This is a genomic window from Promicromonospora sp. Marseille-Q5078, assembly GCF_050315395.1.
Taxonomy (GTDB): Bacteria; Actinomycetota; Actinomycetes; order Actinomycetales; family Cellulomonadaceae; genus Isoptericola.
Genome location: NZ_JBNPQG010000002.1, coordinates 1 through 54,532, shown reverse-complemented (window position 1 = coordinate 54,532; position 54,532 = coordinate 1). Strand labels below are relative to the sequence as shown.

Sequence of the window (54,532 nt, the reverse complement as noted above, 5' to 3'; positions counted from 1 at the left end):
TGCGCGTCGGGGGAGTGGTGGTATCCGGTTGGGACAACACCAACGAGGAGAAGTTCCAGCTCGAGAACCTGCGCGGGTACTTCGGCGACAAGGTCTGGGAGCTCGGGATCCCGTACACGCGGGTCGAGAACGGCGAGCAGGTCCCGGGCATTCGCAACTGGATCCCCAAGTGGAACCGCCTCAAGGAGGCAGACGGCGCAGCGGTATCCCTCAGCGCCTGGAACGACAAGAAGGCACGCGAGACGGTCGAGCTCTTTGACGTCCTCGCCGAGCGTGTCCTGCGCGAGTTTCTCACCACGGAGGTGTCGGCATGAGCGCGCCGAAGCGTAAGGCCCCCCAGGCGTCGCGACTGACGCCGAAGGTCGAACCGATCGTCACGGACCCCCACGCCAAGCCCGCGGGGGAGCCCCCGGTGCAGGCTCCCGCGTCCGAGTCGGTCACCGAGTCGGACGAGCGTGCCGAGCCGACGCCGCCGGCTCCGGCGAAGACTGCCGCGGCGACGAAGGCCAGCGCCGCCGAGCAGAGCGCACGCAAGCCGCGCAGCCCTCGCAAGCGGAAGCCCTCCACGACCGAGACGCCGGCGGAGGTCGAAGAGCCCACGACAGACGTCGACGTCGACGGCCCGTACGGTCCCGAAGACAAGGTCAAGCCGTCGAACGTGCACATCCCGGTGTTCCTCATCGACCCGGTCGAGGCGCGCTGCAAGAAGGAGGGGCTGTCGCACGGTGAGCTGATGATCGTGGCGCTCGAGGCGACCTACAACCAGCTCGACGGCCTGATCAACCCCGGCGCTACTGCTGGCGGTTCGCTCTTCGCACCGCGCCGGGGCAGGGCGTCTCGTGCTGGTGACGGTCCGCTCACGCCTCTGAACTACCGGATGAGGGAGGCGGACTTTACGGTGCTGGACGGCCTCGTGGACAAATTCGGCGCCAGCTCCCGCGGCCACCTCATCACGGTTGCGCTCAAGGCGTACCTCCGCGTCGACAACTGACCATCCACCACACCACCTGCGAGAGGCACGAACGATGACCACCACAGCCCCCACCGAGGCCACGCGATCGGCCCGGCGTGGCTCGAAGCCTGGCGACGAGCCGGACGCCGCCCCGACCGTGGCACCCCCGAAAGCCCGGCGCCGTCCGCTGCTGATCGTCGGCGCCATCGCCGTGATCTGCCTGGGCGCGCTCCTGAGCGTGTGGGCGTACAACTCCACGTCGGAGGCGCGGTCCGTTCTGGCGATGCGTCAGACGGTCGAGCGGGGCCAGGTCATCACCGCCGACGACCTCATGAAGGTCAAGATCAGCGTCGACCCGGCTCTGCACCCAGTCGATGGCAGCGAGATTGACGCCTTCGTGGGGAAGCGTGCCGCGCTCGATATGCCGGCTGGGGGAGTGGTCACCGCTGAGCAGGTCACGGACAACCCAATCCCCGCGGATGGTACGTCGGTGGTGGGCGTCAGCCTGACGGCTGCGATGCTCCCCGCCGGGCAGCTGCGGGTGGGGGACAACGTCAGGATCGTCACTACGCCCGGCGAGCTCGGGGAGGCGTCCACTGGGGCGGATGCGGTGGAGGCCGAGGTCGTCGGGATCACTGGCGATGAGGTCACTGGAAACACCGTGCTGAATGTGCAGGTGCCCCACGATGAGGCTCCCGACGTCGCCGCGCGCGCCGCCACGGGGAAGGTCGCCGTTGTGCTCGACACCAGCCAGAAGGAGAGCTGATGTCGCTCATCGCTCTGACGTCGGCGTCGGCGTCCCCAGGTACCACTACGGCCGCCCTCGGGCTCGCGCTGAACTGGCCTCGGCCGGTCGTCGTGATCGAGGCGGACCCGGCTGGTACCCGCGCGATCAGCGCGGGCTACTTCCGAGGCGGTCAGCTGCCGACGAGCGCCAACATCGTCGACCTGGCGGTCTCCCACCGCCAGGGCACTCTGGTCGAGGATCTGCCCGGGCTGCTGTTTACGATCCCGAAGACCACGGTGCAGGTCCTGACGGGGCCGTTGCGCCACAACCAGGCCCGATCGCTGGAACCGCTGTGGGAGCCGCTTGCCGGTCTCCTCAAGTCCCTCGAGCGCAACGGCCAGGACGCCATTGTCGACCTGGGCAGGCTCGGTCTTGAGGGATTCGGCCACAAGCTGCTGACCGCCGCCGACCTGGCGCTGATGGCCACCCGCAGCGACCTGCCCGGGCTCGTGGCCGCAAGCTCGTGGGCGCCGAGCCTCATCAGCTCCTTCGAGCACGTCGGGGCGACCAACGCTCTGGGCGCGCTCCTGATCGGCCCCGGACGCCCGTACGGCGCGAACGAGGCCGCGAAGGTGCTCAACCTGCCAATCACGGCCACCCTCGCCTGGGACCCCGACAGTGCACGTGTGTACTCCCATGGCGAGAACCCCCACCGCAAGTTCGCCTCCGGCCCGCTGAACAAGTCCCTGCGGGCCGCGATTCAGGCGATGCAGTCGACCCTGGCCACCTCCCGCGCTCAGCTGGAGATGACCGTTGACAGGAGCCCGCGATGAGCGACCTGCCCGAAGACCCCACCTCGCTGCCGATCTTCGGCGGAACGGACCCGTCGACGACGACGCGGCCGCCGGCCCACGCGCTGGCGGGTGCCATCGGTGCCGCACGGACGAATGCCTCCGTGCCCACCGCAGCGTCCGTCAGCACCGCGGTCCTGGACTGGCCGGACCACGACGACGCCTCACCCGCGGGGGAGGAGCCTCCGGGTGTGGCCGGCAGCATCGACTGGAAGCTTGTAGCGCTCCTGCGCTCCCAGGCATCCGAGCAGCTGACGTCGGCTCTGGGAGACGAGCGCGGCACCGACCTGGACTCCGAGCGAGAGCTCGGGCGTGCGCTCATCCAGGAGCTGCTGCAGTCCACCGCCGCGGACCGAATCCACGACGGAGCCGAGGCTTGGACCATCGCCCAGCAGGAGCAGATGGCCAACGCGGTCTTCAATGCCCTCTTCGGTCTCGGGCGCCTGCAGCCGTACGTCGACGACGACACGGTGGAGAACATCATCATCACCGGCGCCGCGAACGTCTGGCTGGAGAAGACTGACGGGCGGCTCGTGCGGGCCGAACCGGTCGCAGACTCGGATGCCGAGCTCCTCGACTTCCTCGCGTTCATCGCCTCCCGCAGCGAGGTCAACGCCCGAAGCTTCTCCTCGGTCACCCCGCGGCTGCACATGCGCCTCGACGGTGGGTCGCGACTGGCCGCCGCCGCGTGGGTCACCGCGCACCCGTCGGTCGTGATCCGCCGCCACCGGCTACGCAAGATCACCCTGGACGACCTGGTCGGCCGCAACATGCTCACCAAGGTGCAGGCCAGCCTCCTGTCGGCGGCGGTCAAGGCCGGCAAGTCGATCGTGGTTGCCGGCGCCCAGGGAGCCGGGAAGACCACGATGGTGCGCGCCCTGTGCGCTGAGTTCGAGCCGCACGAGAAGATCGGCACCTTCGAGACGGAGTTCGAGCTGCACCTGCACGAGCTGCCCGAGTTCCACCCGATCGTGACCGCGTGGGAGGCCCGCCCCGGTTCAGGGGAGATCGCCGCCGACGGCACCCAGGCCGGCGAGTTCACCCTCGACGAGGCCCTCTACGACAGCTTCCGCTTCAACCTGAGCCGTCAGATCGTCGGTGAGGTCCGCGGCCGCGAGGTCTGGGCGATGATCAAGGCGATGGAGTCCGGCACTGGCTCGATCTCGACAACCCACGCGGCGAACGGCGAGGCCGCGATGCGCAAGCTCGTGACCTGCGCCATGGAGGCCGGCCCCCACGTCACCCGTGACCTCGCGACGTCCAAGCTCGCCGAGACGATCGACCTGATCGTGCAGGTCCACCTCGAGACCACCAAGACTGGCGACGAGTCCTGGAGCCGAGAGCGGTGGGTCTCGGAGATCGTGCACGTCACGCCCGGCGAGGAAGCGAAGGGCTACGCCGCGTCGAACATCTTCATCCCGAACCCCGCCGGCGGCCCCGCGCTGCCCCTGTCGATCCCGACCGATCTGGCCGTTGAGCTGGCGCGGTACGGATTCGACTACGACGGGTTCAACGCGTCTGCGCCGGGGGTGGCCTGATGCCCGCGATCATCCCCGCACTCGGCGGCGCCCTCGTCGTCACGGGACTCATCGGCGTCATCGTGGGCCTGCGCCCTAAGACGCCCGCGCCGAGCTCCGCCCCGCGAACGGGGTCCTATCTGGGCCGCCGCTGGACCGGCATGACCCGCCGCACCCGCATCCTGCTGCTCGCCGGCCTCGCCGCCGGTGTGCTGACCTACCTGATCACCGGGTGGTTCATTGCGGTCCTGGCCGTGCCACTGGCACTGGCCGGGATCCCCGCCCTCTTGGGAGCACCGCCCGCCGCGGACCGCATCAAGAAGCTCGACGCGATGGAGGAGTGGACCCGCGGCCTGGCCGGCGTCCTCGTCGGCGGTCTCGGCCTGGAGGAAGCGCTGCGCGCCACCCTGCGCTCCACCCCGAAGGAGATCCGCCCAGAGGTGACCCGCCTCGTGGCACGACTCCGCGCTCGCGTGAGCACCGAAGAAGCCCTGCGCGCCTTCGCCGATGACCTGGACGACGAGGTCGGCGACACCATCGCCGCGTACCTCATCCTCGCTTCCCGCCGCCGCGGTCAGGGCTTGGCCTCGGTGCTGAACACCCTCGCGCAGTCCGTCGCCGAGGAAGTCCGCGCCGCGAGCGCCATCGAGGCCGACCGTGCGAAGCCGCGCACGACGGCGCGCATCGTCACCCTCATTGTGTCCGTCGCGCTTGGTCTGCTGGCCCTCTCGGGAACCTTCCTGACCCCCTACAGCACCCCGCTGGGGCAGGTACTGCTGATGACCTACATCGCGATGTACGCCGCGCTCCTGATCTGGATGCGGCGGATGACCGTCGGAGGCACCACACCCCGCTTCCTGGGGGCGTCGGTGCGAGGAAAGGAGAGCCGATGACCACCGGCCTGCAGATTGCCATCCTGGGTGGGGCCCTGCTCGCCACGGGCGTCGTCCTGCTCATCTGGCGGCTGATGCCCGCCCGGGCCGACCTCGCCGACGTGGTTCGGCGCAACTCGCCCGCGGGCGCGAAGGCTCAGGCGGAGGCGGATGCCCTCGCTGAGAGTGGCGCGAGCAGGACGGAGCGTTTGGGGGTCTGGGCCCTGAAGCGGTTCCCGACGAGTTGGTGGGGCACCCCGCCGACCAAGGAGCTCGCGATCTTGCAGGTGCCGCTGCACCGGTACTACGGCGAGAAGGTGATCTTCGGGCTCGTGGGCCTCGCGTTCCCGGCAGTCGTGGGCTACTTCCTGGCCGTGATGGGTATGCAGGTCTCGTTCGGCCTCCCGCTCGTGGCTTCCCTGGCTCTGGGGGCGGCGCTGTTCTTCCTGCCGGATCTGAACGCTCGCGACGACGCGAAGAAGGCTCGCAAGGAGTTCTCGCACGCTCTGGGGGCCTACACCGATCTCGTTGCGCTTGAGCGGCTCGGCGGGTCGGGTGCGCGCCAGGCTATGGAGCTTGCCGCTGAGGTGGGCGACAGCTGGGTCTTCCGGCGGCTGTCCGAGGAACTCGCGCGCTCCCGTTGGAACGGTAAGGCGCCGTGGGATGCGCTCAACGCCCTGGCGGACGAGCTGGGCCTGCCCGAGCTCACGGAGCTCGCCGACATCATGCGGCTGAGCAAGGAAGGCTCCCAGGTCTACACGCAGTTGCGCGCCCGCTCTGAGGGAATCCGAACCGCGAACCTGAACGCCGAGCTCGCGAAGTCCAACTCGACCAGCGAGCGGCTGACCATCCCGGCCACGCTGCTCGCCATGGTCTTCGTCCTCGTCATGGTCACGCCCAGCCTGCTGAGCCTGGCCTCTGACCTGTAGGGCGACCTCAAGGCGGTTGTCAGGGAAAATCAATCCGGGATCCGGGGTAACAAAACCCCTCTCCACTGCACCTTCTGCGAGTAGCGGAAGACCAACGAAGAGAGATGACCATGCACAAGCTGATCGCCACCGCCCACCTGATGGGCATCACCCTGCAGAACTCCGTGCGCAAGAAGCTCCAGACGGAGGACGCCGAGCGCGGCTCCCACACGGTCGAGGTCGTCATCGTGCTGGCCATCCTGGCGGCGATCGCGATCGCCGCCGGCGCCGCCCTGCGTGCCGGCGTGTTGACCCGCATCGGCGAGATCTTCGGCTGAGCGCAGCCGTGCGACGCCCCGCGACCGCTCGCCACGCCCGCTCGACATCGCGCGAGCGTGGATCGGCGACGGTCGAGCTGACCTTCATCCTTCCGATCGTGCTCCTGATCGTGTTCGGGCTGATGCAAGGAGCCCTCGTCGCTCAGGGGCGGGCGACCGCCATTGCCGCGGCCCAGGAGGGAGCACGGGTCGCAGCCGGGGAGCGTGGGACCGTCGACATGGGCATCGCGGCGGCGAAGGACTTCGTGGAGGCGTCGTCGCTCGGATCGCCGGCCAAGAGCGTGTCCGGAACGCGGACCGTGACCGAGGCGACGATCGTGGTCACGGTCAAGACCACCAGCGTCATCCCGGCATGGAGGCCGACGATCGTGAAGTCCGCGTCGATGCCGGTTGAGCGGGTGACCGGATGATGCGCACCACGCACCGAAAGTGCCGCGTCGTCCGTCGCCCCGCCCGGCGCCGGGCAGGGCAGGCCGCCCGCGAGCGGGGCTCGATGAGCGTCGAACTCGTCATCCTGCTGCCCGTGCTCCTTCTTTGCCTCGCCGCGATCGGCCTCGGCGCCCGGATCTGGACCGCGAACCTCGCGGTGAACTCCGCCGCGACCGAGGCCGCCCGCACCGCATCGATCGCCCGCACCCAGCCCGAGGCCATCAGGATGGCCACCGACGGCGCCACCGCGACCCTCGCCAACCAGGACGTCGGCTGCCTGTCCACGACCGTCGACGTCGACACCAGCGGATTCGCCGCGCCCGCCGGAACACCCGCAAGCGTCACCGCGCGCGTTACCTGCGTCGTCAACCTGGCCGGACTTGACCTGCCGGGCATCCCCACGCGTAAGACCGTCACCTCGACCGTCACCAGCCCGCTCGACACCTACAGGGAGCGCTGAGCGATGACGATCCGCCGCGTGATGCACGCACGAACCAACCTCGAAGGCCGCGACCCCGAACGCGGCTCTCTGACTGTGTGGGTCGCGATGCTCATGGCCGCCATCCTCCTGTGCATCGGCATCGCCGTGGATTTCAACGGCCAGGTGCACAAGCTCGAGGAGGTGCGCTCCGTCGCCGCCCAAGCCGCCCGCGCAGGCGGGCAGGAGATCGCCGCCCCGCAGGCGATCCGTGGCGACGGCGTCACCGTCGACCCCTACGCAGCCCGCGCCGCCGCGAAGGCCTACCTCGACGCCGCCGGCGTGCAAGGCACCGTGGAAGTCCGAGGCGGGACACGCCTCGTGGTGACCGTCAACGGCAAGTACAAGACCGTGTTCCTGTCGATGATCGGCGCCAGCAGCCTGTCGGTCTCAGGCACTGCCGAGGCGCGGCTGACGCGCGTGATGGGGGGAGTTGAGCGGTGAGCATGCTTCGACGTCGTCTCGTGGGCCTGGTGGCCGTCGTCGGGATCCTCGCGATCATCGTCGGCCTGCCGGCCGTGCTGTTCGCGGTGGGCGCGAATCCGCTCGAGGGCGGGATCTCCTCGTGGAGCGACCTCACGACCGCGCTGGGTCGCCCCGACGACGGAACCCTCGCGGTCGCGGCCCTCAAGGTCATCGCCTGGCTCGCCTGGGCGTTCCTGACGCTCTCGCTCCTCGTCGAGATCGTCGCGAAGCTGCGCGGGGTGCGCGCACCGCACATGCGCGGCCTGCAAGTACCGCAGTCGGCCGCGCGCGGCCTCGTCAGCGCCGCGGTGATGCTGTTCGTCGCCATCCCCGCCGCGAACGTCGCGAATGCCGCGCCGGCGAGCGCCGGCCCAGGCAACGGGGCGCCCGTGGTGGCGACGCAGAGTGTCGACCAGCCGACCACCGCCGCGAGGGTCACGACAGCCGCGCCGGCTGGCGCTAGCCGTGCCGGCGCGGGTGAGGAGGCCGTCACCAAGCCGGCTCCGAAGACCGTGACGTACACGGTGCAGCAGGGCGAGTCGCTGTGGTCGATCGCGAAGACGCAGCTCGGGGACGGGCACCGGTTCAAGGAGATCGTCAAGCTCAACCCCGGTGTGCTGCACGGCGAGGCCTCGTTCATCAAGGCGGGGTGGGAGCTGGAGATCCCGGCGCCGGCGGCGGGCAAGGGCGCCGACCAGGCGTCGGGCAAGGACGAAGCGCGCACGGGCAAGAAGGTCACGGTCGAGCAGGGCGACACGCTGTCCTCGATCGCCAAGGCCGAGCTCGGCGACGCCGACCGGTACGAGGAGGTCTACGACGCCTCGCGGAGCATCGAGCAGCCTGGTGGCGGGCACCTGACCGACCCCGACGTCATCGACGTCGGCTGGACCGTCCAGATCCCCGGTAGCGCCGGGCAGGAGCGCACGCCCAAGAAGACGGCCGCGTCGGCAGCCAAGATGGAAGCAGCCACCGCTGACACGGCGGCCGCGCAGCGGCAGACCGCGGAGCGTGCGAGCGACGTCGCGCAGGCGGCCGCGGCCGCCGCAGCTGCCGCGTCCGCGGCGTCCGAGGCCGCCGCCGAGGGGACCCAGGCCACGGACACCGCAGCCTCGGGTGGGGCCGCGGACATTACGGCCAGCGAGGCGGGCGATCGCCCCGAGCTGCCTGCGACCGCGAAGCCGGACGCCGCGATCGCCGATGCCGAGACGCCCACCCACAACGTGGAGGACGCCGACGCCGCGAACCCCAGCGACGCGGACGCGGACCAGTGGGTCGCGCGGACCAGCTACGGCGTCGGCGCGATCCTCGCCGCCGGCGTGCTCGGGCTCGTGATCGCCCGACGTCGAAACCAGCAGCGCCGCCGTCAGCCTGGCCAGCGCATCCCGGCACCCAGCCCGGAGCTCGTCGAGGCCGAGGCAGAGCTGCGCACCACCGCTGACAGCCTGTCGATCGAGACCGTGGACACCGCGCTGCGGACCCTGGCACACCACTGCCGCACCGACGGCGGGCCGCTGCCCGACGTGCGCGCTGCCCGCCTCACCGCCACCCAGTTCGATCTCTACCTCGCCGAGCCCGCCCAGCTGCCCCTGCCGTGGATCGGGACCGACGACCAGACCGTCTGGCGCCTGGACATCGACCACGCCACGCCTGCGGCCGCCGAGACCGCCCTCGCGGAGGAGACCCCGGCGCCGTACCCGGCGCTCGTGACCATCGGCCACGACGAGGAGGACGGGCACGTCTTCCTCAACCTCGAGCACCTCGGCGCCCTCGCGATCACCGGCGACGACCAGCACACCCGCGAGATCCTCGCTGCCCTCGCGATCGAGCTCGCCCTGTCGACCTGGGCCGACGACCTCCAGGTCACCCTCGTGGGCGCGTTCCCCGACCTCGAGGACACGCTGCAGACAGGTCGCATCCGCTACCTGCCGACCATCGGCCGCCTCGTCGACCACCTCGCCACCCGTGCCGCTGAGGACCGCGCCGCGCTGACCGAGGCCGGCGCCGGCGACCTGAACACCGCCCGCGCCGCCGGCACCGTGCCCGATGCCTGGACGCCCGAGATCGTCCTGCTCGGCGGCAACATCACCGACAAGCAGCGCAACGAGCTCGCCGGCTTCATCGACGAGCTGCCCCGCGTCGCGCTCGCCGCCGTGACCAGCGGCGACCACATCACCTCCTGGGGCCTGGATCTGCCCGACCCCAGCACCGGCGCCGACGTCGCGACCCTCGCCCCGATCGGGCTCGAGCTGCGGCCCCAGCGACTGCCGTCCGAGCAGTACGGCCACCTCCTGGAGCTCGCCGCCATGACCGACGTCGAGGAGCTCGAAGGCGAGCCGGCACGCGACCCGAGCCTCGCCGAGGTCGAGTCCGTCGTGCCCGTCGACGACCCCGCAGACGCGCACCACCGGGCCACGGCATCCGCGATCCCGGACCTGCACTACGACGTCCTGCACACGCCGGCCGCGATGCCCGCCATCACCGACACTGACGACGACGACTTCGCCGACACCCAGGTCGACGAGCCCGACGAGGCCGTCGACAGCCCTGCGGCCGCGAGCGCCGTCGAGGGCGAGACAGCCGAGACGGCGGTGCCGGAGCAGGTGGCGACCAACGACGCTCCCGGCGCCGAGGAGCCCACCGACGACGTCGTGAACCTGGGTGAGGAGGCCCTCGCGGCGACCGAGCCCGCCGGTGAGGACGCACCCCACGTCGTCGTCCTGGGCCCCGTCGACCTGCTGAACGCCGGCGGAAAAGTCGAGCCGTCGAAGCGGGCACGCCTGCTGGAGTACGCGACCTACCTTGCGCTGCACCCCGGCGCGACCCACACCGCGATCGACGACGCGATCTGGCCCGACCGTCGCACCGAGGACAACCTCAACACCCGCAACACCGCGACGTCGAAGCTGCGCCGCTGGGTCGGCAAGACGCCGGCGGGTGACGACTACCTGCCCCCGCACCAGGCCGGCGAGGGCTACGCCTTCCACCCCGACGTCACCTCCGACGCCGCGGCCTGGGACGCGCTCATCAGCCACGACCCGCTCAACGCCCCGACCGAGAACCTCGAAGACGCGCTCCAGCTCGTGCGCGGCACCCCGTTCCACGGCTCCCACCGCCGCCGGTACGCATGGGCCGAGCCCATCAAGCAGCAGCTCATCTCCGAGATCGTCGACGCGTCCTACGCACTCGCTCGCCGCCGCCTCATGGACGGCCGCTGGCGCGCCGCCGAACACGCCGTCGTCGTCGGCCTCAGCATCGAGCCGGCCCAGGAGAACCTCTGGCGTCTGCGTATCCTCGCAGCGCACGAGAGCCACAACCCCGCCGCAGAAGCCGAGGCCATCAACCGCCTGCTGACCGTGACCGAGCAGCTCGAGTGCGACCTCGAACCCAAGACCGAACAGCTGCTGACCGCCCTCAAGAACCCCGGCATCGACTTCGACCGCCTCATGGCCGAGAGCCTCTAGGGAAGGACCCCACCATGACCCGCACCATCCGCCGCACCATCCCCGCCGCGCTCGCGGTTCTCGGGATGAGCGTCGTCCTGGGCGCGTGCCAGCAGGGCACCCCCGGAGGCGAGCCCACCCCCACCGAGTCGGCGACCATCACGACCTCCCCGTCGCCCTCGCCCTCCCCGTCGGAGTCCAAGACGCCCGAGGAAGAGGCCACCGAGCTCGGCGAGCAGGCCGTCCGCGACTACTACGACGTCGAGGCCGCCGCGATGCAGGACCCAGAGGACTTCAAGCAGGAGGAGCTCAAGTCGGTTGCTATCGGGTCCGCTCTCAACGATCTCCAGAACCAGCTCAGCGCCGCGCGCGGTCTGAAGCAGCACGCGATCGGCGCGACCAAAATCGTCGACATCAAGGAGCCCAAGACCGACCTGAAGCCCAAGGGCGACGACGTCCCGACCGTCGAGTTCCTCGTTTGCTACGACGTCAGCGACCTCAACATCGTCGATGAGGACGGCAAGTCCGTCGTCTCGCCGGACCGCAAGGACACCGGCGTCAAGCGGGTGGGCGTCGCCAACTACGACTACCCAGACGCTGACCAGTGGCGTGTCGCCTTCACCGAGTACAAGGAGGACCTCCAGTGCGACGACATCTAGGAGTCCTCGCTGGACTGGCGCTCGCAGCCAGTTCGTTGGTGGTCGTGGCGCAGCCCGCGAGCGCTGGTGAGCCGGAGTGTCTCAAGATGGACGAGGCGTCGGGATTCTGCCTGATCTGGGCAGATGACGGCGGCGGTGGGGACTCCGGCGGCGGAGGCGGTGAGTCGGGCGGTGGGGACTCCGGCGGCGGAGGCGGTGACTCGGGCGGTGGGGACTCCGGCGGCGGAGGCGGTATCGGCATCGAGCTGCCGGGCATCGATAAGGCGTGCATCTACATCGGACTGGCGAAGCCGCAGCCGCCGAAGAGCGACCCTGTCTGGAAGGGGCACGACGACGGCGCGATCCACGCCTGCAACGTCATGTGGGGCACCGCGGGCGCGCCCGGGGGCGTCGGCGGCGGACCGACCACCACCTACTTTTTCTGGGCTGCTGAGCCGCCGGATGCGCCCCCGCCGCCGGACCCCGAGGACCTGGCGCGCAAGGCCATCGCCGCGATGGGCCTGCACGCGATCGACATCGGCATCGTGCCCGAGGACGCCGCCGACAGCGTGGGCCTGGTCGGGCTGCCGACGTGGATGTGGGCCGAGAACCCTGACGGCGCCTCCATGGGACCGATCACCCGCACCGCGTCCGCAGGCGGCTTCACCGTCACGGCCACGGCGAAGGTCGACAAGGTGGTCTGGGACATGGGCGACGGGACCACGGTCACCTGCGAGGGACCGGGCACGCCGTACGCGGACCAGTACGGCAAGAAGTCCTCTCCCGACTGCGGGCACACGTACACCCGCCAGGGCGAGTACACCGTGACCGCAACCTCCTACTGGACCATCGAGTGGGCGGGAATCGGGGAGACCGGCGCCATCCCGCTCGACTTCAACAACTCGACGACGATCCGGATGGGAGAGTCCCAGGTCATCACCCAGTGACCCGACTCAGTTGAGGGGCGAGGCGCGCACGGCGCCTCGCCCCTCAACCCATGCACACAGGTTCCGCCGTCAGGAGCGAGCAGCGTCGCGCTCGCGGTCTTGGTCGCGCTGCAGGTTCGGGGCTTCAGCAACGAGCGGGAACCGAGCGGCGTCCTCAGGATGGACTCCCACCCACGCGGCGAACGCGGGGTGGGCGGCCATCTCGTTGACCTTCTCGACGAGCTCGCCTGCGAGCCGCTCCATGCGGACGGCGTAGATCTTGTCTCCCGCGGTGCCAACGTCGACCGGGACGGGGCTGCCCCCAATGTTCTTGTAGTGGAGCTCGGCGTCGTCCGCGCGCCAGATCGTCCGGGCCTCGGTGGCGGCGTCGAGAGCCTCCTGGAGTCGCGTGTTGTTGAAGTTGTCGTCAGAGCCGAGTCGGTCGATCTGCTCGAGCCGGCTGAGCGCGAGGTCGCGCTTGGAGTGCACGAGCCCTGCTTCGCGGATCGCGACCTGCAGGATGCGGAGCACGCGTACGAGGTCGCGCGCGTCGGCGGACAGCAGGTAGACGGCCTGGGCCCAGTCACGCGCGGTCACCGTGACGTCGTGGGGGGCGGCCTCGCCCTGGGCGTCAGCGTTCGCGACCTCGCGCATGAGCTCGATCGCTCGGGCAAGGGGCGAGCCGAAGTGCAGAGTCTGGTGCACCATGTCGCGCAATCGCTCGTTGCGCCAGAGGCTGAACACCGACTGACCCTCGTACTCGAACTGACGCATGGCGCCGATCAGCTCCGGTGCCCAAGCGATGAACGCGCGCACCGTCGCGAGATCAGGGCCGGGAAGCCGAGCCGCGGGGTCGTCGTCGGTAGGTTCCAAGAGGGAGCCGGGGATGATCTCGCGATACCGGTACTCGTCACTCCAGTCGCTGCCGGAGCGGCGCCAATCGCTCCACCAAGGGCTGTCGGGCCTCTTCCCTCGCCGGACGCCGCTGAATCGCCACGCGAGGTCGCACAGCAGATCTGCCAACTCGTGGTCGTCGTTGAACTCCCACAGGTCCATGTCGTCCTGCAGCATGATGCCGGCCTCCCGGGCCGTCTCGACCGCACGGGTCGCGGCGAAGCGGGAGACGCCGGCGGCCTTCGCCAGCTTGGGAAGAGGCATCGGGTAGGCAGCCTCGATCGCGGCCGTGACGAGAGCTGCACTGCTCCCGGCGAGCGGAAGTGCGTCCTGGAAGGTGTATCGGCTCATCCCTGGAACGTAGCCGAGCGCGGCTAGGGGCGCATGCACGCGCACGGATAGGTGCGACTCCCGCACCGCGCCGTGCGGAGGCTGCACACGTGGCGGGTAACGCCAACGGGAGCGGGGTATAGCTGTTCGCGCGGGTGTGCGGATCTCACCCGACGGCGACCGTCCTGGCTCGAGCGGCGGATCTACGCTGCTGCCGTGGCCAGCGGCGAGGACGACGACCAGGGCGCGGGTGACGTCGGTGATGACGCGGGCCGTGAGGACGACGGGCAGGAGATGCCCGCTGCGGGTGGCAAGGGCCCGGACGACGAGGACCCGGACGAGCCGCTGGGGCGGCGACCGTCGCTACGGATGCCGGCTGGGGCTTCGAGCTTCGACGTCCTGCGGTATCGGCCACCGCCTGTGATCTCGTGGTCGGTGGTCGACACCGCCATGAAGGCCTTCAAGGTCTCGGGCGGGGACGCCATGTTCGGCGACCAGATCCGTCGGATCAGCACATCGGTTCTGGCCTCCTTGGGGCCGACGTTCCCGATGCCGCGGCTGCCTCTGGTGGCCGCGTGGTGGAACGAAGTCGCACGGGAAACGTTCCGGCACCTGGGCCCCGACTTCGGGCGGTTACGTGACCGGCTGTTCTTCCCGCGGAACCTCTGGGGCCTCACGATCCGCCGTGAGGCGATGGAGGCGCTGGTGAAGGACGGCATCACCGTGTACGCGGTGCCTCGGACCGAGATCGCACGGGCGCTCCTGGAGGCGCCGGACACCGCCGCGCGGCGCGCGATCCTGGGGCGGCGTCTTCCGCAGATCGTCGACGACTGCGACGACGCGTTGGACGGGTTCGTGGCTCCCGAGCTGCGCGAGACCGTGCTGTTCATCCGCCGCGCGATCGACGCGATCCGTGACGGGCACACCGCGCCTGCGCAGGCGCTGCTGACCACTGCGCTCGAGGGGCTCACCTGGGAGACCTACGGAAGGCATGGGCGCAACCAGTACACCAGCGCGAAGGTCACCGACGAGGAGCGGCTCTCGTGGGGCGTGAGGGCCACGTTGGTGATGGGCCCGATCTCACGCTGCTACGAGCACTTCGATCCCGGCACGGACGCCGCCTTGATCCCGCGGCCGTTCGGCAGGCACCGGTCGGCCCACCGCGTCTCACGGATGCAGTACAGCAAGCGGAACACCGCCCAGGTGCTGCTCCTCGTAACCGCGTTCTGCGCCTACATCGACGGCGGCCACCACCGCCTGCGGATCTGAGCGAGGACACATCAGTCAGACCGCTGGCGGGATGCTGCCGCGCCCCGCTCACCCCTGCTCGAGCCGAACCATGAGCGCGCGCAGATCACGCGCCTCGCTGCGTGAGAGCGTGCACCCGATGTTCCAGGTCGTGAGGTGCAGCCCACCGCGCAAGCACACGATCGCGACGAAGGCGCCCGCGATGTTGACCAGGATGCTGGTGGGGAGCGGGAGGCGCGGGACCGCACCCATGACCGCCAGGAGCGTCCAGGCGAGCAGCCCGAACATGATGGCAGCACTGGTGATGCAGAGCGCCACCGCGGCGACCAGCGCCAGGCGGTGCCAGCGGGAGACGCGCAGCTCGTCGCGAATCTCGCGGGGCGACGCGTAGTCGCGAATCTCCATCGGTCTCACCTCTCATCGGGTGCCACCACCGTAGAGGCACCCCCGGCCAGCGCACTGCAGCTGTGGGGCCCGCGGGCTCACGGGTCGGACACACCCCGTCGCGTGGACAGCGATCCTGGTTGGCGACCTCGCTCGGCGCGCTGTCCTAGATACGAATGGCTAGACGCAGGGCGTGATCCACTACCTCAGGTGAGCATCGACCAGTGGTGGGACGAGCCCGCTGCCGAGTCCCTTCCACCGCAGCTGCACGCCGAGCTGCATGCCGCGGCCGCTGACCACGTCGCGGCCGGCCATGACGCCCGAACCTGGCTCGCTCACCGATGGGCCGCCCTCGACCGCCACGACCCGATCGTCGACATCGACGTCAACTACACCCTCTTCCGAGAGCACGGCACCGAACGCCTCCACGTCGACTTCCACTACCTGGCCGCCGTCGACGGCGAGCGGCGGTGGGGGCTGGTGAACAACAGGCCGGAGTCGTACGACTCCATCTTGGAGGGGTTGCGCGAGGGGTACGCGCGGGGTGATTTCGGGGGTTGGGTGCGGGAGATGGGCGCGCCGACGCTGATGGAGCTGCCTGGCCCGTATGGGTCGCTGTACGAGGTGGCCAGCGATGGGCGGCATCGTTCGCACGTCCTGCGTGCCCTCGGTGTCTCGCTGTTCGCGGCGTGGGTGCATCGGCGCTCGCCGGCGGTGGAGCCGGGTGCGCGGATCTACCTCGGTGCGCCGATGAGGTTCCACACCTACAGCCCGCGTGAGCCGGGTGCCGAAGCGCGCGCGGCGGCGGGGCATCGGCGGGCGCTGCGGCGGCACGCTGAGCACGTCGGTGTGCTCGTTGACCATGGGGTGATTCGGGCGGCGGGGGAGGCGGACTACTACGAGGTGGTGCGGGGCGTGCCGGCGGCGTGGGCGCTGGCCCATCCTGATGATGCGGTGCGGATCTCGCGCCGCTACCGGCGGTCGTTCCCTCAGTTCGGTGAGGCGGTCGAGGGGGAGCGCGCGCTGTTGTCGCGGCAGGGGTGGTTGTCGTACCTGAAGCGCACGGCGCCGGCGCGGGCGCTCGCTGTGGTGGAGGTCGGTTCTCGCCGGCGGGGTGGTGGTCGCTGGCGGTGAAGCCGGCTGCGGGGTTGGCACTACGGTTCGGTGGGTGAGCGAGGAGTTGGACCTGACGATCAACCCCGCGCCCGGGGCGGCGCGGTGGGAGCGTGGGGTGGCGCAGCGGTACTGGGCTGGGCCCCGGCTGGAGTTCGGTCGTGCGCAGTGGCCGGACACGTTGCGGGAGGTGGCGGCGGAGCTGGGACTCGGCGTGCCGCCGCTCACCTCGATCGTCACGACCAGGTCGTACGCGACGGTCGCGGGCATCGTGTGTCGGCGGTGCGGGCAGCCCGCCGCGTTCCACACGCGTGGCGAGCTGCAGAAGATCACCACCGCCAGGCGGCACGCCAGGGTGAACATGGCGCGCTGCGTGCGGTGCCGGACCAGCGACGCGCCAGGGGGAGGCCGCGATGTTTGAGGACGATGCGGATGAGCCCATGTACGAGGTGGAGACGTCTCACGGGTCCGACTGCCCAGCGTGCGGCCGGCTCGTCGAGTCGGCCATGAGGATGCTGCGAGAGAACGACCTGCGGCGAGTGCGCGCTGCCGATGGGGGCAGCGGTGGCCACTGGGTGCAGGTGCGGGTCGTGGTGGTGCCCGATGATCTGTCGGGCCTCGCCGTCGACGACGACCTCCGGGACGAACGCAGGGGGTTCTGGGGCCGCTGGCGCTCTGGCCCGCGTCGTCGACGATGACGGCGTGTCCGCCGCGGGCCGGGTGAAGTCGGCCGGGACGAGCTCGGGGCCGGCGGCACCTGTCGGCGGCGATCCGTACGCTACGCGCATGCGTAGGGCTGGCGACGACCTGTTCCCGTGGAAGACGTGTGGGCAGCCCTTGTTCGACCGGATCGTCAACGCGCTGCTGACCGAGCTTCACCGCGGCGATCCAGGAGTGCTCGAACCCGTGGACGGGCGCGGCGGCGACGGTGGCATCGACCTCGACCTCACCCTGCCCGACGGCACGATCGACACGATCTACCAGCTCAAGTACTTCCCCGAGGGGTTCTCCGCCGGGTTCCGGCCCCGCCGACAGCAGATCACCAAGTCGTTCAAGGCCGCGATGAAGCACAAGCCGCGCAGGTGGGTGCTCGTCATCCCCTGCAACCTGACCCCCAAGGAGCGCGATTTCGTGCGCTCCCTGCCGGGCAAGCCGGCCGTGGTCGAGATAGGCACAACCATCGGTCAGGCACGGCTGGACCTAGCCCTGGCGGAACACCCTCGCGTGTGGAAGCACTTCACCCACGACCAGCGCATGGACGACCTGCGCATCGCCGGGCTCGAGCGCCAGGGGCTGACCACTGCCGCGGATATCGACGAGTACGCCACCAGCATGGGCGAGAGCCTTGCCGCCCGGAGTCTGCACTGGGATCTGCAGGTCACGACCGGGCCCGACGGCGTGGCGACCCGGGTGAGTCCCCGCCACCCGCGAGCGATGGAAGAAGAGCCGCTCGGCAGCCGGATCAGCTTCGCACCCGGCCCAGCCGGTGAGGAAGCCCGACGCCGCTACGACGACGCGCGCGCGTTCGGCACTCCCGTCGACCTGGACGCCGCCGAGGTCGCCAAGGTCGAACTGACCGGAGCGGAGTGGTTCGACAAGGAACTCACCGACGTCGATGTGCACCTGCGGCCGCCGCCGCTCGTGCGCGGACAGGTCGACCTGCGTGTGACCACCCCGAGCGGGGACATCCTGCAGATCCTGCGCGGCACCATGGACGGGCACGCCGGCAAGCGCGGGAGACGCATCCTGGCCGCACTCGAGTGCGGCCTGGACCTGACCATCACGATCCCGGAAACCTCGACCCCCGGTCACAAGGAACCCACCGAGAACGTCCCGGTCGACTTCACCGTCTCCGCGAGCCGACTGCATCGCGGCGACGCGACCCAGGCGTCGCGCGCGGTCCAGCTCATCGACCACCTGGAGTCCGGCACCAAGGTCATCCTCGAGCTGTGGCGCGGGGGAAAGAAGCGGGTGCAGATGGGCACCAACGGCGACACCGACGATCAGCGCCGCCACCTGATCAGCGCGTACGACCGGCAGCTGATCGACGACCTCGCGGTCCTGTCCAGGCGCTTCGACATCACCCTGCGCGTGCCCGAGCAGATGACGCTGGCGCAGCGAGCCGAGACCCGTAAGGCGCGCCTGCTGGCCGAGGGCAACGTCATCATCGACAGCGACCTCGGTGGACTCGACGTCACGCTCACCGGGATCGGAGGCGAGCCCTTCACCACCTTCCTCAAGGACGAGGCGAGCATGATTCTCGTCGAGTCCAAGCTCCACTACCTCGTCGACGGCCAGCCGCTCGCCTTCACCGTCCGGATCTTCCACCCCCGCGCGCACGCCGTCGACGCCGACACCGTGGCCGCGGCGCTCGCGGCGGGCACCGCGGCCAACATGCCGGTGACCATCCGCGGCGTCGACCGATCGCCCTACCGCGTCTACTCGGTGAACGACTTCCCGGACGGCCGGGAGGACCTGACACCCACCCCGCTCGCGATCGTGCTGCCCGAGGGCGCGGACGTTCCCCCGGACGAGTTCGGCGCCATCGAGCCCAGCAGCTGACTACCGCGTGCCGAGGCGCTGGGTGTCAGAGCGTCCGGGCAGACTGCGGGCATGGCCACCGACGACGCAGCCCTGGAACCGGCCGGGTACGCCGACCTGCTGGCCGACCTCAAGGCCCGCGTGCGCGCGACACAGTTCCGCGCCGCCCGCGCCGCGAACACCGAACTGCTGCACCTGAACTGGTCGATCGGCCGCGACATCCTCGAACGCCAGGGCGCGGCCGGTTGGGGAGCGAAGGTGATCGACCGTCTCGCCGCCGACCTCCAGAGGGAGTTCCCCGGCCAGCGCGGCTTCTCCCCGACCAACCTGAAGTACATGCGCCAGGTCGCCGAGGCATGGCCCACGCTCAGCGACTTTGGTCAGCATCGTGCTGACCAATTGCCCTGGGGCCACGTGATGGTCCTCGTCAGCCGGCTCCACTCCCGCGCCGACCGCGACTGGTACGCCGAGCGCGCGGCCGCGGAGGGATGGAAGCGCAGCGTCCTCGAGCACCAGATCAAGATGCAGCTGCACCAGCGTATCGGTGCCGCACCGTCGAACTTCGCCGCCGCTCTCGACCCGGCCGACTCCGAGCTCGCCCAGCAACTGGTGAAGGACCCGTACGTCTTCGAGCACCTCGGCCTCACCGAACAGCTCGCCGAGCGCGACGTCGAGCAAGCGCTGATGGACCGGCTGCAGGACACGCTGCTTGAGCTCGGGCGGGGGATGGCGTTCGTCGGTCGCCAGGTCCGGCTCGCGGTCACCGACGACGCCACCGGCGAGGTCGACGAGCACTACCCGGACCTCTTGTTCTTCCACATTCCCCAGGGGCGATATGTCGTCATTGAGTTGAAGGTCGGCAAGTTCGAGCCCGGGTTCGTCGGCCAGCTCGGCACGTACGTCGCGATCGTCGACGACCAGCTGCGCGACGCCGCGAAGCACGCCCCGACCGTGGGGATCCTGATGTGCACCGGCAAGGGCGGCCCGACCGTGCGGTTCTCTCTGGCGTCCACGGCGGTACCCATGGCGATCGCCGACTACCAGGCCCTGCCGCCCGACGCGCGAGATGCGCTGCCCACCGCCGCCGAGCTCGAGGCCGTCCTCGAGCACGGCCTCGACGACGTCGACGACCCAGCGCAGCCCACCTGACCGTCCATCCCGCCGCACATCCGGGGTCACCAGGCGGCAACCCCGAGGTCCGCGAGTGCCTGGCCCTGCTGGGTGACCCTGCGGGTGCGTGCATTGTGTGGGGCTCCCTACCGTGGCGTGAGCTGAGCGAGGGGAGTGGGTCATGGCCGGGACGATCGCGGAGATGGACTCGCACGGGAACGACCCGCGCAACGTGCCGGGCTGATGGACATGCCCCCGGGGCTCAGGCTCCCGGTTGAGGTGGTGCTTGCGCGGGCGGTGGAGCGGATCCCGGCGTCCTCGGCGCTGCCGGGTGGGGCCCGGTTTGAGCCGAAATGGGACGGCTACCGCGGTGTTATCTCGAAGGTCGGGGACCGAGTGGGGGTGTGGTCGCGTCGCGGTACGGACCTGACGTCGACGTTCCCGGAGATCGCCGCGGCCGCGGGCGAGCAGCTCGCGTCCGGGACGGTGCTGGACGGCGAGCTGGTGGTCTGGTCGGGTGGCCGGTTGGACTTCGGAGCGCTGCAGGAGCGTATGGGGCGAGGGCCGCGCGCTGCGGCGGAGCATGCGCGACGCCGGCCCGCGTCGATGGCGGTGTTCGACGTGCTCGCAGCTGGTGGCGACGACCTGAGGGGCATGCCGTGGTCCCTGCGCCGGGCGCTGCTGGAAGACCTCGCGGCACTGTGGCGGCCACCGCTGAACCTGTCGCCGGTGACCGCGGACGTCGACGAAGCGCGAGAGTGGTTCGACACCTACGTCGCAGCCGGGATCGAGGGCCTGGTCGTCAAGGGCGCCGACCAGCCGTACCGCGGAGGGTCCCGCGACTGGTTGAAGGTCAAGCACCGGAGCACAGTGGACGTGGTGTGCGGTGCGGTCATCGGTCCTCGCGCCGCTCCTGAGCAGATAGTGGCCGGCATGCCGATCGCCGGGCGGCTGCGGATCGTGGGCCGCACCGGACCGCTCAGGCCCGGGGCTCGGCGGGCGCTCGCGGGCGTGCTGCGGGTGCCGGTGGGGGAGCACCCGTGGCCGGCGGTCGTGCCGGCGGGAGCGTTCGGGAGGTTCGGGCGTGAGCGAGGTCCGGTGGGGCTGACATTGGTGGAGCCGGTGGTCGTGGAGGTGTCGGCGGACGCCGCGTGGTCGGGCAGCTCGTACCGCCACCAACTCCGGTTCGTGCGCGCAAGGCCGGACGTAGAGGTCGCCAGCGTCACAGCTCCCGGCGCCCTGGAGCGCCCGTAGGTGTGGGCGGTGCGGTCTACGCTCCGGTCGTGAAGTTGCGCGCGCACGTCGAGACCATCCCGCCCGACAACTCGGGCACGCACGAGACCAAGGTGCGGGAGGTCGAGGTCGAGGCTGCGACGTACGAGGTCGGCCGGCCGTTGCTGGACGAACAGCTCAAGGACGGGGAGCGGATCATCACGATCCGGGTCGCCGACGCCTGACGTTCTACGCTGCGAGGCGTGCAGAGGGCTTGGACGTCACCGCCCGTGCTGGCGAAAGACTTGGGTATCACCCGGCAGGGGGTGCGGGCCTGGCTCCAACGGCACGGGTACCCGAAGGACCCAGACGGCCGTTATCGGATCGACGCAGCCACCGAGGCACGGATGCGCGCCTACTTCGCGGCGCGCAGGACTCCTCCGCCGCCGGGGCCGTGCAGCGTGGACGGGTGCGACCGCCCGCGCATGAGCCGGCGCGCCGAGCTGTGCGCTCTGCACCACCAACGGATGTACCGGCACGGGACCGTCGAGCGTCCCCTCCCGGGGGAGAACAACCGGGGCAAGACGCACTGCCCGAAGGGGCACCCCTACACGCCCGAGAACACCTACAGGCACGCCGACGGGCGGCGCCGCTGCCGCAGGTGCCGGATCGACCAGGCCGCAGCCTCGAAGCGCGCCCGCGCTGCCCGGGGGCTGACCTGATCCGCGGTGTGACTTCTGGTACTGGTGCGAACGTGTTCCTGGCGCAGGCGCGTCCCCTGTCCATCCGGCCGGGGACGCGCCTACCGAGGAAGGTCCTCAGGACCGCGGGCTCAGTGCGCGGCCTGGTACGCCTTGAGGATCGGTGCGGCGATGCGACCGCGGTCGGAGACCTCGTGGCCGTTCGCTCGTGCCCACTCACGGATCTTCGCGAGCTGCTCGCGGTCGGTGCGTGCCCCGCTGCGAGCCGACGGCCGACCAGAGCGTGTGGACGTCTTGCGCGCGTGCTCCACCCACTTGCCCACGGCGGTGCGCAACTCGTCGGCGTGCTTGGTCGTGAGGTCGATCTCGTAGGTGACGCCATCGAGCGAGAACGTCACCGTCTCGTCAGCGTCAGTGCCATCGACGTCGTCGACGAGAATGATCTGCTTCTTCTGAACCACTAGAGCCCCTCTCAGAGAAATGAACAGCCGCACAAACTATGGGTGCCGCAACTGAAGGAAGCAACCCGATGCCGCGGTGTGTCTCTGGCGCGAAATTTGCGGCGCGCGGCGGACATATTTTTGGGATAACCGTGTCGGGATGGCGTCGGGTCGAGAACCCGCGAGTCAGTGTCGTTAGTGAGCCACGGTGCGCCTCGACCATTCCGATCAGATCGTCGGCGATCTGCTCATGGATCAGGTGGGCGCGCGGGCCTGAGGCATCGACCAGAGACGTGATCACCGGATATCGGGCTCGACGACTACAACTCGCCCCGCTCGACCCGTTCGCGCGTCACCGCGTACTGGGCCTCGATGTACTCCTCGAACTTCGACCGCTCGATCCGCCACACCCTCTTGGGTCCGATCTGCAAGGCGGGTAGCTCGCCGCTGCGGCACAGCCCGTAGACGATCGTCGGCGAGACACCGAGCTCAGAGACCACGTCCTCGAGCTTCATGAAGCGAGGCGAACGGTCCTCGCCGGCGTCGGCAACCATGCGCCCATCATCGCTGCCCGCACACCACCCCGGTGACCGTTGTCCACAGGCTCAGCTCGCTGCGGGCGGCCGACGGCGAGGAACCGTCCGGAACACGTCGGCCACGTCCAACCAGCACAGCAACTCGCGTGCGTTCGTCGGCCCGTACGGAGGCTTCGCTATCACCAGCACCCGGTCGTCCGTCCACCTGATCGCCCGCGCCGGCACCCACTCGACCCCCGTCGACCACACCAACCGGACGATCACGGGTCGATCACCCTGCGGTCGAAGCGACACCCGACGCGGCACCCGCGCCTTGTTCAACGGATCCTGATCCGGCCAGAACCAACCTTCCGCCGGCGGCACATCCAGCGGGCGCTCCTCACGCCGACCCTCACCCGTCACAGGGCCTACGATAGAACACCAGTTCGAATGGTTGGAGGTGGCCGAGACCGTGACCGCCCCCACCAGTGACGCCCTCGCCACCGCCCGCGCGGCGCTTGCGGCTGCCGAGTTGCGCACCGGACTGCGTGAAGGGCCGGGCGTCGAACGCCGTGCGCGCCTGCGCTCGATCCCGGGCGCAGCCGCGACACCGGCGCGCCCAGAGCCGATCGGCGTACGCGACCTCCTCCCGGAGGGCCGTCTGCCGCAGGGGTCGGTCAGCGTCGTGGCCGGCTCGCCCAACCTGCTGCTGGCGTTGCTGGCGGCGTCCCAGGAGCGCGATGACTGGATCGCGTTCGTCGCTGCACCCGAGACCGGCTACCTTGCCGCAGCAGAGCGTGGCATCGACCTCGAGCGAGTCATCGCCATCCCCGACACTCACGGCCGCCCTGCCGAGACGGTCGCCGCACTGCTCGACGGCATGAGCTATGTCGTCACCGGTCCCCAGATCGCACTGTCGCCTTCGGAGCGCCGGCGACTGCTCGTCCGGGCTCGCGAGCGCGGTGCAGGCCTGGTCTCCACGACGCCGTGGGAGCATGCGGCGCTACGCCTGCACGTCGTCGGCGCGCGGTGGTCCGGCGTCGACGAAGGGGCTGGCTACCTCAGGCACTGCGAGCTCGACGTCGACGTCGCCGGCCGCGGAGCCGGGCTGCGACAGACCATCGCCCTGCCGCCGGGCCCCGTGAAGGGCGACGACGACAGGGCGGCCGAGAGGAAGGGCGACGGCGGCTACGAGGCCCTGGCGGCCTTCGGCTGAACGACGCGAAGGCCGGGGCGGAAGTCGGAGATCTCGACGGGGATCGTCTCGTCGGAGAGCTCGAGGTTCCGCTCGCCGAATCGAGAGGCTCTACCGGCGACGTCGGCGACATGCTCGCGCTGCTCGTCTGTGCGCTGCAGGGCACGCAGAAGCGCGTCGCAGCCCCCGGGCACCTCGACGTCCCACCCTGGACCGGTGAGGTTGCACTGTCCGCGCACGCCCTGGCGGCGGTCGATGATCGTGTACACGATCTCGCTCGCGGCCCAGAGCTCGCGCTTGCGGGTCAAGACGCTGTAGTGCTCATCGCCGGCGCGCACGGTCCACCAGCGCCCCGCCTCGCGGGTAGGGGTCGCGAAGCGCACTCGGTCGCCGGATGTCAGGGCGCGGATCGGGCTCGAGGAAGCCTCGGCAGGCATGGTGGGTGTCGCGTCGACGGTGAGCATGTCGCCCCCTGTGCGGGTCTGGCAGGAACGGTGGGTCTGTTAGGCGCTGAGGGCTTCGAGCGCTGCGCCAGCGTGCGGCTCGAGCGTGGCGGCCATGGCCCCCTTGAGCTTCTGGATCGCCTTGTGGCACCGCTTGCGGGCCATCGCCATCGAGCACCCGAACTTCTCGACGGCCTCGGGGTAGCCCAGTCGCCTTACCGACGGGTCGTCCGGCAGGTAGACCGCCGCGAGGAGACGTGCGTCCTCGAGCGAGATCACCTCGGCCTTGACGCCCCACGCCATCACGTCGATGAGGTCGGCCTCAGCGGTGATGTCCTCGGTCGGGTCCTTGTCGATCGTCGCCAGGTCAAGAGGGTCGATGGACGGATGCAGGCGGTGGGTCTCCCCGGAACTCCGGTAGTCCCGGACGAACTCGCTCGGATCCAGTGGCACGTCGTTGTAGTGCTGCTCGCGAACCCCGGTGACGCGCCGAAGGGTGTCGAACGCGAGATTGGCCGCGACGCTGTTCTTCCGACGCTCGACCGGGTAGGTCGTCATGACCTCCCAGAAATCGCCGATCGTGATGTGGCGGCGATCCTCCGCCCACGTGTCCGAGGTCGACGTGCAGTCGGCCGGGTTGGTGTGAGCGCTTGTCTGGGCCAGCTTCGGAAGCATCGCCTGCAGCACCGTGCGGCCGGCGAGCTGCTGGCCGCCTTGGAACTGCCGGATGAGCGCGAGCAGGATCTCGTTCTTGCGAGCATTCGGCGCAGAGTCGATCGCGTCGACGATGTCCCCGGGGCGCGCGAAGCCCGCGAGCGCAGGTTCGGTCCGTGCCCAGCGGCGCAGCGTCGACCGCGTGCTGGCGGATGTCTGCAGCTGCACCCACTCCTGGGCGAGGTGGCGGTACAGCGGCGACGCGAAGCCGGTGGGGGCAACGTCGTGCTGCCGGAACGGGTTCCTCGTCTTGCTCATCGCTCTGACTCCCTGTGCGTGCGGTTGGTGCGTGCAACGTAGGCAGGACTGCTCCGATTTGACTACGGGTGTGGGGCCACCATGCGCCTTGTCCGGCCGAGCCCCACTCAACTGACGGGGGCTTGCCGGATCTCTTGCCCGATCCGCACGCGGCCGAAATCGCCTGCGGGCAAGGGCGTAGCGGTGGGGCTGGGCAAGGCGTGAGGGCCTGTGACCTGCGATGACGCGGGATGGGCAGGAGCGCGAGAAGAAAGCCGAGCAAGACGGGTAACAGCGGCCTCTGTGACCGCACCTTCTGTTCTCGAAGGCGTCCGAGAGCTGAGGAGAACCCGATGAGTCCTGTCCACCGCGTGCACCACGACGTCGCCGACGACATGGCTGATGCCCGCGACCTGGCCGACACGGCCACGGTCAAGCGCGCCGCGGATGCCGTGCGTGAGGCCGTGGCCAAGCTCGCCGCGCGCCCGCTGGACGAGGACACGACCAAGCAGATGCAGGCGGCGCTCCAGCAGGCCGAGACGCCGGCCGTCCGCAGGGCGGTGCGCCGACTGCGCGAGCCGAGCTCGCCCCGGCCCGTGCTGTCGGTGGTGCCGTCGTTCGACGAGCGCGTCAGCGCCGTGAACCGAGGAGGTGACGCAGCGTGAAGCTCAAGACCCGTTCGCGCGAGAAGCGCGAAGAGGACCAGGCGCCCTACGAGGTGGCCGACGACCAGGCTCGAACGACCGAGGCCGCGGCCTCGACGTCAGCCGAGACCATGAACTGGACGGGCGGCTCCCTGTGGGCCTCCCGTGCCGCCACCGGTGCGCTGTGGGCCGCCGTCGTCGCCGGGCCCCTCGCGCTCGCCGGCGTGGTCGCGTTCGCCGCGACGCCGCCGAGCACGGCGCCCGCCGCAGTGGAGCAGGTCGACGTCGGGGAGGCCACGACCGCCGGGGAGACCGCGCGCGACCTCGTCGACGCGTGGCTCACTGCCACGCGAGAGAACGCCGGCGCCCTGCAGCGGCAGTACCCGGCCGAGGTCGCGTCCCTGCCCGACGAGGCGCTGCCCGTGCGATCGGTCGCCGTTGCCTCGGTGACCGACACGGGCGAGGGGACGTGGTCGGTCGTGGTGGGCGCCGACGTCGACGAGCCCACGACCGCCGCCTCCGATGCAGACGACGACACCGAGGCGACGACGACCTGGGTGCGCCGGTACTTCCAGGTGCCTGTCCTCGTCGCCCCGACCCAGGCCGGGCTCGGTGCTCGAGCTGGTGCCCTGCCGACCCCGGTCGCCGGACCGCCCCTCCTGGCGGACGCGCCGAACGACTTCACCAGCGACGTCGCCGCGGACACCGAGCTGCACGAGTCCGTCGCCGGCTTCCTCACCGCCCAGCTGACGGGCGAGGGCGACATCGAGCGCTACGTGAGCCCGGGCGCCGTCATCGCCCCGATCGACCCCGCGCCCTACAGCGGCGTCGAGATCGACGGCATCAAGACCAGCGGCACCCACGAGAACGGCTCCACGCCGACCGACGGTGACCAGCTGGACGTGCTCGTCGACGTCGCCCTCGTGCGACCCGACGGCGAGAAGACCTCTGCGCAGTACGTCCTCGACCTCGAGGCACGCGCGGGGCGGTGGGAGGTCGCCGACATCTCCACCGCGAACACCACGCGTCCGGACTGGACGCCCACCTCCGAAGGAGACCCCTCATGATCGACCTCACCGTTGTGGACGTCGTCACCCAGGCGCTCGGCGCCGGCCAGGTGCAGGCCGCCGGCGGCGCGACGCTCACCGATTCCCTGAACAGCCTGATCAGCGGCTTCATCTCGCTGCTCAAGAACGCGGCGATCCTCGTCGTCTTCTACTTCATCGTCATGAAGGCGGCACAGTCGCGGTTCGCCGTCGCCGCCGTCATCGTGTCGGTCGTCGTCGGCGCCCTCGTGCTCTTCGCGATCAACGGCGGCGTCAAGTGGGCGCAGGACCGCTTCACGAACGAGGTGAACGCCACCTCGGCGAGCCCCGCCGTCGTGCTGACCATCGACACCCCCAACCCGGACCTGGTCTGACTCACAGGCCCCACGGACAGGAGGTGTGGTGATGGCTCAGGAAACGGAAGCGGCGCGCTGGTTCACCCGTGCCCGTCGGATCCCGATCCTGATTGGACGGGCGCACGACGGGTCCCGAATCCCCGGTGGCCCGTACACGATCGGGCAGGTCATCGCGGCTGCCATCGCACTGTTCGTGATGTGGAAGACCGCGACGCTGTGGGCCCACTTCGGCTGGGTCACCAACGCCACCGTCTTCATCGGGGTCGTGGCCGGGGTCGTCATCCTCGTGGGCAAGCTCCCGCGCGGCGGCCGCAACCCCTTGTCGTGGGCCGCCGGCTTCCTCGCCCTCTACCTGCGCACGCCCGGCGGGACCGTCGGAGGCCGCCCGCTCCGGGTCACCCCGCCCCGCAAGGTCCAGCACCGCATCGTGATGCCCGTCGCCACGCTCCCCACGAGCACGCAGGACGAGGACGACCGGGGAGTGCAGCCGGCCACGGCCGAGCAACCGTCCGTGGACCCGACACCCGTCGCGGCCCAGGCCGCCCCGCAACCGCCCCGCACCGCCGCGCCCGCAGGGGCGCAAGTGCAGCTCACCGCAGTCGGCCGGCTGCTGGCCGTGAACAACGCCGAGGAGGACTCATGAGGAGCCACCTGACCGACATGACCCACAACCTCACCTGGACCCGCTCGGGGACCGTGTGGGCGATGTGGCGCCTCGACCCGCTCGCGTACGGGTACCGCCCGCTGGACAGCAAGGTCGAGGTGCGGAACCTGCACACGGCGCTGTTCCAGGCGCTGCGGGGCGAGGCGCTCCTCATGGGCGTGTGCGCGTCGACGGACCCCACTGCCGTCGTCGAGCGGATGGTGCAGGGCGTCGACCTCGAGAAGCGTCCCGAGTGGGCCCAGGAGTGCATCGAGACCCTGGACTTCCTGATGGAGATCGACATCGGCCGTCGCGCGTACTGGCTTGCGGTGCCGCTGCCGAACAAGGGAGCCAAGGCCTGGACGGAGCCGCTCCGGTCGGCCAAGGCGAACCTCAAGGACACCCTGGCGATGCCGCGCACCGGGCCGTCGCGACGCGAGATCGAGGCGCGGCTGGAGCAGGCCGAGCTCATCCGCAAGGCGCTGCCGGGCAAGTTCAAGGCGCGCCCGGCGAGCGTGGCCGAGATGGTGTGGCTGGAGCTTCACGCCCAGCAGCGCGGCCTGCACCTGGACATGGCGGTCCCGGTCGACGACCAGGACCCGATGACACAGATGCTGACCGCGGGCACGGCGATCCCCGACGTGCACCTCGACCCCTGCGGCCAGACCGACGACGAGATCAAGCGCGAGCAGCCGGGCAAGAGGCGGGGCAAGACAACGGGCAAGAGCCACCCCACCCGACTGCCCGCGCACAAGATCCTCAGCCGCCGCTACCTCAAGGTCACCAACCTGATGACCGAGCAGCCGTCGTACCAGGTGATGCTCGCGATGGCGGACGTGCCCAACGGCGGGGCGGCGTTCCCCGGCGGCGAGTGGCTCGGCCGGATCGACGAGACGGGCATGGCCGTCGACTGGGCACTGCGGATGCACGTGCGCACCGGTGCCGAGGTCACCGCCCGCAACCGCCGCGCCAACGCCAACCTGAGCGACCAGATGGACCAGCGCTCCGAGGACAACCGCGCCGGCGGCATGAGCCAGCTCGCGCTGGCCGGCCAGGAGCTCGCCGAGCTGCAGTCGATCATCGACGCCGACGACATGGAGGTCGAGGTCGAGCACACCGCGATCTTCGCGATCGGCGCACCTGCGCCCGAGGAAGCGATCGACACCGCCCGCGAGCTCACCAAGCACTTCGCACGATCGCACTTCAAGTTCGTCACCGACGCGGTGGCCCAGGAAGACCTCTGGCACGCCATGCTGCCCGCCACGCCGACGAGCCAGCCGGTACGGCAGCTGTCGCAGATCACCACCGCGGGCAAGCTCTCCTTCGCGATGCCGATCGTGACCAGCGAGCTCGGCGACGACCGAGGCAGCCTCCTGGCCCTCGAGATCTCCGGTGGCCGCCCCCACCCCGTGCTGATCGACCTCGCCGGCGCCGGCACCGACATGGACGTCGCCATGGCGGTAGGCGTCGTAGGCGAGCTCGGCTCCGGAAAGTCGGTCACCCTCAAGAAGCTCGGCTTCGACGCCGTCGACCGCGGGGCGACCCTCATCGCCGTCGACCGGACGAAGGTCGGCGAGTGGGCCACCGCCGTCGAGCCGATCCCCGGATCGGTCGTCGTCGACGTGTCCGAGGCCGCCCAGCACAGCCTCGACCCGCTGCGCATCTTCGGCACCCGTGGCGCCCGCTACGCGCAGTCCTTCCTGACCACGCTGCTGAACATCGACTCCACCGACAACGAGGGAGTGCTCCTCAGCGACGTCCTGGAAAAGGGGTACCTCGAGCGCTACGGGATCACCAGCCTCGGCGCCCTCATCGCGCACCTGATCAGCGACGAGTGCACCCACACCGACGCCAAGGACCTCGGACGCAAGATGAACGTCTTCGCCCGCAAGGACTTCGGCGCCGCGATCTTCGACCCCGACCTGCCTGCCCTCGACCTGACCGCGCCCGCGATCGTCGTGCGCACCGCAGAGCTCGAGCTGCCCGACTCCGAGGAGCTGAACAACCCGCTGCGCTTCCGCCAGATGCGACTGGAGAAGAAGCTCGGCCGCGCGGTCTACGCACTAATCACCGCCATCGCCAAGCACCGCTGCTTCGACGACACCGACCGCCTCGGTGTGTTCATCGTCGACGAGGCCCACTCCGTCACCAGCTCGCCCGAGGGCCTGCAGCACCTCACCGAGTTCGTGCGCGACGGGCGCAAGCACCTGGCCGCCCTCATCCTCGGCTCCCACGACCCTGAGGCCGACTTCGGCGACGAGGTGCTGCGCGGACTCATCCCGTTCCGCATCATCATGCGCCACCGGGACCGCACCCTCGCCGCGCGAGGCCTGCGCTGGCTCCAGGGGATGGAGACCAACTCCCCCGTCGACGAGGAGCTCATCGACCTCATCGCGAACGAGACCTCCCCGGTCCGCGCCGACGGCGGCGTCCTGCCCGAGCGGCGCGGGGAGAACCTGATGCGCGACTTCCAGGGGCGCATCGGCCGCGCCAAGATCCTGCCGCCGGTGACCCCCTCGCGTGCCAAGGCCGTGCTGACCACACCCCGGGGGGCCGCAGCATGAGCACCAAGCGCCGGATCATCATCACCCTCGCCATCACCGCCGCGACCCTCCTGGCCACCGCCGGGAGCGCCAGCGCCGCCGACATCGCGCCCGGCACCGGCACCGGCACTGAGGAGTCGCTCACAGGCCTCTCCGTGACCGACACCCACGGGATCCCCACCACCGCGTTCGGACTCGCCATGTACGACGGCGGCCAGGTCTGGAACGCGGACAACTGGTTCTTCAACATGCTGATGCAGCTGGCCTGGGAGCCCTACCGGTACTTCATGTCCACGGCGATCGGGATGCTCTCGTTCATCCTCGACCTCACCTGGGTCGACTGGCTCCTGACCCCGCTCAAGTCGCTCAGCATGATCACCCAGACCCTCGTCGCCGAATTCGGCCTGGCGCCCCTGATGATCACCCTGCTCGCCTTCGTCGTCGGCTGGTGGCTGCTCAAGGGCCGCTACGCCAGCGGCATCGTCGAGCTCATCATCGGCTGCGTCATCGCGGCGCTCGCGGCCGGCGTACTCGCGAACCCGGTGGGCCTGATCGCCGACAAGAACGACGGCCTGATCTACCAGAGCCGTGACGCGGGCCGCGATATCGCGACCGCGATCGCGACCGACGGGAAGGTGACCGACTCCGACTCCGACGTCGTCAGCGAGGGCGACACCTCGACGATCGTCGACACGTTCATCCGTGTTCCGCACCAGATCATCAACTACGGGGACGTCATCGACGGCACCCGGTGCGAGAAGACCTACGACCAGGCCCTCAAGGAGAACGAGGACCCGACCAAGGTGCGCGAGACGATCGGGCGCTGCGACAAGGAATACAAGGAGCACTCGGACCACCCGGATATTCCGAAGGCGGTGAACGCCTTCGAGATGTGGACCGTCTGGGTGACCTTCGGACTCTTCTCGCTGGTCGTCATCATCGTGTTCATCCTGTCGGTACTCGGCGCAGGATGGCAGTCGATCAAGCTTGTCTGGTCGCTGATTCTCGGAATGGTTCCCGGCGGCCCCCGAGCATCCTTGATGCGCTCGTTCAGCAACACCGCGTTCGCACTGTCCATGATCGCGATCACGTACATCTTCGTCGCGGGCTGGATGCGGCTGCAGACAGCGTTCTTCGCTGCGACGGACGACCAGGCATTCCTCCTGCGCATCCGGCTCTTCAACCTGCTGCTGCTGTGCGGGGCGATCGCGCTCGTCCTGGCCAGGCACAAGATCAAGAAGGGGTGGCACCGTCTCGGGGACCGGCTCGCGCAGCTGGGGGCCAGCAGTGCGAACCACACCCCCAGCAAGCTGCCCGCCCAGATCGGCGACAAGGCCTACCAGGCCTGGCTGTTCGGGCGTCGCAACCGTGCGCCGAAGGCGCCGGCGGAGCCGACGCCGCTGCAGTCGACGCCGGCTCCGACCCCTCTGCCCGCCCCCGCTCGCCAGCCGCTCGCGCTCGAACCCGGCGGCAAGCCTGCGCTCCAGATCGGTGCCGGCAACGAGCGTGGGCTGCCGCCCGGGACGTCGCCGCGGCCGGCCTGGCGCAACGGCGGCCCGTTCACCCAGCCACCCGGCGGCGGTGCGGCGGCGCAGATCGCCAAGGCGCCGTCCAAGGCGCTGGTGCTGCGTTCCCGCCTGGGCACGGCGACCAAGGTCGCAGCGCACGGTGGCCTCATCGTCGCCTCTGGTGGCACCGGCGCCGCGGTCACCGGCGCGAAGGTGGTTGCGGCCGGAGGTAAGGCAGGGACGCTGGCCCGCACCGCCGGCACGGCAGCCGCGGCCGCCAAGGCCGGCACCGTGACGCGTGGAGTGACGGCAGCGGCCACCACCACCAAGGCTGCGACCGCCAAGACGGCCGTGGCACGCACCACCAAGGCTGTCGACAGCGTGCGGACCGCACGCGCGGAGGCGATGCGGGCCCGGATCATGGCGACGCAGATGCGGCCGCACAAGGAGGGCATGGTCGACCAGACCACCGGCGTCACCTACCAGCGCCAGGTCCCCGCTGAGGGCCAGGAGAACGTCGAGGTCTACCGCCCCAGCGGCATCGACCCCGACTCGGTGCACGAGCTGCGGGCCCGGCTCAAGGCCGCCCACATGCCCCCGCGACAGGACGGCTGACCCCGCCGTGCGCAGACCCCGAAAGGAGGCACGTCCATGAGCAAGAAGTGGCTCTTCGCCGTTGCTGCGGGTGCCCTGCTGCTGGTCGCCGTGCCGGTCGGGGTCGTGGGCCTGATCATGTTCGCCGTGGTCGGCAGTGGCCCCAAGGCCGAAGCGAGCGGCGGTACCGGCGCGCTGAACCTGCAGGCCATCCCGGCGGCCTACCGCGACGCCGTCGTGCAGGCCGGCGAGCGGTGCAAAGGGGTGAGCGCACCGCTGCTGGCCGCCCAGATCGAAGCTGAGTCGGCCTGGAACCCGGCCGCCGTCAGCCCAGTTGGCGCGACCGGCATGGCCCAGTTCATGCCCGCAACGTGGAAGGAGTTCGGCAAGGACTACTCGGGCGACGGGCTGGCCGACGCGAACGAGCCGCTCGACGCGATCGGGTCGCAGGCCGACTACATGTGCCACCTGTACGCGTGGGTCACCGACCAGCTCGACGCGGGGACCATCAACGGTGACCCCACGCGCCTCACCCTCGCGGCCTACAACGCCGGCTCCGGGCGAGTCCTGAGCGCCGGTGGGATCCCGCCCATCACTGAGACCCGCTCGTACGTGGACAAGATCATGGCAGGCATCGCTCGGTACACCCGAGCGCTCAACGACAAGAACTACGACAGCGGCGGAGGCCCCGCCGTCTCGGCCGACGGCACCTACCGGGAGGCCATCGGCGGCTCCGGGAAGCTCGACCGGTCCAACCTGTGCCAGATCGCATGGGCCGCTCCCGGCCAGGTCCTGCGATGCGACGCCCAGCGGGCTCTGACCGACCTCAACAAGGCGTTCAAGGCGAAGTTCGGGCAGAACCTCGCGATCACCGACGCCTACCGCGACTACGCCACACAGGTCGCCCTGAAGCGAACCAAGGGGTACCTCGCGGCCCAGCCCGGGTACTCCAACCACGGGTGGGGCCTGGCCATCGACATCGGGAACATCGGGGCCGAAGGCAGCACCAAGCACCGGTGGCTGCGCGAGCACGGACCCGCATTCGGCTGGCAACATCCATCCTGGGCCCGCACGGACGGCCGTAAACCCGAGGCCTGGCATTGGGAATTTATTGGTACAGAATCGCCCAAGAGTGGATGAGTAGAACAAAGGATACGCCATGAAGTCCCGGCTCGTAGTCGCGCTCACGGCAGCCGCCCTGCTCCTGGCCGGCTGCGCCAACGCCGACCCCGAGGGCGCTGCCACTCCCACGGCGCTCGCGCCCACCCGCGCGCCCTCAGGCAACGGCCAGGACTCCAACCCGGACCCCGACGCGACGCCGAGCACCCCCAGCACGCCGAAGGCACCACCGAGCGCGGACGAGGTCGCGGACACGGTCACCCGCACCTGGTGGCAGCTCGATGGCACCGTCGACGACTCCCCGGTGGATGCCCACCGCCGTGCGGCAGGGCACCTCACCGAGCACTTCGCCGAAGCCAACACCCAGGATCTGCCCGGCAACCCCGGGGACTGGTGGAATCAGCTCGTGGCCGACAAGGCGCACTACAAGGTCGCCGTCACCGAGGCCGACACCGCCATGGCGGCCGACCTGCCCGACGACACGCCCCACCGCGCCACCCGCGCCCGCATCGCCGAGCTGACCCCCACCAACGACGACGGACCCACCGGTGATCCCCGCATCGTGGTGATGACCATCGACCTGTACCGCGAAGCCGAGGACCAGCCCTGGCTCGTCGACGACATGCAGGTCGACGAGGCTCAGGACCTCTCCACGTCCCCGCAGGACTTCGGCTGAGGCGCAAGAACTCCTTCGCGGCACGCGGTCACAACGAGCTGTCGCGGCGCACCTTCTGCTCCTAGAGGCAACCAGACCCTAGGAAGGCAGCCCGCGTGACCCGCATCCGTGCACCTCGATACCGGCCGACCACAAGCGAGACCATCAGGCTCGCCGCGGCGCTCCTCGCCACGACCGGTCTCCTGCTGACCCCGGCCACCGTGGCCCACATCGCCATGCACACGCGCGACCATCACGCGTGGGCCGGCGGGCTGGGCTGGCTGGCGCTCACCGCCGCTGCTGCAGCGGTGCTGCTCGCCCGCCCGGCGCCCCATGCCCTGATACCCGGCGACCACCCCGATCAGACCATGAGAACCCCCGCGACCCGAGGTGGTTGGTGATGGCGAAGAAGTCGAGTTCCCACGGCCCCGCACGCCCCGATGGATACGTCGTCGACGCCGACCGCGGCGCCGGCACCGTCGCCACCAAGGCCGCCCAGGTCATGGACACCAGCGAGCACGCCGAACGCACCGCCGGCCGCGAAGGACTACGCGACCTCGACCGCATGACCGAGTCCATGCCCGGCCTCAACCGCATGCAGAAGGACCGCGAGCGCCTGATGCCGCGCGGGACGAGCGCGGCGCTGGGCCACCCGGTGATGCAGCGGCGGTTGCCGCCGACGGAGGACGTGCGCGTCCCGGTGTCCTCGAGGCAGCGCAAGGCGCGCTCGAAGGCCCGCACGGCGACGCTGGCTGGTCTTCCGGAGGTGCAGGTGCGCACGCAGCGGGTCCTGGTGGGGCGGGCGGAGGCGTGGCGGTCGATCAACGATCAGCTCTCCGAGCACACCGGCGACCTGGCCGAGCTGTCGGAGGCCGATCAGGCGCGGGTGCGGCGGATCGACCGGTCGATCCAGGCGTACGAGCGGCGCAACGATCGTGGGCACGTGGTGTACGCGAACGTCGCGATGCCCTGGTACATCAACCGGCAGAACGTCGCGGGGTTCGTCGCGAACAACTTCCGCGCCGGACAGCGGCTGTCGTTCGACCGGTACACCGCGGCGACCCACCAGCTGCACGAGACCGCGGGGCAGGTGTCGGACGAGCGGGGGCGGGTGGTGGTGTTCGAGATGGAGACCCGCCGCGGCGCGTACCTCGGGAAGTCGGACGGGGCTGACAACACCCAGCACCTGCTGCCGCGAGGGCTGGAGTTCGAGGTAGTCGGCACCCACGAGGCGAACTTCCGGCGCCCGGACGGAACGACCGGACGAAAGCGTGTCGTGCAGCTGCGCGACGTGACGGACGAGAAGTGAGGAGCGTGATCATGGCGAACAAGGACGACCTCTGGGAGAACACGGAGCCCATCGAGGAGCTGCGCCGCGGGGACTGGGGGTTCGCGCCCGAGATCCTCGCCGCCGGCATGGATCTGCCCCGACGCACGGACGGGAGCGAGTACGAGGCCGCGATGCGGGGCCACGAGATCAAGCCCAACTCCTCGGGGCCGGTGTACGTCGACCCGATGGCGGCCACTGGTGACCTGCCGCGCCGAGAGGACCGGCGGCCGGGGGGCCACGATGCCTGAGCCGCGCAGGGTGTGCACCGTGTGCGGGCACGATGTCGACGCCGACGGCATCCACGACTACGCGGGAAGCGCCGAGCATGACCGGGTGCTGGACATCGAGGCTGCCCGCTCCGCGGCCCATGGCTCGATCGAGCGAGCCCGGCGCGAGCTCCTGGCCGCCGTGCAGGCGGTCAAGCTCCTCGGGAGCAAGAGCGTGTACGACGTCGAGGTCGCCGAGGGCGGGATGCGCACCCGGCTCGTGGCCGCCCTGGACGGCGTCGACGTGACACTGGCAGGCGTCGCTGCGCTCATCCCGGAACCCGGCCTCGCCACCAAGGGGCGGTGACGACCGTCGTGACCACGCTGGCCGGAGCGGTGCTCGGGGTGGGCCTCGGGGTCCTGCTCTGCCTATGGCTCGCGCGCACGACGTACCGTCGGACAACCGACATGCCCCGTCTGAAGGCGCGGCTCGGCGCACGAATCGCGGTGGTCGCGGGCTGCGCCGCGGCCGGCGCGATCGCTGCGGGCCAGGCCGCGCCCTGGGTCGCAGCGGGCGTGGGCGTCTACCTCGTCGCGGCCGTCGCCCTCGTATGGATCGACCTCGACGTCCACCGCATCCCTGACCGCATCCTGGGCCCGACGGCGGCGGGCCTGGTCGTGACCCTGCTGTGGGGAGGGATCGTCGAGGGCCCGCAGGTCTGGTTGCAGGCCGCGGTCGGTGCGGCCGCGTTCGGGCTGCCATTCCTCCTACTCGCCCTCTTCGGGCCGATGGGCCGCGGCGACGTCAAGCTCGCGGTCGTCACCGGCCTGCTGGTCGGGCCGATGGGCTGGTCCGCTGGCGTGACCGCCATCGCGGGCACCTTCCTCCTGGGCGGCCTCGTCGGAGCGGGCATGCTCCTGCGAGGGCGGCGACGCGACGATCACCTCGCCTACGGCCCGATGATCATCGCCGGCGCCGCGCTCGCGGCCGTGACCTCAGGGGTCGTGTGAGTGTTCCGCGTGGCCCCTTCGAGCGCCCCCGTCATCGCCGTCGCCCGGTGAAGCGATGGGTGAGCCAGGCGCCCCACATGCGCGACGTCTCGGTCGTTCGCTGCGCCAGATGGTCGGCGACGTCGCGACCCTGGGCCGTGAGCTCGTAGACCGGTCCGTGCTCGTCGGGCAGGGTGTCGACGAGTGGCGTGGCCAGTTCAACCAGGCGTGACTTGCGCGCGCTGCGAGGGTGCGTGATCGCGGCCTGGTTCAGGAGGCGGCGCAGCTCGACCATGGTCAGTGCGTTCAGGCGAAGCTCTGTCCGCAGCGCGGCGTCGTCGTTCGTGCGGACGTACCCGGCCTGCTGGAGGGCGTCCAGGCTCTGTGCGTCGTTGCAGCCCTGCTCGCGGATGTAGTAGCTGCTGCCGTAGTGGCGTTCGAACCCCGGCCCGTGGGCGGCGGGGCGGCTTGCGATGACGTCCAGATGCGACCTGCTGTTCAGGGGGAGTGCCTTCAAGCTCTCAAGAGCCGCGGGCATGCTCGGGAACACGGCGAGATCGCTCAGGTGGACGGTCGCAGTCGTGGCCGCAAAGCGGTCGTTGAGCGAGACCATCACGCCTACGGGGTCCAGGGGCGTCACGGGCCACGGCGCCATGACAGCGGCCAGCCCGCCGTCGCCATGAAGGACAGGCGTGTTCGAGTACGACTCATGCGGAAGCTGCTGGATCAGCGCCGTCCTCAGATCGAGGGCAGCCTCCCTGCTGAGACCGACGAGGTCGTCGAACTGCACGCGCAACAGGCGGCGGACTCTCTCGATCCATTCCGTCGCCCAGTCGGGCGACTCGCGCGGGATGAGGCCTGCCTCAAGGACGGTGCTCAAGTCGGGCGACATCTCGATGGCTATACCGATGCCCGGGTTCGCCGCGACGATCTGGAGCACGTACGCGATGACCGCGTCCGGGTCGTCGTTCTCAAGCCGATCCCGGATCCACGGGCTGAAATCGACGCACGGCATCCTCGACGACGGAGCGTAGCGAGGACTGAGAAGGGGGTAGTCCTCACGGCCCCTGCCGTTGGCGAACTCGGTCGCGGTCTCCTCCACCCGGCCCATCATCGACTCGACCCGCAGCGTCGTCTCGCCGAGGGGATCGCCGCGGGGGATTTGGCCGCCGCACCCGCATCGTCTCCGGCAGGGAACTACGGCCGCTGCAGGTGGAGGAACTTCCTCCGGACACCTTCCTTCGTCAGCCGAGGCCCGCCCGCGTCGCCCAGCACCGCCGCGACGTCCTCCCAGGACACCCGCGCCGCCAACAACTCCTGCACCACATCCTCCGTAGGCGCGCCCGCCTCGAGGCGCTCGCGGCCGCGGCGCAGAGCGGCGTCGTACTGCAGCCAGGGGTGCTCGCGGAGCCAAGCCTCGACCTGTTCCGCGGAGAACGCCCGCCGGACCTGTGGTCGCGCGGGTAGGGGAGCGGGCATCCGCTCAGTGATGCGAGGACGGCCACCGTGCGCCGTCGCCTTGGCGGGGCGGACGGTCGCAGCTCGAAGCGTGGACTTCGAAGGCCGCGCTCCCAGCGTCTGCGCGATCCGTTCGACCACCTGCTGGTAGTCGTACGTCTCGCCCGCCCCGGTGCTCACGTGTCGAGTCTACGAATCGACACGCCACATCATCCCTCCTGTTGACAAATCGGAGCAGTCGCCGCATCGTGGGTGTAGCGCCTCACCAGCGCCACGTCGGACTCACCATCCGCCCCGAGAGGACCAGAACCATGACCATCGCGTCGACGACGGCTACACTCCCGACTACTGCGATCATGCAGCCTGACACGGCGGCACTTCCCTCCATCGAGGGGGAGGCCGCCGTGTCTTTTGCCCGCCAGTTCCCCATCGGGACGGCCCGCTGCGCCACCGCCGACGTCGAGGGCGAGTGGGTCCCCGAGCGCGAGACGATCATCGTCCCCGACGAGATGACCGCGCTGTGCCAGCGCTGCCCCGGACGTCAGGACTGCCTGCTGTGGGCCCTGGCCGGCGACGAAGACGGCTACTGGGCCGCCACCACCTCCGAGGACCGCAAGCAGATGCGCAGCATCGGCCGCGACGACGTCGACACCGCCGACTGGCTGCAGAAGATCCAGCGCGAGAAGTCGATCGCCAAGCATGCCCCGGGCGAGGGCAGCTCCAACAACTACCGGCGCAAGGGCTGCCGCTGCCACGAGTGCCGCGCCGCAAACAGCGCCGAGCGCACCGCCGAGCGCGCCCGCGCCCGCGCTCGCGCCACGGCCGCCGCGGCCTGAGCGCGAGCGCATCCGCGCGGGGTCGAGAGGACGCCACCGCGGGCCGTCCCGTGCCGACCACCACCCCCGAGGAGACCTACGCTGTGGCCGTGATCGATCAGCCCTGGACCCGAGTGCGAAACCCCGCACCCATCCCCGAGCAGCCCACCGTCAAGGACCTGCGCGCGCTGCCCGACGACGAGTTCGACCTGCTCATCCAGTCCCACCTCGTCCCGCGCGACCCCAGCAACACCGGGCGCGCCGCCTGGGACAAGCTCTGGCTCGCGCTGCGCCACAACGACAAGCTCGCCGACCGCACCTACGACACCCTCGAGAACTTCATCCAGGCCACCGAGGGCGCGCTCGAGCGCGGCGAGGTCCCCGAGGCCCAGCGCAAGCGCGCCGCCAAGTTCATCGAGCTGTGCCGCCAGTCCTGGGACCGCATCGACCGCGGCGCCCCCAGCGACCAGCCCCTGGCCTGGGCCGGCAAGGCCGGCGACTTCCAGCCCCAGGCCCGCCGCGTCATCGACACGCTCGTCACCGCCATCGCCGCACACCGAACCGCCGTGCTCGCCGAAGGCCCGCCCGCGGCCGCCGACACCGCGCTGTGGGAGACGCTCAAGACCGTCGACCTCGACCCCGACGACTACGCCTCCAGCCAGCCCTGACCCCGCGAGCGCCAAGATGGCCCGTCCGTCGTCGTGCGTCAGCCGCCCAGAAACTGCGTGGCCCACTGCATGAGCTGATCGGCGGCCACGTTTGAGGCCACGCCGCCAACCAGGGCGTAGGCGCCGCCGCGCACCTTCTCCAGGAACGCGCGGAGCTTGCTCTTCTCAGGGTCGGTCCGGGCCGCCAGAACGGCGTCGACGTAGTCCGCCAGGCCGTCGGCGTCCAGCGTGGTCTGCGCGGCCTGGGTCAAGGTGACCACATCGCCCACGTGCACCGTGACCTGCTGGCTCACCGCGTGCCCCTGCGCGATCGTCGCGCCGTCGCCGTAGATGTTGGTGATGAACTGGGTGGCCACCTGGCGCACCTCGGCATCGTCGGCGACGGTGGGGCCACCGGCTGCACCGGCCTCGGTGTTGGCGGACTGCAGATCCATGGCCAGGCTCATCACCTCGGTTCGGATCGCGTCGACCACGCCGACGAGCGCCTGCTTCGGCACCAGAGTCCTCGCCCTGTACAGAGTCATGCCCGAAAGGCCAAAGGCCTTCCCTTGCGCCGCGAGCTCGTTCCACCTCGTGATCACCATCCCCGGCCACGGGATACCGAGCCCGCCGTCCTCTGCGCTCATCAGCGACTCGAGCTCGGACACCGGCTGGCGGAAGGCCACGCGAAACCAGACGGCGAACCAGTCATCGGGCTGATCTGGTGCAGTGAGGGTTCTCGTCTCGGATGTGCCTCCGTACCCGGTCCAGTAGGTGCTCGCGCCGGTAGGGATTGAGCGGCGGTATACAGGCAGGTCGTCGTCCTGTGTCTCTTCGGGGTACCCGGAGAGTTCGCGTCGTGCCCACTCCCGGATCTCGGTCGCCTCCAAGCGATGCGCGGCTGCCGCGGCCCGGCGCAGTAGATCTGCGGTCCGCACGCTCGGGTCCGCGGCCCCTTCGATGATCCCGTCCAAGGCGCTCGTCATGGAGCGAGTATGCCGCCCGGCGGCGGCGCGTCGACTTCGAGATCCGGCGGCCCCGCCGTTGCCCCCACACCCGGCGACGCCGTCAGAGCGATTGCATACATTGCATCGTGTCAGCTCGTCCCGACGCAACCAGGAGGACTCCATGAACGCCCAGGACATCGCGAGGATCTGCGACGCCGACGTGGACACGTCGCCCGACGCGAGCCGCAAGGGCCGCCCCGGGCGCGCCGACGTCACCGTCGGCGAGCTGATCGACGCCCAGCGACGTCTCGAGGGGGTGGCGCAGGTCGCCGCTTGAGCCCTACCGCGCGCAACGGCGGCCCTCCAGATCGCACCTGGAGGGCCGCTGTCGTGTCAGCCGACCCGACATCGATCGAGGAGGCGCCCGCCACGATACGGCCCCGATAGGTTGGCTCCCATGCCCCACGCACCAACCGTGCCCAGCACGCCCGAGCAGGACGTGACACCGTCGCGCCGCCGGTTGGGGCTGTACTGGCAGCAGTCGACCTTCGACGCCGCCCGCGCGGCGTACGTGGCAGACCTCAACCACCGCCCGGGAGCCCCTCTGGGGTTCGCCGCCTGGGTCGAGGCGGCACTCATCGACCACGTCGACCGCACCCCACGCGAGCGAGCAGACCTCGCAGCCGGGCTCGACCCAGAGAGCGCTCGGCAGGGCATCCCGCGCCCGATCTGGATGGACCGCGCGACGATCACCGCGCTCGAGGACGCCGTGCGCGAGGAACGCGGCGCCGGCCGCATGCTGTCGCAGTCCGCGCTGGCGAGCGAAGCCATCCGCCTGGCCATCGCCAGCGCGCGCGACCGCAGCGGCGGCACCCTGCCTCCGCCGCCAGCCCGCCTGCCGAACAAGCCCATCCGGTAGCCCCAACCACCATCACGACCAGGGCCCCGCACGTCGCGTGCGGGGCCCTAGTCGTGCACGCCCCACGAAATCGGCCATCCCCGGCGGTAACAACGACAGCACGCCCCGCACCTTCCTTCGGTAGAGCAACGGAGATGCGAGGCACTTGATGGACGTCCTGACCGCCGCCTGGTCCGCCCAGACCACGACGGCCCACCCCGCGCCGGCGACCGGCGCACGCTGCGCACGCTGCGCCAGCCGCGCCGCCGTTCACCCGGCACGACAGGCGGTCTCAAAGTCGTTCACCGGCTACGACGACTGGACTGAACCCCGCGGCACCCACCTGTGCCCGGCGTGCACGTGGGCGTACACCACGCCGGCGCTGCGCACCCACCCGCACCACATCACCCGTGCCCCCGGCTGCGAGCCCCGGTCCCGGGCCCAGGTAACCGAGCGGCTCCTGGCCGGTGCACTCGGCGCCAAGGAAGCGCTCGTGATCCCCCTGCGGCCCGGCCGCAAGCACCTGGTCCCGGTAGCGACCTGGGGGCACATCACCACCGACCACGCCCGGGTGCCCTGGACGGACACCGACGCCCAGCTCCTCGACGCGCTGACGCGACTCCGGGCCAGCGGCTTCGGCTCCCGGATGCTCGCCGAGCCCGCCCCGCCCTTCCACACGCTGTCCCGGGCACCCCGCACCAGCTGGACACAGATCTTCACCGACTGGGAGCAGCTGCACCCCTGGCGAGAGCCCGACAGCCCATGGCTCCCGCTCGCCCTGCACATCACCACCCCGACCACCACCAAGGAGGCGCTCCGTTGAGCATCCCGTTCGCCACCGTCACCGCCACCAGCGACACCGACACCCACCTGGTGGCGCTGAGTCCCGCCCTGCGCGGGACACGGCCCGACGTCCTACCGACCGCCACCCTGTGCGGGCGAGCCACCAGCGGACCGACCACGCAGGTGCACCCCGCGAACGCGAGCTGCAGCCGCTGCTTCGACGTCGTCCCGCTCTACATGGCGCTTCCGGCCTTCGAGGTCGTGGCCCCATGACCGCGACGACCCCGACCCCGCGTGCAGCCGCGCTCACGCCGACCAGCAAGTGGCTCGCCACGGTGCAGGACTACATGCCTCCGCTGGACGGACCCGCCGGAACCGCCGAGCGGCTCCTGCTGCTCGTGCACTACGGCGTCGACTGGACCAACGGCTGGGTGGCGAACTACCGCAAGACCTACTGGGCCGCCCTCCTGCCCGACCGCGTCATCTGCGCGACCTACCGCGCCCCCAACCTTCGCCGCTGGTGGCGCGAGGTCGCCGACGACCTCGGCTCCGCACCCCGCGGCGCGGCCGAACGCGCAGAGCTCGAACACCTGCTGCGCGCCGAGGCCCCGCCCGTCCTGGAAGTGCTGCGGTTCGAGACCGAGGCGCTGCTCCTGCGCACCCGCATCGTCGCCGACGCCGTGCGCGAGTCCCGACCCGAACCCGCCACCGCAGGGAGCCACCGATGACGCCCACGATCACCTGGACCGGCACCCTGACCGCCGCCAGCTCCATCGCGCACGGAGGCGACACCCGCGGCACCATCACCCTCCTGCGCCGCGAACGGGTCATGACCGAGGCGGGCGACTTCGTCTTCATCCCGATCATCTCCGGCAACACCCTGCGCGGGCGGCTGCGCCGCATCGGAGAAGAGCTGCTGCGCGACGCGGTTGGCTACGAGGGCCAGCTGCCCGCGCCCGCCGCGCACGCACTCCGCGGCGGGGGAGCGCTGGCCAAGAGCAGTACCGAACCCCTGTCGGGCAGCCGCCTGCAGCGAGTGCGCGCGCTCGTGCCTCAGCTCGGCGTCTTCGGCGCCGCCGCCGGCGGAACCATCATCGGCGGCGCACTGGACGTCGGAAAGGTCGTCCCGCACCTGGCTGAGACCACCCGGATCACCGGCGCCCCCTCCAAGGTGAGCGCGCTCGACGCCGTCCAGCTTGAGGCATACACCCGCCAGGACGAAGCCGACGCCCACGACTTCGCGCCCGTCCTGGACAGCGACGCCACCGTCACCTTCGACGCCGACGGCACCCCCCACGCCCACCCCGGCAGCAACCAGATGCTGTTCCACATCGAGACCTTCCCCGCCGGCACCCAGTTCTCCACCTGGCTGCGCCTGCGACGACCCAGCCCCCTCGAGCTCGCCTTCGCCACCGACGTCCTGGACACCTTCACCACCACCGGACGCCTCGGCGGACGCGTCGCCATCGGCCACGGCCAGGTGCACGCCGACCTCACCCCCACCCCAGGCCTCCCGGCCGACCTGCCGGACTGGCGCGCCCACGTCCGCACCCACCGCGAGGACATCCTCACCGCCCTCAAGGACCTGGCATGACCATCGACACCCTCACCAACCCGCCCCAGCGCGCCAGCCAGCAGACCCCGGCATACGGCACCGGCGCATGGGAGAAGCGCTACCGGTACGACGCCGCGCAAGGACGCACCCGCACGGTGCCCGCCGATCCCGTTCGCGCCCACCTGCGCGGTCTGCTCGACGCTGACGACGCCAGCACCGCCGCAGCGATCGCCGACACCGCCGGCGTATGCCGCGCCACGATCACCCACCTCCTGCACGGCCAGCGCACGGTCAAGCGCACCATCGCCGACCGCCTCCTGGCCGTGACCACCCACCAGCTCCACGAGCGTCCCGCCCCCCTGGTGCCCAAGATCGGCGTCGTACGCCGCATCCAGGCCCTGCAGGCCTTCGGCTGGACCTACGCCCACATGGAACGGGTGCTCCGCACGGCTGGGCACCTCCACCAGCCCGAGAAGATCGTCGCCGCCCGCGGCCGGCACATCACCCGCGAGACCCACGACGCGATCCGCCACCTGTACGACGAGCTCTCCACCACCCGAGGCCCCTCACCACGCGCCGCATCGCTCGCCGCAGCCCGCGGGTACGCGGTACCCGCGTCCTGGGACGACGACACGATCGACGACCCCAGCGCGGGCCCCGAGGCGCCCGGCGCCGCTCCCGAGACGGCTCACGACCACCTCGACGAGTTCGCCTTCCTGGTGCGCGGAGGAGAGGCCCCTGACCGCGCAGCACACCGCGCCGGGTACAGCTCGGCCGACAGCATCGGCGCCGTCGCACGCCGGCACGACCGCGACGACGTCCTCCGCCTGATGGCAGAAACGGAGTACGTGGACGCATGACCACCCCACCCACGACCACGCCCCGCGAACCAGCAACCTGCGCCTGCGGACTCACGCTGCCCGCCGGCCCCTACACCGGGACCGTGCAGCGCTGCGACGACTGCGCCCCGACCACGCCCGAACCCTGCGACATCTGCACCACACGCCCCGCCCTGCGCCGCTACCCCGCCAGCAGCGGCGAACAGGCCACCCCGGCGCTCGCGGCCAGTACGTACCTGGAGGAGGGGCTCGGCCCGTACCTCGCTGTGTGCGGGCGCTGCGACCGGGTGGGTGGAGCACGATGAGCGGCGAGTTCGTCCCGATGCGGGTGCGGGCTCACCTGGCCGCCGGCGTCGGGCAAGCGGCGCCGTGGGGGATCGCGCTCGACGGTCTGCTGGCCTCCCAGCTGTGGGAGCGCCAGAAGGCGGAGGCGCGCGCCGCGGGACGCGAGTACACGCGCGCCCTGGAGAACGACGACCCGCCCGACCTCGACCTGCCGCTCGCGCGGTGCGAGCCAGAGGACGGGCCGTGGCACTGGGCTGCGACCTGCGCGCACCCTGACCGGGCTGCCGACCGTCCCGACGTGCACACCTGGACCGGACGCGTCGACGAGCGCGAGCTCGAGCAGGTGGCCTCGTCGCTGCCGAAGGTCATCTCAGGGCGCCAGGGCCGCTACCGCGCCCGCCGCATGCCCTTGCTGGTGACCGCCTGCGGGACCCTCACCTGGCACGCGGTCGGAGATCTCGACGCCGTGGCGGACCTACTCTCCGACGTGCGCAGCATCGGCAAGAAGCGCACCAGCGGTGAGGGGCATGTCCTGCGCTGGGACATCGAACCGGCACCCGACCTCGACATGCTGACCGCCGCGCACCTGCACCCCGACGGCACCCTCGGACGCCCCACCCCAGACCACTGCCGGCGCCAGTTCGTCGAGGTGCCCGACACCAGCGTCGGGCGCGCCGGCATCCGCCCGCCATACATGCATCCCGCACGGCAGCACGAGCTCCACCTGCCGGCCCTGCTGTCATGACCACCGCGAACCCCGGCCTCAACCTCCAGGCGTTGCGCGCCCTGCGCTCCACCACCCGCAACCTCGAGCTCGTGCGAAACCGCCTCCGCGCCCACCTGGATGCCCACGAGGGCTACGTCGCGTTCTCCGGAGGCAAGGACTCCCTCGTCGCCCTCCACCTCGCCCACCAGGCCGCCCCCGACGTCCCTGTCGTGTTCTTCGACTCAGGGCTGGAGTACCCCGAGACGTACACCTACATCGCGGACCTCGCCGAGACATGGGACCTCAACCTGCACGTCATGGCGCCCACCGCCGGATCCCTCGAGCTCATGGCGAGCGCCGGTGGATGGAACCACAACGCCCCCGACCAGGCCGTGCCGGACATGCACACCGTCCTGATCACCGAACCTGCCGCAGCAGCACACCGCGCGCACGGGCCCGGCGAGGTCTGGGGCGTGCGGGCCGCCGAAGCCCGCGGCCGCGCCGCGGCGTACACCAACGCCCTGCGCAGCCACCCGTGCACCTGCCCACGACACTGCAGCAGCCCCCACGAGCACCGGGCGCACCACGGCGGCCGGATCGCCCGCAACGACGGAACCGTCGCCTACGGGCCTGCCTGGGACTGGTCCACCGAAGAGGTCTGGACGTACATCGCCCGCCGGCACCTGCCGGTCAACCCCGTCTACGCCAAGCTGCGCCGGCTCGGCGCCCCCGAACATGCTCTGCGGGTGTCCACGATGCTCGACGGCTCTCACCTCACCGAGGGCCGCATCACCTGGCTCCGCCGCGGGTGGCCTGCGCTCTTCGAAGAACTCGCCACCGTCCTGCCCCGGCTCCGCGAGTACGTGTGACAGATGCTGCTGTGACCATCGAGTAGGTCCGTGCTCGACCCCGCCGTGTCCCGCCCGTCCGCCGTACCCTCATGTGATGACGAGCGGCGTGGTGCTGCGCTGCAAGAGATCAGCGACGAGGACCCCGAGCCGAAGACGACGAGGAGGACGCATGAGCACCACGACCGGCGTGTTCATCCCGTGGCGGGTGATCGACCAGCTCGGGCCGCGTGAGCTGCCCGCAGCGATCGTGCTGTGCACGATCGCCGACCTCGGGGACGCGAACGGCTGGGTGTCCACCAGCGTGCGTCAGATGGCCCTCGACACCCACCTGTCCGACCCGCAGGTGCGCCGGGCGTTCGACCTGCTCGTGGAGATCGGGGCGCTCGAGCGGCGCACCGGGGCTGGCCTCGGCCGGTACGCGTACTCCTTCCGGGTCAGCAGTTCTGCGGCATAGAGTGCGAGCAGTCTGAGTAGCCCGAGTCTCCCGGCGGGGCGCCACCGCCAGTGCTGTTGAGGCCGCCGAGGATCATGCCGACGACCATTGCACCGATCCAGAAGATGCCGATGGCGGCCAGGATGAGCGTCCACACTTGCTTGGCCCGCGAGGGGGCCGATTCCGGCTCGACGGCGTCGTACACCCGCGGTCGGGAAGCGAGCACGGCGTCCGCGGCTGCGCGCACAGACGCGTTCCGCGGCTCGTCCGCGCCAGGAGAGTACTTGCCGGTGCGATCGAAGTGCTCGAGGTACGCGCTGGCCGTGGCCGGCGCCGGCGGCGCGGCCTTGACAGGGCGTACCTGGGCGGGCACCTGCCAGTCCTCCGAGGACGGCCTCGCTTTCCACGCCCCGTGCTCCGGGTGCTGCTTCGTCACTGGGCGCCGCCTCTCACGCTGCCGGAGCGAAGACGACTTGCGATCCGCCGCCCTCGCCCTCCCGGATAACGAGGGTCCAGCCATTCCACGTGCGGGTGACGTCGCCAGGGCTCTCCTGCCACTCGGTGAGCGCGGCGTCGAGCTCACCGTCGTCGAACGCGGATGTCAGGCCGGTGTCGATCGCGACGCACCGGGCCGCCTGGTAGGCGTCCTTCGAGAAGGACTCGGTGGCGTCCGAGCCCACGGTGAAGGTGATCGCCTCCGGTGTGACGACGGCGGTCTGCTCCCACACGGGGCCGCCGTCGCACGAGGCCTCCACGCGGAGCGTCTCGGGGACCTGCTCGAGGGACGTCACGGCAGGCGCCGCCTCGGCCGTGTCGTTGGCCGAGGCAGTGACCGAGTAGGTCGCGGCCGCGCCGGCGACACCGCCGACGACGAAGCACCCTACGGCCGTCAAGACGAGCGGGAGCACGTGCGAGTGACGCGCGGGCCGGGCGGGGCTGGTGGTCACGGGTATCTCCACGGAGGTCAAGGTACGACGCGCCGTCGTCGGAGGCGTCCCTGCGACCGGGTGAACCCGGGCGCGGGTCCGCCCGTGCCTAGTGGTACCCACCGACGACGCCCGCCCGCCGCTCGGCTCCAGATCGTCCGCCGGAACAGTTTTCCGCGGGACAGCGGGACCCCATGCCCGCTGTCCCAGCGACAACGGGGCGGAGAACGGGCCGATTCCGTGGGTGGCCAGCGGTAACGTCGGGGACACCAATCACCTGGTGGCCTGACCAGCCACCCTGACACCCCGCCGGAGGGGACCATGCACCGCACATCCGCGCTCAGGCTGCAGAACTCGAACATGGAGCACCTGTCGAGCCTTGTCCGCTGGGCCACGATCGCCGAGATGCGCACTGCGGCGTCGCTCATCGCACTCGCCGTCCGCGAGGCACACCCCACCGCCACGCACGTGCACCTCGAGGGATCCGACCAGGGCGACTGGCTGAGCGCGTCGGCGTGGGCCGACGCCACGGGGGAACGGGCCGACTTCGACCTGCAGATCGACGAGGACGTGCACGACGCTGCCATCCACCTCTACACCGCGCACATCGGCCCCCAGGGCGGCTACGGCGCGGTCTCGACCAAGGCCCTGTGCGCCCTCGACGCCCGGTGCGGCACCTACCTGCTGACGATCGACGAGGCAGCAGAGATCGACGCCTACCCGCCGATCCTCGACGAGGCGGCCCGAATGGTGCCCATCCGCCTCTGAACCCTGCCTGGCTTCACACCACCACCCCGGCAGCCTGACCAGCCGCCCCGAACACGGAGGACCAACCGTGACCACCAACATCGACGTGACCATCAGGCAGGTCGACGACGCCACGGCGCTCGCGGACATCATGTACGCCTCGATCCGGGCCGCCATGCACGCCGCGGCTCGCGTCATCGCGAGAGCCGCCCGTGACGCCCACCCCGACGCCGTCCGGGTGCTCCTGGACCGTGTGCACGGTGACGGACCGTGGCTGGAGGTGATCGGCTGGGATCGCGGGCACGGACGCGTCGAGTCGATCGCCATCTCGGCGGCGGCCGAGCGGATGGCCACCCACCTGCGCGTCGAGACGATCGGCACCAACCCGTTGTGCGGCGTCGTCGACGGGCTGTGGCACGAGCGCAGCATCCGCTACCTGCTCGACATCGACCGCGTCCTGGCCGCCGAGCCCACCAGCCCGATCGAACTCGTCATCGTGCGCGACCCGGACGGCGGCACGTACACCAACGTCGGGGCCTTCGGGGCCCCTGTGCCGGACCGGCTGGTGTCCGAATGCGTGGTCGACGCGGGAGCCGGGTTCGAGTGGGACAGCTGGGTCGAGCACCGAGACGCCGAGCTCGCCGCTGCTTCCCCGCGCATGCGGGCCCTGGTCGCGCACGCCTTCGCCGACCCGCCCGGGGGAAAGTACGTCGAGGGGCGCGAGGGACGGGACTGGCTAGATGGCACCGTTGCCTGATCGCTCGGTGAGGCAGCGTTTCGCAGGCTTCAGCGGAGCCGGGGCCCTGTGGTTCGCGGCGTGCCACGGCATCTGAGCCAGTCTGTCGGTCTCAGGGCGGGGCCTGGCGGGCCGCGGGCGGGACCGTCATGCGGCGCGGGTGCCCCCGTGAGAGCCTCCAAAAGAGGAGGTCACGATGATGAGGACCGCCCGCGCGACGATCGCGCTGCTCACGACCCTTGGTGCCGCCATAGGACTGACCGCATGCTCCGAGGACAGCCCCGAGCCGGAGTCGGCCACCACAGCCACCGCCGAGACGCCTGCCGAAGGGGACGTGCCCGTCGAAGGGGACGGGGAGTACGACGGGGAACCGCCCGGGGGAGGCGACGAGGCTGTCGACACCGACGACCCGTATTACGTCCCCGAGCCGCCGTGGGAACCGGGCGAGTTCGAGGCCTACGCGCCCTCCGGCGGGGTCATCACCATGCAGATCCCCGCGGAGGAACCCCCGGAAGACCTCGAGAACCTGCGCAAGGAGATGGGCGGCGATCCCGTGGCCTACATCAGCGCCGACATCGATAACCGGGACGGGGAGAGCTACGTGAACATGTACGAGCTCAACCTGTACGACCCCGCCGGGAAAAAATACACGTTCACCGCGGTGAGCGAGGCGATCAGCGAGTGGTCCGACAACCTTGGGGAGTCGAACGAGGACGTCGAGCTCTACAACGAGGGGATCGAGCTCTCCGAGAAGTACCCCGAGGGCGTCGACCCGTCTGAACGCGCCACGATGATCCTGACCGGCGAGAAGGTCCCCGATCAGATCGCCAACATCACGCTGTACGCCGAGGGCGGGATCGGCGGCGAGACGGGCGCATACCCCGTCGCCCCTTGACCGCCTAGGGCTCCACACCTCTGCGGGGGCAGGCACCCCATGCCGCCGGCCCCCGGGACCAAACACCGCCCCGACGTCGGTTGATGCCGGTAGCGTGGACGACACCAACCCCGGCGGGCTGACCACCCGCTCCGAAGCGAGCTCGAGGTGTTTCCCATGGCAGAGCTGTGGCTGTACAGGCACGTGGACCAGGCCAAGCGTGGCGAGCTGCTGCGCGATGTGCGAGAGGGCCGGCTGGCGTCCTACGGCGCCCGGTTCGGCGAGACGTTCGGCGCGTTCATGTACCTGGTGGACCTCCACCTGCGGCGCCGGTACGGCGTCACGCACGCCGACCTGGCCGACTTCGACTGGCGCACCGAGCACGACACCGGCAGCTCGCCCATGGATGCCGCTCACGAGGCCCTGGTGGCGGAGGACCTGCTCCCGCCCGGCCTCCGCTGAGCCCACGTCACGAGCAGAGGAGCGGCCCCGTGCCCGAGTACCAGTTCACCGTCACCGAGACGACCCAGCACACCGTCATCACGACCCGCGCCACCCTCGAGGAAGCGAAGGACGCGTACCTCGAGGGCACCGCGCGGTCCGTCGACTACGCGGTCACCGAACGCGCCTGGACCGACATCACCGCCGACGGCCGCCCTATCGACGACACCGCCGACCCCGACGCCGGACACCCCGACCACCAGGGCATGGAGTACCAGCAGTTCCTGCGCGACCAGGCGGGGGACTGACGTGCTCCACGAACCCACCATCCCCGGACCCACCGAGGTCGTCGTCTTCCAGTGGTCCACCCAGCACGGCCACTGCGTCGAGTGTGGCCTGCCCGCAGCGTTCTTCCGACTCGACGCCTACGGACCCGGCAAGCACATGCGCGCCTGCTCCGTGTGCGCCGCGAACGCCGCCGCCGACGGCGAAGCCATCGCCCGCATCGACGAACACCCGTAGGACACACTCGCGCCCCGCCGGCCAACGTCCGGCAGGGCGCCCTCGAGCTCGAGGAAGCCCCGCCCCTGGACGGGTACCCCATGCCGCCCGTCCAGGGGACTTCGCGCCCTCATACGCCGGTGTCGGCGGGTAGCGTCATGAACACCAACCACCCGGTGGCCTGACCAGCCACCTTGAAGCCCCCGGAGGGGTCATGACGACTGCTACCCGTACCCGTGCCCAGGACTCGACGACGACCGCCAAGGCAGCCGAACGAGAGGCCCGCCTCGCCGAGGTGCGCGAGCGGCTCGACGATGCCGTGAGCGCCCTCGTGACCGGCGACGACTGGGCCCGCGCGATGCGGTTCGCGGCTCGGTTCCGCAGCCGCTCGTTCAACAACACGTTGCTGATCTGGATGCAGCACGCCGCCGCGTACGAGGCGGGCCAGACCACCGTGCCCGAACCGACCTACGTCGCCGGGTTCCAGCAGTGGAAGGCCCTCGGCCGGCACGTGAGCAAGGGCATGCGCGGGTACCAGATCCTCGCGCCCGTCACCGCACGATTCGCCAGCGCGAACCCGAAGGACCCCGCGTCCTGGTACCGCCTGACCAAGGGCACCAAGCCCACCCCGGGGGAGACGGTGCGCTCGCGGATGATCGGCACCCGCGTGGCGTACGTCTGGGACGTCTCCGCCACCGAGGGCGCCCCGCTGCCCGAGCAGCCCCGCCCCCAGCTCCTGCAGGGCGAAGCCCCCGCCGGGCTCTGGGACGGCCTCGCCGTCCAGGTCGCCGCGCACGGCTACACCCTCCACGACGCCGCCAGCGCCGCCGAGATCCACGGTGCCAACGGCGTCACCAACTACGTGCACAAGACCGTGCACGTGCGCGCCGACATGGACGACGCCGCCCGCGTGAAGACCCTCACCCACGAACTCGCCCACGTGCTGCAGGGAGCCACCCGCGACGACGTCAACGGCACCCTCACCGACGCCCCCCGCCACCGCGGGATCGCCGAAGTCGAAGCCGAGTCCGTCGCCCTCATGGTCGGCGCCGCCCACGACCTGGACACCACCGGTTACACCGTCCCCTACGTCGCCGGATGGGCCGCCAGCACCAACACCGACCCCGCAGAAGTCGTGCGCTCCACCGCCGAGCGCGTACGCACCATGACCCTGCAGATCCTCGCCGAGCTCGACACCGACCAGACCCCCACCGGCACCCCCGAGCCCCCGGCCTGACCGCACACGCCCCGCCCGACACCGCGGCGCTCGCGGCACGGGCGGGCCTGATCTGGGCCCCCCCGGATCAGGGCACCCCATGCCCCCTGATCCGGGGCCGATCGGGCCGCCAGCGTCGGCGGCAGCCGGTAGTGTCATGAGCACCAACCACCCGGTGGCCTGACCAGCCACCTTGAAACCCGCGAGGCATCCCATGGAACTTCCCGTCGGCACGCTGCAGATCGACTTCACCACCCGCTGTGCCAAGACCGGCACCGGTCGGCACCTGACCACTGGCCTCGACCTCAACCTCACCCGCCGCACCCTGGTGGGCGCCCGTGTCGTCGACCACGCCGAGAACGTCGCCGGGCCCGGCTCCGGCAGCAGCCTCGGGTACATCGACTGCGGCTGCTACTCGCCCGACGTCTTCGCCGCCGCCGACCAGGTGCTCGCCCGCCGAGGCTTCACCCGCACCGGCGACTACCGGCAGGCCGAGGACAGGTTCTGGCAGGCCGTCGTCGTGCGGACGGAGGTCTGAGCATGGACGCCACCGACCTGATCCTGCGCGTGCGACCCAGCACCACCACGCGGCTCCTGACAGGCGCCGACCACCCGCACCCCGGCATGGAACTGTCCGCATGGACGCCGATCGTCGTGGACGACCCAGACTCGCCCATCCCGGCGCTCGACCCTCCGGCGTGGGCAGGCTCCGCCGGAGGGGCTGGCGTCGCGCTCGCCCCGGGGGAGTACCGCGCCCGACTCGACGACTTCGCCGGCCCGATCCCCGCCGACATGCTGGCCGCCGCGGAACTCCCGTGGAACGCTGCCCTCGCGGCCGCCGGCTCCAACGGCCTGCACCGTGACGAGCACGGGCAGACGCACACGGCCACGCGCGAGCTGCACGCAGACGAGGCCGGGCGTCCCTCCTACTGGCGGGCGGTGTGCTCGTGCGGCTGGAAGTCGGACTTCCACTACGGCTACGGCGAGCCCTTCGTCGACGTCGCGTGGAACGCCGCCCGCGCCTGGCTCCAGCACCTCCCCGCCTGAAGCGACCGCGGCCGGTGCGGGGGACTCTGCCCCCACACCAGCCGCGGCGGGCCCCTCGCCGCTGCTAGCGTCGAAGACACCAACCACACGGTGGCCCGACCAGTCACCTTGAAGCCCCACCACGCGTGAGGGAGCAAGCCATGGACACCACGACGCGACCCACCATGACGGAGACCGCGCTCGCCCGCGCGAACGTCGAGACCGTCACCGACGAGACCATGATCTCCGCGCTCCGCGAGCAGGCCCGATACGCCTACCCGGACGAGCGCGCGCACCGCGACGGCCTCACCACCACCTACATCTACGCAGACGGCCCCGACATGATCGCCAGGGTGCTCCCGGGCACATACATCCTCGAAGAGACCCAGCACGGACTGACCGCCTGCTACCGCTTCACCGACCGCTACGACGCCTACGACGTCGTCGTCGCACGCAGCCTCGACGCCCAGCTCGACGACGCCCGGACGCACCCCTAGACACCCTGGTGGGTTGGCTGGCCGGCGGCGGGCACGCCCTGGTCACCCACCGGGCTCCAATCGCACCTCACCTGCTCGCCTCTGGCGGTTTTCGGACAT

General features: G+C 70.7%; 68 protein-coding genes (1 of these 68 cut by a window edge). 57 read left to right on the top strand and 11 right to left on the bottom strand.

All coding sequences use genetic code 11. The features are described from left to right. From ACQFYA_RS21070 to ACQFYA_RS21005, 14 genes are all read left to right on the top strand, one after another. A protein-coding gene (locus ACQFYA_RS21070) for a ParA family protein (RefSeq protein ID WP_499127801.1) crosses the window boundary here: on the top strand, positions 1-314 show its end. Its footprint begins 631 nt before the window's first position; only the last 314 of its 945 coding nucleotides appear in the window; its start codon lies beyond the left edge, outside the window; it ends in the stop codon at positions 312-314. Further along, on the top strand, positions 311-991 hold the full coding sequence (locus tag ACQFYA_RS21065; protein WP_499127800.1) for a hypothetical protein: 681 nt from the start codon (positions 311-313) through the stop codon (positions 989-991). Before ACQFYA_RS21070 ends, ACQFYA_RS21065 begins: the two co-directional genes overlap by 4 nt. Positions 992-1,025: 34 nt before the next feature. Further along, on the top strand, positions 1,026-1,718 hold the full coding sequence (locus ACQFYA_RS21060; protein ID WP_499127798.1) for an SAF domain-containing protein: 693 nt from the start codon (positions 1,026-1,028) through the stop codon (positions 1,716-1,718). Further along, positions 1,718-2,512 carry a CpaE/TadZ family protein gene (locus ACQFYA_RS21055; protein ID WP_499127796.1) on the top strand — a complete coding sequence of 265 codons (795 nt, stop codon included), beginning with the start codon at positions 1,718-1,720 and terminating at the stop codon, positions 2,510-2,512. The genes ACQFYA_RS21060 and ACQFYA_RS21055 overlap by 1 nt, the downstream gene beginning before the upstream one ends. Beyond that, positions 2,509-4,068, top strand: a complete 1,560-nt coding sequence (locus ACQFYA_RS21050; protein WP_499127793.1) for a TadA family conjugal transfer-associated ATPase — start codon at positions 2,509-2,511, stop codon at positions 4,066-4,068. Before ACQFYA_RS21055 ends, ACQFYA_RS21050 begins: the two co-directional genes overlap by 4 nt. Next, complete coding sequence (locus ACQFYA_RS21045; RefSeq protein ID WP_499127791.1) at positions 4,068-4,940, top strand: type II secretion system F family protein; 873 nt, start codon at positions 4,068-4,070, stop codon at positions 4,938-4,940. The genes ACQFYA_RS21050 and ACQFYA_RS21045 overlap by 1 nt, the downstream gene beginning before the upstream one ends. Beyond that, positions 4,937-5,848, top strand: coding sequence for a type II secretion system F family protein (locus ACQFYA_RS21040; RefSeq protein WP_499127789.1), 912 nt, complete (start codon positions 4,937-4,939; stop codon positions 5,846-5,848). Before ACQFYA_RS21045 ends, ACQFYA_RS21040 begins: the two co-directional genes overlap by 4 nt. A gap of 110 nt (positions 5,849-5,958) precedes the next feature. Continuing rightward, entirely contained in the window at positions 5,959-6,165 is a 207-nt protein-coding gene (locus tag ACQFYA_RS21035) for a hypothetical protein (RefSeq protein WP_499127787.1), read from the top strand. 8 nt (positions 6,166-6,173) lie between these two features. Next, positions 6,174-6,575 (top strand): TadE/TadG family type IV pilus assembly protein, encoded by a 402-nt coding sequence (locus ACQFYA_RS21030; RefSeq protein WP_499127786.1) that lies wholly within the window; start codon positions 6,174-6,176, stop codon positions 6,573-6,575. After that, positions 6,572-7,054 (top strand): TadE/TadG family type IV pilus assembly protein, encoded by a 483-nt coding sequence (locus ACQFYA_RS21025; RefSeq protein ID WP_499127784.1) that lies wholly within the window; start codon positions 6,572-6,574, stop codon positions 7,052-7,054. The genes ACQFYA_RS21030 and ACQFYA_RS21025 overlap by 4 nt, the downstream gene beginning before the upstream one ends. A 3-nt stretch (positions 7,055-7,057) precedes the next feature. Then, positions 7,058-7,516 carry a pilus assembly protein TadG-related protein gene (locus tag ACQFYA_RS21020; protein WP_499127782.1) on the top strand — a complete coding sequence of 153 codons (459 nt, stop codon included), beginning with the start codon at positions 7,058-7,060 and terminating at the stop codon, positions 7,514-7,516. 2 nt (positions 7,517-7,518) lie between these two features. Next, complete coding sequence (locus ACQFYA_RS21015; RefSeq protein WP_499127889.1) at positions 7,519-10,998, top strand: AfsR/SARP family transcriptional regulator; 3,480 nt, start codon at positions 7,519-7,521, stop codon at positions 10,996-10,998. Between the two features lie 14 nt (positions 10,999-11,012). Further along, complete coding sequence (locus ACQFYA_RS21010) at positions 11,013-11,636, top strand: hypothetical protein (RefSeq protein WP_499127779.1); 624 nt, start codon at positions 11,013-11,015, stop codon at positions 11,634-11,636. A gap of 86 nt (positions 11,637-11,722) precedes the next feature. Beyond that, positions 11,723-12,562, top strand: a complete 840-nt coding sequence (locus ACQFYA_RS21005) for a hypothetical protein (protein ID WP_499127777.1) — start codon at positions 11,723-11,725, stop codon at positions 12,560-12,562. 69 nt (positions 12,563-12,631) lie between these two features. Here ACQFYA_RS21005 and ACQFYA_RS21000 read toward each other — a convergent pair whose 3' ends face one another. Continuing rightward, a complete protein-coding gene (locus ACQFYA_RS21000) occupies positions 12,632-13,831 on the bottom strand; it encodes a hypothetical protein (protein ID WP_499127775.1) in 1,200 nt (399 codons plus the stop codon). A 150-nt stretch (positions 13,832-13,981) separates the two neighbouring features. On the opposite strand from ACQFYA_RS21000, the gene ACQFYA_RS20995 reads away from it, so the two are divergent. Beyond that, positions 13,982-15,034: a hypothetical protein gene (locus ACQFYA_RS20995; RefSeq protein ID WP_499127773.1), complete on the top strand. Its 1,053-nt coding sequence runs from the start codon at positions 13,982-13,984 to the stop codon at positions 15,032-15,034. Between the two features lie 48 nt (positions 15,035-15,082). Here ACQFYA_RS20995 and ACQFYA_RS20990 read toward each other — a convergent pair whose 3' ends face one another. Further along, positions 15,083-15,418, bottom strand: a complete 336-nt coding sequence (locus ACQFYA_RS20990; RefSeq protein WP_499127771.1) for a hypothetical protein — start codon at positions 15,416-15,418, stop codon at positions 15,083-15,085. 189 nt (positions 15,419-15,607) lie between these two features. On the opposite strand from ACQFYA_RS20990, the gene ACQFYA_RS20985 reads away from it, so the two are divergent. The 6 genes from ACQFYA_RS20985 (at position 15,608) to ACQFYA_RS20960 (ending at position 21,618) form a co-directional block, all read left to right on the top strand. After that, the gene (locus ACQFYA_RS20985) at positions 15,608-16,531 is read left to right on the top strand and encodes a hypothetical protein (protein WP_499127770.1); all 924 of its coding nucleotides are present in this window, start codon (positions 15,608-15,610) and stop codon (positions 16,529-16,531) included. Between the two features lie 34 nt (positions 16,532-16,565). Next, positions 16,566-16,931, top strand: coding sequence for a hypothetical protein (locus ACQFYA_RS20980; RefSeq protein WP_499127769.1), 366 nt, complete (start codon positions 16,566-16,568; stop codon positions 16,929-16,931). Between the two features lie 281 nt (positions 16,932-17,212). Next, positions 17,213-19,072: a hypothetical protein gene (locus tag ACQFYA_RS20975; protein WP_499127767.1), complete on the top strand. Its 1,860-nt coding sequence runs from the start codon at positions 17,213-17,215 to the stop codon at positions 19,070-19,072. A 51-nt stretch (positions 19,073-19,123) separates the two neighbouring features. Further along, the gene (locus ACQFYA_RS20970) at positions 19,124-20,200 is read left to right on the top strand and encodes a PDDEXK nuclease domain-containing protein (protein WP_499127765.1); all 1,077 of its coding nucleotides are present in this window, start codon (positions 19,124-19,126) and stop codon (positions 20,198-20,200) included. A gap of 204 nt (positions 20,201-20,404) precedes the next feature. Further along, positions 20,405-21,415 (top strand): ATP-dependent DNA ligase, encoded by a 1,011-nt coding sequence (locus tag ACQFYA_RS20965; protein WP_499127764.1) that lies wholly within the window; start codon positions 20,405-20,407, stop codon positions 21,413-21,415. 29 nt (positions 21,416-21,444) lie between these two features. Further along, entirely contained in the window at positions 21,445-21,618 is a 174-nt protein-coding gene (locus tag ACQFYA_RS20960; protein ID WP_499127762.1) for a hypothetical protein, read from the top strand. 587 nt (positions 21,619-22,205) lie between these two features. On the opposite strand, the gene ACQFYA_RS20955 is transcribed toward ACQFYA_RS20960, so the two are convergent. Next, the gene (locus ACQFYA_RS20955) at positions 22,206-22,568 is read right to left on the bottom strand and encodes a histone-like nucleoid-structuring protein Lsr2 (RefSeq protein ID WP_499127760.1); all 363 of its coding nucleotides are present in this window, start codon (positions 22,566-22,568) and stop codon (positions 22,206-22,208) included. Positions 22,569-22,834: 266 nt separating this feature from the next. Then, a complete protein-coding gene (locus ACQFYA_RS20950; protein ID WP_499127758.1) occupies positions 22,835-23,068 on the bottom strand; it encodes a helix-turn-helix domain-containing protein in 234 nt (77 codons plus the stop codon). Between the two features lie 433 nt (positions 23,069-23,501). Between ACQFYA_RS20950 and imuA' the strand changes: the two genes are divergently transcribed. Next, the gene (gene imuA' / locus ACQFYA_RS20945) at positions 23,502-24,245 is read left to right on the top strand and encodes a DnaE2-dependent mutagenesis accessory factor ImuA' (RefSeq protein WP_499127757.1); all 744 of its coding nucleotides are present in this window, start codon (positions 23,502-23,504) and stop codon (positions 24,243-24,245) included. On the opposite strand, the gene ACQFYA_RS20940 is transcribed toward imuA', so the two are convergent. Both ACQFYA_RS20940 and ACQFYA_RS20935 read right to left on the bottom strand, forming a co-directional pair. Beyond that, entirely contained in the window at positions 24,218-24,688 is a 471-nt protein-coding gene (locus ACQFYA_RS20940) for a hypothetical protein (RefSeq protein WP_499127755.1), read from the bottom strand. The two genes, imuA' and ACQFYA_RS20940, sit on opposite strands and share 28 nt — an antisense overlap. 39 nt (positions 24,689-24,727) lie before the next feature. Next, positions 24,728-25,639: a hypothetical protein gene (locus ACQFYA_RS20935; RefSeq protein ID WP_499127753.1), complete on the bottom strand. Its 912-nt coding sequence runs from the start codon at positions 25,637-25,639 to the stop codon at positions 24,728-24,730. Positions 25,640-25,971: 332 nt separating this feature from the next. Here ACQFYA_RS20935 and ACQFYA_RS20930 point away from each other — a divergent pair, with 332 nt between their 5' ends. From ACQFYA_RS20930 to ACQFYA_RS20870, 13 genes are all read left to right on the top strand, one after another. Next, positions 25,972-26,283, top strand: coding sequence for a hypothetical protein (locus ACQFYA_RS20930; RefSeq protein ID WP_499127751.1), 312 nt, complete (start codon positions 25,972-25,974; stop codon positions 26,281-26,283). Further along, positions 26,280-27,329 carry a conjugal transfer protein gene (locus ACQFYA_RS20925; protein WP_499127750.1) on the top strand — a complete coding sequence of 350 codons (1,050 nt, stop codon included), beginning with the start codon at positions 26,280-26,282 and terminating at the stop codon, positions 27,327-27,329. Before ACQFYA_RS20930 ends, ACQFYA_RS20925 begins: the two co-directional genes overlap by 4 nt. Continuing rightward, on the top strand, positions 27,326-27,682 hold the full coding sequence (locus tag ACQFYA_RS20920; protein ID WP_499127748.1) for a hypothetical protein: 357 nt from the start codon (positions 27,326-27,328) through the stop codon (positions 27,680-27,682). The genes ACQFYA_RS20925 and ACQFYA_RS20920 overlap by 4 nt, the downstream gene beginning before the upstream one ends. Positions 27,683-27,713: 31 nt before the next feature. Then, on the top strand, positions 27,714-28,307 hold the full coding sequence (locus tag ACQFYA_RS20915; protein WP_499127746.1) for a hypothetical protein: 594 nt from the start codon (positions 27,714-27,716) through the stop codon (positions 28,305-28,307). Continuing rightward, a complete protein-coding gene (locus ACQFYA_RS20910; protein WP_499127744.1) occupies positions 28,304-30,871 on the top strand; it encodes an ATP-binding protein in 2,568 nt (855 codons plus the stop codon). Before ACQFYA_RS20915 ends, ACQFYA_RS20910 begins: the two co-directional genes overlap by 4 nt. Before the next feature lie 134 nt (positions 30,872-31,005). Next, positions 31,006-32,973 carry a hypothetical protein gene (locus ACQFYA_RS20905; RefSeq protein WP_499127743.1) on the top strand — a complete coding sequence of 656 codons (1,968 nt, stop codon included), beginning with the start codon at positions 31,006-31,008 and terminating at the stop codon, positions 32,971-32,973. A gap of 36 nt (positions 32,974-33,009) precedes the next feature. Next, complete coding sequence (locus ACQFYA_RS20900; protein WP_499127742.1) at positions 33,010-34,092, top strand: transglycosylase SLT domain-containing protein; 1,083 nt, start codon at positions 33,010-33,012, stop codon at positions 34,090-34,092. 19 nt (positions 34,093-34,111) lie between these two features. Beyond that, complete coding sequence (locus ACQFYA_RS20895; RefSeq protein ID WP_499127740.1) at positions 34,112-34,747, top strand: hypothetical protein; 636 nt, start codon at positions 34,112-34,114, stop codon at positions 34,745-34,747. Between the two features lie 95 nt (positions 34,748-34,842). Continuing rightward, on the top strand, positions 34,843-35,127 hold the full coding sequence (locus ACQFYA_RS20890) for a hypothetical protein (protein ID WP_499127738.1): 285 nt from the start codon (positions 34,843-34,845) through the stop codon (positions 35,125-35,127). Continuing rightward, a complete protein-coding gene (locus ACQFYA_RS20885) occupies positions 35,127-36,035 on the top strand; it encodes a hypothetical protein (protein WP_499127737.1) in 909 nt (302 codons plus the stop codon). Before ACQFYA_RS20890 ends, ACQFYA_RS20885 begins: the two co-directional genes overlap by 1 nt. Next, positions 36,032-36,304: a hypothetical protein gene (locus ACQFYA_RS20880; RefSeq protein WP_499127736.1), complete on the top strand. Its 273-nt coding sequence runs from the start codon at positions 36,032-36,034 to the stop codon at positions 36,302-36,304. Before ACQFYA_RS20885 ends, ACQFYA_RS20880 begins: the two co-directional genes overlap by 4 nt. 19 nt (positions 36,305-36,323) lie before the next feature. Further along, positions 36,324-36,629 (top strand): hypothetical protein, encoded by a 306-nt coding sequence (locus tag ACQFYA_RS20875; protein ID WP_499127734.1) that lies wholly within the window; start codon positions 36,324-36,326, stop codon positions 36,627-36,629. 101 nt (positions 36,630-36,730) lie between these two features. Further along, on the top strand, positions 36,731-37,273 hold the full coding sequence (locus ACQFYA_RS20870) for a prepilin peptidase (protein WP_499127732.1): 543 nt from the start codon (positions 36,731-36,733) through the stop codon (positions 37,271-37,273). Between the two features lie 31 nt (positions 37,274-37,304). On the opposite strand, the gene ACQFYA_RS20865 is transcribed toward ACQFYA_RS20870, so the two are convergent. Both ACQFYA_RS20865 and ACQFYA_RS20860 read right to left on the bottom strand, forming a co-directional pair. Next, entirely contained in the window at positions 37,305-38,354 is a 1,050-nt protein-coding gene (locus ACQFYA_RS20865; protein ID WP_499127730.1) for a hypothetical protein, read from the bottom strand. 95 nt (positions 38,355-38,449) lie between these two features. Further along, the gene (locus ACQFYA_RS20860; protein ID WP_499127728.1) at positions 38,450-38,890 is read right to left on the bottom strand and encodes a hypothetical protein; all 441 of its coding nucleotides are present in this window, start codon (positions 38,888-38,890) and stop codon (positions 38,450-38,452) included. A gap of 176 nt (positions 38,891-39,066) precedes the next feature. Between ACQFYA_RS20860 and ACQFYA_RS20855 the strand changes: the two genes are divergently transcribed. Both ACQFYA_RS20855 and ACQFYA_RS20850 read left to right on the top strand, forming a co-directional pair. After that, complete coding sequence (locus ACQFYA_RS20855; RefSeq protein WP_499127727.1) at positions 39,067-39,546, top strand: WhiB family transcriptional regulator; 480 nt, start codon at positions 39,067-39,069, stop codon at positions 39,544-39,546. Positions 39,547-39,635: 89 nt separating this feature from the next. Then, positions 39,636-40,193, top strand: a complete 558-nt coding sequence (locus ACQFYA_RS20850; RefSeq protein ID WP_499127725.1) for a hypothetical protein — start codon at positions 39,636-39,638, stop codon at positions 40,191-40,193. A 38-nt stretch (positions 40,194-40,231) separates the two neighbouring features. Here the strand turns inward: ACQFYA_RS20850 and ACQFYA_RS20845 are convergent, their stop codons facing one another. Continuing rightward, complete coding sequence (locus tag ACQFYA_RS20845; protein ID WP_499127724.1) at positions 40,232-41,158, bottom strand: AbiTii domain-containing protein; 927 nt, start codon at positions 41,156-41,158, stop codon at positions 40,232-40,234. A 142-nt stretch (positions 41,159-41,300) separates the two neighbouring features. Between ACQFYA_RS20845 and ACQFYA_RS20840 the strand changes: the two genes are divergently transcribed. From ACQFYA_RS20840 to ACQFYA_RS20795, 10 genes are all read left to right on the top strand, one after another. Next, entirely contained in the window at positions 41,301-41,456 is a 156-nt protein-coding gene (locus ACQFYA_RS20840; RefSeq protein ID WP_499127723.1) for a hypothetical protein, read from the top strand. 138 nt (positions 41,457-41,594) lie between these two features. After that, on the top strand, positions 41,595-42,038 hold the full coding sequence (locus ACQFYA_RS20835; RefSeq protein WP_499127721.1) for a hypothetical protein: 444 nt from the start codon (positions 41,595-41,597) through the stop codon (positions 42,036-42,038). Between the two features lie 148 nt (positions 42,039-42,186). Continuing rightward, positions 42,187-42,840: a hypothetical protein gene (locus tag ACQFYA_RS20830; protein WP_499127719.1), complete on the top strand. Its 654-nt coding sequence runs from the start codon at positions 42,187-42,189 to the stop codon at positions 42,838-42,840. After that, positions 42,837-43,073: a hypothetical protein gene (locus ACQFYA_RS20825; protein ID WP_499127717.1), complete on the top strand. Its 237-nt coding sequence runs from the start codon at positions 42,837-42,839 to the stop codon at positions 43,071-43,073. The genes ACQFYA_RS20830 and ACQFYA_RS20825 overlap by 4 nt, the downstream gene beginning before the upstream one ends. Beyond that, entirely contained in the window at positions 43,070-43,528 is a 459-nt protein-coding gene (locus ACQFYA_RS20820) for a hypothetical protein (RefSeq protein WP_499127715.1), read from the top strand. The genes ACQFYA_RS20825 and ACQFYA_RS20820 overlap by 4 nt, the downstream gene beginning before the upstream one ends. After that, positions 43,525-44,394: a hypothetical protein gene (locus tag ACQFYA_RS20815; protein ID WP_499127713.1), complete on the top strand. Its 870-nt coding sequence runs from the start codon at positions 43,525-43,527 to the stop codon at positions 44,392-44,394. Before ACQFYA_RS20820 ends, ACQFYA_RS20815 begins: the two co-directional genes overlap by 4 nt. Further along, positions 44,391-45,215 carry a hypothetical protein gene (locus ACQFYA_RS20810; RefSeq protein ID WP_499127711.1) on the top strand — a complete coding sequence of 275 codons (825 nt, stop codon included), beginning with the start codon at positions 44,391-44,393 and terminating at the stop codon, positions 45,213-45,215. The genes ACQFYA_RS20815 and ACQFYA_RS20810 overlap by 4 nt, the downstream gene beginning before the upstream one ends. A 280-nt stretch (positions 45,216-45,495) precedes the next feature. Then, the gene (locus ACQFYA_RS20805) at positions 45,496-46,224 is read left to right on the top strand and encodes a Csf3-related protein (RefSeq protein WP_499127710.1); all 729 of its coding nucleotides are present in this window, start codon (positions 45,496-45,498) and stop codon (positions 46,222-46,224) included. Next, on the top strand, positions 46,221-47,054 hold the full coding sequence (locus tag ACQFYA_RS20800) for a phosphoadenosine phosphosulfate reductase domain-containing protein (protein WP_499127709.1): 834 nt from the start codon (positions 46,221-46,223) through the stop codon (positions 47,052-47,054). Before ACQFYA_RS20805 ends, ACQFYA_RS20800 begins: the two co-directional genes overlap by 4 nt. 151 nt (positions 47,055-47,205) lie before the next feature. Beyond that, entirely contained in the window at positions 47,206-47,490 is a 285-nt protein-coding gene (locus ACQFYA_RS20795; RefSeq protein WP_499127707.1) for a hypothetical protein, read from the top strand. On the opposite strand, the gene ACQFYA_RS20790 is transcribed toward ACQFYA_RS20795, so the two are convergent. Next, positions 47,471-47,905 (bottom strand): hypothetical protein, encoded by a 435-nt coding sequence (locus ACQFYA_RS20790; RefSeq protein ID WP_499127705.1) that lies wholly within the window; start codon positions 47,903-47,905, stop codon positions 47,471-47,473. The genes ACQFYA_RS20795 and ACQFYA_RS20790 overlap by 20 nt on opposite strands. A gap of 13 nt (positions 47,906-47,918) precedes the next feature. Continuing rightward, entirely contained in the window at positions 47,919-48,416 is a 498-nt protein-coding gene (locus ACQFYA_RS20785; RefSeq protein ID WP_499127703.1) for a hypothetical protein, read from the bottom strand. A gap of 300 nt (positions 48,417-48,716) precedes the next feature. On the opposite strand from ACQFYA_RS20785, the gene ACQFYA_RS20780 reads away from it, so the two are divergent. The 10 genes from ACQFYA_RS20780 to ACQFYA_RS20735 all read left to right on the top strand — a co-directional run bounded on the left by ACQFYA_RS20780 (position 48,717) and on the right by ACQFYA_RS20735 (position 54,433). Beyond that, positions 48,717-49,163: a hypothetical protein gene (locus ACQFYA_RS20780; RefSeq protein WP_499127701.1), complete on the top strand. Its 447-nt coding sequence runs from the start codon at positions 48,717-48,719 to the stop codon at positions 49,161-49,163. A gap of 67 nt (positions 49,164-49,230) precedes the next feature. Further along, positions 49,231-49,899 (top strand): hypothetical protein, encoded by a 669-nt coding sequence (locus tag ACQFYA_RS20775; protein ID WP_499127699.1) that lies wholly within the window; start codon positions 49,231-49,233, stop codon positions 49,897-49,899. A gap of 175 nt (positions 49,900-50,074) precedes the next feature. Next, complete coding sequence (locus ACQFYA_RS20770) at positions 50,075-50,773, top strand: hypothetical protein (protein WP_499127697.1); 699 nt, start codon at positions 50,075-50,077, stop codon at positions 50,771-50,773. Between the two features lie 156 nt (positions 50,774-50,929). After that, on the top strand, positions 50,930-51,214 hold the full coding sequence (locus ACQFYA_RS20765; RefSeq protein WP_499127695.1) for a hypothetical protein: 285 nt from the start codon (positions 50,930-50,932) through the stop codon (positions 51,212-51,214). A 29-nt stretch (positions 51,215-51,243) separates the two neighbouring features. Continuing rightward, entirely contained in the window at positions 51,244-51,501 is a 258-nt protein-coding gene (locus ACQFYA_RS20760; RefSeq protein ID WP_499127693.1) for a hypothetical protein, read from the top strand. 1 nt (position 51,502) lies between these two features. Continuing rightward, positions 51,503-51,715, top strand: a complete 213-nt coding sequence (locus ACQFYA_RS20755; RefSeq protein ID WP_499127691.1) for a hypothetical protein — start codon at positions 51,503-51,505, stop codon at positions 51,713-51,715. A gap of 193 nt (positions 51,716-51,908) precedes the next feature. Beyond that, on the top strand, positions 51,909-52,931 hold the full coding sequence (locus tag ACQFYA_RS20750) for an ArdC family protein (protein ID WP_499127689.1): 1,023 nt from the start codon (positions 51,909-51,911) through the stop codon (positions 52,929-52,931). A 193-nt stretch (positions 52,932-53,124) separates the two neighbouring features. Then, positions 53,125-53,448, top strand: coding sequence for a hypothetical protein (locus ACQFYA_RS20745; protein WP_499127687.1), 324 nt, complete (start codon positions 53,125-53,127; stop codon positions 53,446-53,448). A gap of 2 nt (positions 53,449-53,450) precedes the next feature. Further along, positions 53,451-53,957: a hypothetical protein gene (locus ACQFYA_RS20740; protein WP_499127684.1), complete on the top strand. Its 507-nt coding sequence runs from the start codon at positions 53,451-53,453 to the stop codon at positions 53,955-53,957. Positions 53,958-54,097: 140 nt separating this feature from the next. Continuing rightward, entirely contained in the window at positions 54,098-54,433 is a 336-nt protein-coding gene (locus ACQFYA_RS20735) for a hypothetical protein (protein WP_499127682.1), read from the top strand. The last annotated feature ends 99 nt before the right edge of the window (positions 54,434-54,532 follow it).

Bases quoted from the DNA above. Each gene is read 5' to 3' on its own strand.
- ACQFYA_RS21065 (WP_499127800.1), top strand. From the start codon at position 311: ATGAGCGCGCCGAAGCGTAAGGCCCCCCAGGCGTCGCGACTGACGCCG.
- ACQFYA_RS21060 (WP_499127798.1), top strand. From the start codon at position 1,026: ATGACCACCACAGCCCCCACCGAGGCCACGCGATCGGCCCGGCGTGGC.
- ACQFYA_RS21055 (WP_499127796.1), top strand. From the start codon at position 1,718: ATGTCGCTCATCGCTCTGACGTCGGCGTCGGCGTCCCCAGGTACCACT.
- ACQFYA_RS21050 (WP_499127793.1), top strand. From the start codon at position 2,509: ATGAGCGACCTGCCCGAAGACCCCACCTCGCTGCCGATCTTCGGCGGA.
- ACQFYA_RS21045 (WP_499127791.1), top strand. From the start codon at position 4,068: ATGCCCGCGATCATCCCCGCACTCGGCGGCGCCCTCGTCGTCACGGGA.
- ACQFYA_RS21040 (WP_499127789.1), top strand. From the start codon at position 4,937: ATGACCACCGGCCTGCAGATTGCCATCCTGGGTGGGGCCCTGCTCGCC.
- ACQFYA_RS21035 (WP_499127787.1), top strand. From the start codon at position 5,959: ATGCACAAGCTGATCGCCACCGCCCACCTGATGGGCATCACCCTGCAG.
- ACQFYA_RS21025 (WP_499127784.1), top strand. From the start codon at position 6,572: ATGATGCGCACCACGCACCGAAAGTGCCGCGTCGTCCGTCGCCCCGCC.
- ACQFYA_RS21020 (WP_499127782.1), top strand. From the start codon at position 7,058: ATGACGATCCGCCGCGTGATGCACGCACGAACCAACCTCGAAGGCCGC.
- ACQFYA_RS21015 (WP_499127889.1), top strand. From the start codon at position 7,519: ATGCTTCGACGTCGTCTCGTGGGCCTGGTGGCCGTCGTCGGGATCCTC.
- ACQFYA_RS21010 (WP_499127779.1), top strand. From the start codon at position 11,013: ATGACCCGCACCATCCGCCGCACCATCCCCGCCGCGCTCGCGGTTCTC.
- ACQFYA_RS21005 (WP_499127777.1), top strand. From the start codon at position 11,723: ATGGACGAGGCGTCGGGATTCTGCCTGATCTGGGCAGATGACGGCGGC.
- ACQFYA_RS20990 (WP_499127771.1), bottom strand. From the start codon at position 15,418: ATGGAGATTCGCGACTACGCGTCGCCCCGCGAGATTCGCGACGAGCTG.
- ACQFYA_RS20970 (WP_499127765.1), top strand. From the start codon at position 19,124: ATGGCCACCGACGACGCAGCCCTGGAACCGGCCGGGTACGCCGACCTG.
- ACQFYA_RS20965 (WP_499127764.1), top strand. From the start codon at position 20,405: ATGGACATGCCCCCGGGGCTCAGGCTCCCGGTTGAGGTGGTGCTTGCG.
- ACQFYA_RS20950 (WP_499127758.1), bottom strand. From the start codon at position 23,068: ATGGTTGCCGACGCCGGCGAGGACCGTTCGCCTCGCTTCATGAAGCTC.
- ACQFYA_RS20940 (WP_499127755.1), bottom strand. From the start codon at position 24,688: ATGCTCACCGTCGACGCGACACCCACCATGCCTGCCGAGGCTTCCTCG.
- ACQFYA_RS20935 (WP_499127753.1), bottom strand. From the start codon at position 25,639: ATGAGCAAGACGAGGAACCCGTTCCGGCAGCACGACGTTGCCCCCACC.
- ACQFYA_RS20930 (WP_499127751.1), top strand. From the start codon at position 25,972: ATGAGTCCTGTCCACCGCGTGCACCACGACGTCGCCGACGACATGGCT.
- ACQFYA_RS20920 (WP_499127748.1), top strand. From the start codon at position 27,326: ATGATCGACCTCACCGTTGTGGACGTCGTCACCCAGGCGCTCGGCGCC.
- ACQFYA_RS20915 (WP_499127746.1), top strand. From the start codon at position 27,714: ATGGCTCAGGAAACGGAAGCGGCGCGCTGGTTCACCCGTGCCCGTCGG.
- ACQFYA_RS20910 (WP_499127744.1), top strand. From the start codon at position 28,304: ATGAGGAGCCACCTGACCGACATGACCCACAACCTCACCTGGACCCGC.
- ACQFYA_RS20900 (WP_499127742.1), top strand. From the start codon at position 33,010: ATGAGCAAGAAGTGGCTCTTCGCCGTTGCTGCGGGTGCCCTGCTGCTG.
- ACQFYA_RS20895 (WP_499127740.1), top strand. From the start codon at position 34,112: ATGAAGTCCCGGCTCGTAGTCGCGCTCACGGCAGCCGCCCTGCTCCTG.
- ACQFYA_RS20885 (WP_499127737.1), top strand. From the start codon at position 35,127: ATGGCGAAGAAGTCGAGTTCCCACGGCCCCGCACGCCCCGATGGATAC.
- ACQFYA_RS20870 (WP_499127732.1), top strand. From the start codon at position 36,731: ATGCCCCGTCTGAAGGCGCGGCTCGGCGCACGAATCGCGGTGGTCGCG.
- ACQFYA_RS20855 (WP_499127727.1), top strand. From the start codon at position 39,067: ATGCAGCCTGACACGGCGGCACTTCCCTCCATCGAGGGGGAGGCCGCC.
- ACQFYA_RS20845 (WP_499127724.1), bottom strand. From the start codon at position 41,158: ATGACGAGCGCCTTGGACGGGATCATCGAAGGGGCCGCGGACCCGAGC.
- ACQFYA_RS20840 (WP_499127723.1), top strand. From the start codon at position 41,301: ATGAACGCCCAGGACATCGCGAGGATCTGCGACGCCGACGTGGACACG.
- ACQFYA_RS20830 (WP_499127719.1), top strand. From the start codon at position 42,187: ATGGACGTCCTGACCGCCGCCTGGTCCGCCCAGACCACGACGGCCCAC.
- ACQFYA_RS20820 (WP_499127715.1), top strand. From the start codon at position 43,070: ATGACCGCGACGACCCCGACCCCGCGTGCAGCCGCGCTCACGCCGACC.
- ACQFYA_RS20815 (WP_499127713.1), top strand. From the start codon at position 43,525: ATGACGCCCACGATCACCTGGACCGGCACCCTGACCGCCGCCAGCTCC.
- ACQFYA_RS20810 (WP_499127711.1), top strand. From the start codon at position 44,391: ATGACCATCGACACCCTCACCAACCCGCCCCAGCGCGCCAGCCAGCAG.
- ACQFYA_RS20805 (WP_499127710.1), top strand. From the start codon at position 45,496: ATGAGCGGCGAGTTCGTCCCGATGCGGGTGCGGGCTCACCTGGCCGCC.
- ACQFYA_RS20800 (WP_499127709.1), top strand. From the start codon at position 46,221: ATGACCACCGCGAACCCCGGCCTCAACCTCCAGGCGTTGCGCGCCCTG.
- ACQFYA_RS20795 (WP_499127707.1), top strand. From the start codon at position 47,206: ATGAGCACCACGACCGGCGTGTTCATCCCGTGGCGGGTGATCGACCAG.
- ACQFYA_RS20780 (WP_499127701.1), top strand. From the start codon at position 48,717: ATGCACCGCACATCCGCGCTCAGGCTGCAGAACTCGAACATGGAGCAC.
- ACQFYA_RS20770 (WP_499127697.1), top strand. From the start codon at position 50,075: ATGATGAGGACCGCCCGCGCGACGATCGCGCTGCTCACGACCCTTGGT.
- ACQFYA_RS20765 (WP_499127695.1), top strand. From the start codon at position 50,930: ATGGCAGAGCTGTGGCTGTACAGGCACGTGGACCAGGCCAAGCGTGGC.
- ACQFYA_RS20750 (WP_499127689.1), top strand. From the start codon at position 51,909: ATGACGACTGCTACCCGTACCCGTGCCCAGGACTCGACGACGACCGCC.
- ACQFYA_RS20745 (WP_499127687.1), top strand. From the start codon at position 53,125: ATGGAACTTCCCGTCGGCACGCTGCAGATCGACTTCACCACCCGCTGT.
- ACQFYA_RS20740 (WP_499127684.1), top strand. From the start codon at position 53,451: ATGGACGCCACCGACCTGATCCTGCGCGTGCGACCCAGCACCACCACG.
- ACQFYA_RS20735 (WP_499127682.1), top strand. From the start codon at position 54,098: ATGGACACCACGACGCGACCCACCATGACGGAGACCGCGCTCGCCCGC.